Source organism: Sphingomonas dokdonensis, from assembly GCF_002197685.1.
GTDB lineage: Bacteria > Pseudomonadota > Alphaproteobacteria > Sphingomonadales > Sphingomonadaceae > Sphingomonas > Sphingomonas dokdonensis.
In genome coordinates, this window is record NZ_NBBI01000001.1 from 334,414 (window position 1) to 390,585 (window position 56,172).

56 protein-coding genes (2 of these 56 cut by a window edge) are annotated in these 56,172 nt (G+C 66.4%); 33 read left to right on the forward strand and 23 right to left on the reverse strand.

What is annotated here, in order from left to right; genetic code table 11:
• From SPDO_RS01620 to SPDO_RS01630, 3 genes are all read right to left on the reverse strand, one after another.
• Nucleotides 1-863: the 5' portion of a porin gene (locus SPDO_RS01620; protein ID WP_088366308.1), read on the reverse strand. Its footprint begins 577 nt before the window's first position; 863 of the gene's 1,440 nt are visible here — the first part of the coding sequence; the start codon lies at nt 861-863; its stop codon lies beyond the left edge, outside the window.
• Between the two features lie 156 nt (nt 864-1,019).
• The gene (locus tag SPDO_RS01625) at nt 1,020-2,168 is read right to left on the reverse strand and encodes an acyl-CoA dehydrogenase family protein (RefSeq protein ID WP_088365702.1); all 1,149 of its coding nucleotides are present in this window, start codon (nt 2,166-2,168) and stop codon (nt 1,020-1,022) included.
• A gap of 54 nt (nt 2,169-2,222) precedes the next feature.
• Entirely contained in the window at nt 2,223-2,960 is a 738-nt protein-coding gene (locus SPDO_RS01630; RefSeq protein ID WP_088365703.1) for a helix-turn-helix transcriptional regulator, read from the reverse strand.
• Between the two features lie 141 nt (nt 2,961-3,101).
• On the opposite strand from SPDO_RS01630, the gene SPDO_RS01635 reads away from it, so the two are divergent.
• Nucleotides 3,102-3,881 (forward strand): SDR family oxidoreductase, encoded by a 780-nt coding sequence (locus SPDO_RS01635; RefSeq protein WP_088365704.1) that lies wholly within the window; start codon nt 3,102-3,104, stop codon nt 3,879-3,881.
• A gap of 204 nt (nt 3,882-4,085) precedes the next feature.
• Here the strand turns inward: SPDO_RS01635 and SPDO_RS01640 are convergent, their stop codons facing one another.
• From SPDO_RS01640 to SPDO_RS01650, 3 genes are read right to left on the reverse strand one after another with little or no spacing between them, the layout of a single operon-like run.
• Nucleotides 4,086-4,541 (reverse strand): cytidine deaminase, encoded by a 456-nt coding sequence (locus tag SPDO_RS01640; protein WP_088365705.1) that lies wholly within the window; start codon nt 4,539-4,541, stop codon nt 4,086-4,088.
• Entirely contained in the window at nt 4,538-5,203 is a 666-nt protein-coding gene (locus tag SPDO_RS01645) for a glycoside hydrolase family 25 protein (protein WP_088366309.1), read from the reverse strand. The genes SPDO_RS01640 and SPDO_RS01645 overlap by 4 nt, the downstream gene beginning before the upstream one ends.
• 15 nt (nt 5,204-5,218) lie before the next feature.
• The gene (locus SPDO_RS01650; protein WP_088365706.1) at nt 5,219-5,701 is read right to left on the reverse strand and encodes a UPF0262 family protein; all 483 of its coding nucleotides are present in this window, start codon (nt 5,699-5,701) and stop codon (nt 5,219-5,221) included.
• A gap of 100 nt (nt 5,702-5,801) precedes the next feature.
• Here SPDO_RS01650 and SPDO_RS01655 point away from each other — a divergent pair, with 100 nt between their 5' ends.
• A complete protein-coding gene (locus SPDO_RS01655; protein ID WP_088365707.1) occupies nt 5,802-7,292 on the forward strand; it encodes a replicative DNA helicase in 1,491 nt (496 codons plus the stop codon).
• 217 nt (nt 7,293-7,509) lie between these two features.
• Here SPDO_RS01655 and SPDO_RS01660 read toward each other — a convergent pair whose 3' ends face one another.
• The 8 genes from SPDO_RS01660 to SPDO_RS01695 form a co-directional block, all read right to left on the reverse strand.
• Nucleotides 7,510-8,268, reverse strand: coding sequence for a phosphoadenylyl-sulfate reductase (locus SPDO_RS01660; RefSeq protein ID WP_088365708.1), 759 nt, complete (start codon nt 8,266-8,268; stop codon nt 7,510-7,512).
• Nucleotides 8,261-8,710, reverse strand: a complete 450-nt coding sequence (locus tag SPDO_RS01665; RefSeq protein WP_088365709.1) for a DUF934 domain-containing protein — start codon at nt 8,708-8,710, stop codon at nt 8,261-8,263. Before SPDO_RS01665 ends, SPDO_RS01660 begins: the two co-directional genes overlap by 8 nt.
• Nucleotides 8,711-8,763: 53 nt before the next feature.
• Entirely contained in the window at nt 8,764-10,395 is a 1,632-nt protein-coding gene (locus tag SPDO_RS01670) for a nitrite/sulfite reductase (RefSeq protein ID WP_088365710.1), read from the reverse strand.
• A gap of 43 nt (nt 10,396-10,438) precedes the next feature.
• Entirely contained in the window at nt 10,439-10,735 is a 297-nt protein-coding gene (locus tag SPDO_RS01675; RefSeq protein WP_088365711.1) for a DUF2849 domain-containing protein, read from the reverse strand.
• Nucleotides 10,732-11,523: a uroporphyrinogen-III C-methyltransferase gene (gene cobA / locus SPDO_RS01680; RefSeq protein ID WP_088366310.1), complete on the reverse strand. Its 792-nt coding sequence runs from the start codon at nt 11,521-11,523 to the stop codon at nt 10,732-10,734. The genes SPDO_RS01675 and cobA overlap by 4 nt, the downstream gene beginning before the upstream one ends.
• A 93-nt stretch (nt 11,524-11,616) precedes the next feature.
• Nucleotides 11,617-12,231, reverse strand: a complete 615-nt coding sequence (locus tag SPDO_RS01685) for a hypothetical protein (RefSeq protein ID WP_088365712.1) — start codon at nt 12,229-12,231, stop codon at nt 11,617-11,619.
• Between the two features lie 50 nt (nt 12,232-12,281).
• A complete protein-coding gene (gene astD / locus SPDO_RS01690) occupies nt 12,282-13,691 on the reverse strand; it encodes a succinylglutamate-semialdehyde dehydrogenase (RefSeq protein ID WP_088365713.1) in 1,410 nt (469 codons plus the stop codon).
• Between the two features lie 58 nt (nt 13,692-13,749).
• The gene (locus SPDO_RS01695) at nt 13,750-15,108 is read right to left on the reverse strand and encodes a protein adenylyltransferase SelO family protein (protein WP_088365714.1); all 1,359 of its coding nucleotides are present in this window, start codon (nt 15,106-15,108) and stop codon (nt 13,750-13,752) included.
• Between the two features lie 37 nt (nt 15,109-15,145).
• Here SPDO_RS01695 and SPDO_RS01700 point away from each other — a divergent pair, with 37 nt between their 5' ends.
• From SPDO_RS01700 to SPDO_RS01720, 5 genes are all read left to right on the forward strand, one after another.
• Complete coding sequence (locus tag SPDO_RS01700) at nt 15,146-16,018, forward strand: alpha/beta fold hydrolase (protein ID WP_088366311.1); 873 nt, start codon at nt 15,146-15,148, stop codon at nt 16,016-16,018.
• 36 nt (nt 16,019-16,054) lie between these two features.
• Nucleotides 16,055-16,825 carry an SDR family oxidoreductase gene (locus SPDO_RS01705; protein WP_088365715.1) on the forward strand — a complete coding sequence of 257 codons (771 nt, stop codon included), beginning with the start codon at nt 16,055-16,057 and terminating at the stop codon, nt 16,823-16,825.
• Nucleotides 16,822-17,964 carry a glycoside hydrolase family 130 protein gene (locus SPDO_RS01710; protein ID WP_088365716.1) on the forward strand — a complete coding sequence of 381 codons (1,143 nt, stop codon included), beginning with the start codon at nt 16,822-16,824 and terminating at the stop codon, nt 17,962-17,964. The genes SPDO_RS01705 and SPDO_RS01710 overlap by 4 nt, the downstream gene beginning before the upstream one ends.
• A 195-nt stretch (nt 17,965-18,159) precedes the next feature.
• On the forward strand, nt 18,160-19,305 hold the full coding sequence (locus SPDO_RS01715) for a glycosyltransferase (protein WP_088365717.1): 1,146 nt from the start codon (nt 18,160-18,162) through the stop codon (nt 19,303-19,305).
• Nucleotides 19,306-19,385: 80 nt separating this feature from the next.
• Nucleotides 19,386-20,789 (forward strand): NAD(P)H-dependent flavin oxidoreductase, encoded by a 1,404-nt coding sequence (locus SPDO_RS01720; protein ID WP_088365718.1) that lies wholly within the window; start codon nt 19,386-19,388, stop codon nt 20,787-20,789.
• A 50-nt stretch (nt 20,790-20,839) separates the two neighbouring features.
• Here SPDO_RS01720 and SPDO_RS01725 read toward each other — a convergent pair whose 3' ends face one another.
• Both SPDO_RS01725 and SPDO_RS01730 read right to left on the reverse strand, forming a co-directional pair.
• A complete protein-coding gene (locus tag SPDO_RS01725) occupies nt 20,840-21,034 on the reverse strand; it encodes a hypothetical protein (RefSeq protein WP_088365719.1) in 195 nt (64 codons plus the stop codon).
• Between the two features lie 89 nt (nt 21,035-21,123).
• Entirely contained in the window at nt 21,124-22,122 is a 999-nt protein-coding gene (locus SPDO_RS01730; protein ID WP_088365720.1) for a 2-hydroxyacid dehydrogenase, read from the reverse strand.
• Nucleotides 22,123-22,212: 90 nt separating this feature from the next.
• On the opposite strand from SPDO_RS01730, the gene SPDO_RS01735 reads away from it, so the two are divergent.
• The 3 genes from SPDO_RS01735 (at nt 22,213) to SPDO_RS01745 (ending at nt 24,391) form a co-directional block, all read left to right on the forward strand.
• Nucleotides 22,213-22,716 carry an SH3 domain-containing protein gene (locus SPDO_RS01735; protein ID WP_088365721.1) on the forward strand — a complete coding sequence of 168 codons (504 nt, stop codon included), beginning with the start codon at nt 22,213-22,215 and terminating at the stop codon, nt 22,714-22,716.
• The gene (nadC, locus tag SPDO_RS01740; protein ID WP_088365722.1) at nt 22,713-23,549 is read left to right on the forward strand and encodes a carboxylating nicotinate-nucleotide diphosphorylase; all 837 of its coding nucleotides are present in this window, start codon (nt 22,713-22,715) and stop codon (nt 23,547-23,549) included. The genes SPDO_RS01735 and nadC overlap by 4 nt, the downstream gene beginning before the upstream one ends.
• Nucleotides 23,550-23,674: 125 nt before the next feature.
• On the forward strand, nt 23,675-24,391 hold the full coding sequence (locus SPDO_RS01745) for a ribonuclease T2 family protein (protein ID WP_425441920.1): 717 nt from the start codon (nt 23,675-23,677) through the stop codon (nt 24,389-24,391).
• Between the two features lie 72 nt (nt 24,392-24,463).
• Here SPDO_RS01745 and SPDO_RS01750 read toward each other — a convergent pair whose 3' ends face one another.
• Complete coding sequence (locus SPDO_RS01750; RefSeq protein ID WP_088365723.1) at nt 24,464-25,642, reverse strand: vWA domain-containing protein; 1,179 nt, start codon at nt 25,640-25,642, stop codon at nt 24,464-24,466.
• A gap of 109 nt (nt 25,643-25,751) precedes the next feature.
• Here SPDO_RS01750 and otsB point away from each other — a divergent pair, with 109 nt between their 5' ends.
• The 4 genes from otsB to SPDO_RS01770 all read left to right on the forward strand — a co-directional run bounded on the left by otsB (nt 25,752) and on the right by SPDO_RS01770 (nt 31,769).
• On the forward strand, nt 25,752-26,495 hold the full coding sequence (gene otsB, locus SPDO_RS01755; protein WP_245828987.1) for a trehalose-phosphatase: 744 nt from the start codon (nt 25,752-25,754) through the stop codon (nt 26,493-26,495).
• Nucleotides 26,492-28,288 (forward strand): glycoside hydrolase family 15 protein, encoded by a 1,797-nt coding sequence (locus tag SPDO_RS01760; RefSeq protein WP_088365725.1) that lies wholly within the window; start codon nt 26,492-26,494, stop codon nt 28,286-28,288. The genes otsB and SPDO_RS01760 overlap by 4 nt, the downstream gene beginning before the upstream one ends.
• Nucleotides 28,285-29,667, forward strand: a complete 1,383-nt coding sequence (locus tag SPDO_RS01765; protein WP_088366313.1) for an alpha,alpha-trehalose-phosphate synthase (UDP-forming) — start codon at nt 28,285-28,287, stop codon at nt 29,665-29,667. The genes SPDO_RS01760 and SPDO_RS01765 overlap by 4 nt, the downstream gene beginning before the upstream one ends.
• 86 nt (nt 29,668-29,753) lie before the next feature.
• The gene (locus tag SPDO_RS01770) at nt 29,754-31,769 is read left to right on the forward strand and encodes a TonB-dependent receptor (protein ID WP_088366314.1); all 2,016 of its coding nucleotides are present in this window, start codon (nt 29,754-29,756) and stop codon (nt 31,767-31,769) included.
• On the opposite strand, the gene SPDO_RS01775 is transcribed toward SPDO_RS01770, so the two are convergent.
• Nucleotides 31,753-32,355 (reverse strand): TetR/AcrR family transcriptional regulator, encoded by a 603-nt coding sequence (locus tag SPDO_RS01775; RefSeq protein WP_158212131.1) that lies wholly within the window; start codon nt 32,353-32,355, stop codon nt 31,753-31,755. The genes SPDO_RS01770 and SPDO_RS01775 overlap by 17 nt on opposite strands.
• Nucleotides 32,356-32,508: 153 nt before the next feature.
• Here SPDO_RS01775 and SPDO_RS01780 point away from each other — a divergent pair, with 153 nt between their 5' ends.
• From SPDO_RS01780 to SPDO_RS01810, 7 genes are all read left to right on the forward strand, one after another.
• Nucleotides 32,509-33,711, forward strand: coding sequence for an efflux RND transporter periplasmic adaptor subunit (locus tag SPDO_RS01780; RefSeq protein WP_088365727.1), 1,203 nt, complete (start codon nt 32,509-32,511; stop codon nt 33,709-33,711).
• Between the two features lie 6 nt (nt 33,712-33,717).
• Entirely contained in the window at nt 33,718-36,927 is a 3,210-nt protein-coding gene (locus tag SPDO_RS01785; RefSeq protein ID WP_088365728.1) for an efflux RND transporter permease subunit, read from the forward strand.
• Between the two features lie 5 nt (nt 36,928-36,932).
• A complete protein-coding gene (locus SPDO_RS01790) occupies nt 36,933-38,420 on the forward strand; it encodes an efflux transporter outer membrane subunit (protein ID WP_425441907.1) in 1,488 nt (495 codons plus the stop codon).
• Between the two features lie 68 nt (nt 38,421-38,488).
• Complete coding sequence (locus tag SPDO_RS01795; protein ID WP_088365730.1) at nt 38,489-38,743, forward strand: hypothetical protein; 255 nt, start codon at nt 38,489-38,491, stop codon at nt 38,741-38,743.
• 58 nt (nt 38,744-38,801) lie between these two features.
• Nucleotides 38,802-39,581, forward strand: coding sequence for a metallophosphoesterase family protein (locus SPDO_RS01800; protein ID WP_088365731.1), 780 nt, complete (start codon nt 38,802-38,804; stop codon nt 39,579-39,581).
• A 91-nt stretch (nt 39,582-39,672) separates the two neighbouring features.
• Complete coding sequence (locus tag SPDO_RS01805; protein ID WP_088365732.1) at nt 39,673-41,115, forward strand: DUF1800 domain-containing protein; 1,443 nt, start codon at nt 39,673-39,675, stop codon at nt 41,113-41,115.
• A gap of 3 nt (nt 41,116-41,118) precedes the next feature.
• Complete coding sequence (locus SPDO_RS01810) at nt 41,119-42,270, forward strand: DUF1501 domain-containing protein (protein ID WP_088365733.1); 1,152 nt, start codon at nt 41,119-41,121, stop codon at nt 42,268-42,270.
• An 86-nt stretch (nt 42,271-42,356) separates the two neighbouring features.
• Here the strand turns inward: SPDO_RS01810 and SPDO_RS01815 are convergent, their stop codons facing one another.
• Nucleotides 42,357-42,635 (reverse strand): hypothetical protein, encoded by a 279-nt coding sequence (locus tag SPDO_RS01815; protein WP_088365734.1) that lies wholly within the window; start codon nt 42,633-42,635, stop codon nt 42,357-42,359.
• A 188-nt stretch (nt 42,636-42,823) separates the two neighbouring features.
• Between SPDO_RS01815 and argS the strand changes: the two genes are divergently transcribed.
• The 8 genes from argS (at nt 42,824) to tatC (ending at nt 49,122) form a co-directional block, all read left to right on the forward strand.
• On the forward strand, nt 42,824-44,548 hold the full coding sequence (gene argS / locus SPDO_RS01820; protein ID WP_088365735.1) for an arginine--tRNA ligase: 1,725 nt from the start codon (nt 42,824-42,826) through the stop codon (nt 44,546-44,548).
• Nucleotides 44,549-44,551: 3 nt separating this feature from the next.
• Nucleotides 44,552-45,277, forward strand: a complete 726-nt coding sequence (locus SPDO_RS01825) for an SPOR domain-containing protein (RefSeq protein ID WP_088365736.1) — start codon at nt 44,552-44,554, stop codon at nt 45,275-45,277.
• 79 nt (nt 45,278-45,356) lie between these two features.
• Nucleotides 45,357-46,376 carry a beta-N-acetylhexosaminidase gene (gene nagZ / locus SPDO_RS01830; RefSeq protein WP_088365737.1) on the forward strand — a complete coding sequence of 340 codons (1,020 nt, stop codon included), beginning with the start codon at nt 45,357-45,359 and terminating at the stop codon, nt 46,374-46,376.
• A complete protein-coding gene (locus tag SPDO_RS01835) occupies nt 46,373-47,098 on the forward strand; it encodes a segregation and condensation protein A (RefSeq protein WP_088365738.1) in 726 nt (241 codons plus the stop codon). The genes nagZ and SPDO_RS01835 overlap by 4 nt, the downstream gene beginning before the upstream one ends.
• Nucleotides 47,095-47,670, forward strand: coding sequence for an SMC-Scp complex subunit ScpB (gene scpB / locus SPDO_RS01840; protein WP_088365739.1), 576 nt, complete (start codon nt 47,095-47,097; stop codon nt 47,668-47,670). Before SPDO_RS01835 ends, scpB begins: the two co-directional genes overlap by 4 nt.
• 26 nt (nt 47,671-47,696) lie before the next feature.
• Nucleotides 47,697-47,936 (forward strand): twin-arginine translocase TatA/TatE family subunit, encoded by a 240-nt coding sequence (locus SPDO_RS01845; RefSeq protein WP_088365740.1) that lies wholly within the window; start codon nt 47,697-47,699, stop codon nt 47,934-47,936.
• A 29-nt stretch (nt 47,937-47,965) separates the two neighbouring features.
• The gene (tatB, locus tag SPDO_RS01850) at nt 47,966-48,352 is read left to right on the forward strand and encodes a Sec-independent protein translocase protein TatB (RefSeq protein WP_088365741.1); all 387 of its coding nucleotides are present in this window, start codon (nt 47,966-47,968) and stop codon (nt 48,350-48,352) included.
• Nucleotides 48,349-49,122: a twin-arginine translocase subunit TatC gene (tatC, locus tag SPDO_RS01855; protein ID WP_088365742.1), complete on the forward strand. Its 774-nt coding sequence runs from the start codon at nt 48,349-48,351 to the stop codon at nt 49,120-49,122. Before tatB ends, tatC begins: the two co-directional genes overlap by 4 nt.
• A gap of 60 nt (nt 49,123-49,182) precedes the next feature.
• Here tatC and SPDO_RS01860 read toward each other — a convergent pair whose 3' ends face one another.
• The 3 genes from SPDO_RS01860 to SPDO_RS16770 form a co-directional block, all read right to left on the reverse strand.
• Nucleotides 49,183-49,317 carry an entericidin A/B family lipoprotein gene (locus tag SPDO_RS01860; protein ID WP_088365743.1) on the reverse strand — a complete coding sequence of 45 codons (135 nt, stop codon included), beginning with the start codon at nt 49,315-49,317 and terminating at the stop codon, nt 49,183-49,185.
• Between the two features lie 280 nt (nt 49,318-49,597).
• Complete coding sequence (locus SPDO_RS01865; RefSeq protein WP_245828991.1) at nt 49,598-51,130, reverse strand: sensor histidine kinase; 1,533 nt, start codon at nt 51,128-51,130, stop codon at nt 49,598-49,600.
• A gap of 66 nt (nt 51,131-51,196) precedes the next feature.
• Nucleotides 51,197-51,286, reverse strand: coding sequence for a NepR family anti-sigma factor (locus tag SPDO_RS16770; RefSeq protein ID WP_158212143.1), 90 nt, complete (start codon nt 51,284-51,286; stop codon nt 51,197-51,199).
• 343 nt (nt 51,287-51,629) lie between these two features.
• On the opposite strand from SPDO_RS16770, the gene SPDO_RS01870 reads away from it, so the two are divergent.
• The 3 genes from SPDO_RS01870 to SPDO_RS01875 all read left to right on the forward strand — a co-directional run bounded on the left by SPDO_RS01870 (nt 51,630) and on the right by SPDO_RS01875 (nt 53,357).
• The gene (locus tag SPDO_RS01870) at nt 51,630-52,427 is read left to right on the forward strand and encodes a response regulator (protein WP_088365745.1); all 798 of its coding nucleotides are present in this window, start codon (nt 51,630-51,632) and stop codon (nt 52,425-52,427) included.
• A gap of 41 nt (nt 52,428-52,468) precedes the next feature.
• A complete protein-coding gene (locus tag SPDO_RS16900) occupies nt 52,469-52,612 on the forward strand; it encodes a hypothetical protein (protein ID WP_169716229.1) in 144 nt (47 codons plus the stop codon).
• A gap of 103 nt (nt 52,613-52,715) precedes the next feature.
• Entirely contained in the window at nt 52,716-53,357 is a 642-nt protein-coding gene (locus tag SPDO_RS01875) for a sigma-70 family RNA polymerase sigma factor (protein WP_088366315.1), read from the forward strand.
• Between the two features lie 19 nt (nt 53,358-53,376).
• Here SPDO_RS01875 and SPDO_RS16595 read toward each other — a convergent pair whose 3' ends face one another.
• Nucleotides 53,377-53,565: a hypothetical protein gene (locus SPDO_RS16595; protein WP_143559557.1), complete on the reverse strand. Its 189-nt coding sequence runs from the start codon at nt 53,563-53,565 to the stop codon at nt 53,377-53,379.
• Nucleotides 53,566-53,705: 140 nt separating this feature from the next.
• Between SPDO_RS16595 and SPDO_RS01880 the strand changes: the two genes are divergently transcribed.
• Nucleotides 53,706-56,172, forward strand: the 5' portion of a protein-coding gene (locus SPDO_RS01880; RefSeq protein WP_088365746.1) for a bifunctional [glutamine synthetase] adenylyltransferase/[glutamine synthetase]-adenylyl-L-tyrosine phosphorylase. The gene runs 86 nt beyond the window's last position; 2,467 of the gene's 2,553 nt are visible here — the first part of the coding sequence; its start codon is at nt 53,706-53,708; the stop codon falls past the right edge of the window.

Consider the following 56,172-nt stretch of genomic DNA (forward strand, 5'->3'; position numbering starts at 1 on the left):
CGGTTGACGCCCTGGCCGTTGAACACGCCGACGCCGAACGCGCCAAAATTGCCGAACAGCTTCTGCCCGTCATCCGCCAGGCGATCCCACACCCGCTGCACCACCGCCGGCGTGTAATAGCCGGCGATGCCGAGATCCCGTTCCGACGGAATCGCGCTATTGATCCCATCCGAACGATCCAGCGTCAGCCGGTTGGAGGAAGACTGCATGTTCTCCCACCCATAGGGCACCTTTGACTGGCCGAACCGCAGCCGAAAGCGCCGCTCGCGATCCGGGAACCAGTCGACATAGGCGTCGCGCAATTGCGCAAAGCCCTCGCGCCGCTCGCCGTTCGACTGGTCGTTCACTGCGCTCGCGAAATCGGGCTGGAAGTAGAAGGCGACATCGTCCGTCACATTGCCCGAGAACACGAGGCGAATGCGCCGAAAGGTGAAATTGCCCTGGTCGGTGATCCCGCTGTCGCCCGGCGAGCGCAGCCGCGACCGACCCGCCGGTGCCGTCGCATCGCCGGCAACGATCTCGTTGAGCCGCAGCTGCGTATAGCCGCGCAGGCCGATCTTCTGGAACCACGGTCGCCGCTTGGTCGCGCCAGCATCCGCTACGACAGACGCAGCAGGCGTTGGCGCGGACTGCTCGGCGCCTTGCTGCGCCACCGCCGCCGGCAGCGTAACAGGCGGCGCGGCGACGAAAGGAGGCTTCTCGGCTGTGCTGGCTGTTGCCGCCGCTGGTGCAGCGGGAGCCTGCGCCTTCTGCAAAGCGATCAGCTCGCGCAGCTGCGCCTTCAGCTCGTCGATCTGCTGCTGTAGCTCCTCAACCGTCTGCGCATGCGCGGGCAGTGGCAGCGTCGCAATGCCCAGCATCATGGCCGCGATCCGTCCGCGCTGCCCCATCACTCAATCCCCAGAGCCAATGCGTCAGAAGCCACCACAGCAGCTTCACGCTCTCCCATAGAGGCGCAGCCCTATGCCTGAACGGGATCACTGGCAAATGCCGGCACGCTGGCCGAGAGGCAGGCGGAACTAGGCCGCCTGATCCACCACCACCCGCGCGATCAGGTCGCGCTGGATCTCGTTCGAGCCGGCATAGATGCTAGCCGCGCGATTGTTGAGGTACTTGGGCATCGCCACCGCGATCGCATCGGGCGCATCGTCGAGTGAGCCCTGCCATTCGGCGGCGATCTCCAGCGCCAGCAGGTCGATCCGTTGCGAGGCTTCGGTGCCCAGCACCTTCATCATCGACGGCCGCACCGCATCGCTCGGTCCGCGGCCTTCCAGGCTCGCCAGCTCGATCGCGCGCAGCGCCTCCACCGCGATCGCCTCGCGCGCCAGCCGCTCGCGATTGCTCTCATGCGCCAGCCACCCGGTCGCTTCGGCCGCCTCACGCACCATCTCCAGCGTGGCGGCGAGCCCGGGCGCGTAGCGTCCGCCGCGCTCAAAGGTCAGCAGGTGCTTGGCCACCGTCCAGCCGTCATTCTCCGCGCCCAGCCGGCCGCTCACCGGCACCCGCACGTCGTCGAAGAATACCTGGTTGAACTCATGCTCGCCCGCCAGCGTATGGATCGGCGACACGGTGATGCCCGGCGTGTCCATCTCCAGCAGCAGGAAGGTGATGCCGGTCTGCGGCCGCCCCTCGCTGCTGGTGCGCACCAGGCAGAACATGCGGTTGGCGAAATGCGCATGCGTGGTCCAGATCTTGGAGCCGTTCAGCACGTAATCGTTGCCATCACGAACGGCGCGCAGCTTCAGCGAGGCAAGGTCCGATCCCGATCCCGGCTCCGAATAGCCCTGGCACCAGCGATCCTCGCCCGACAGGATGCGCGGCAGCAGCGTCGCCTTCTGCTTGGGCGATCCGTAATGCATGATGACGGGCGCCACCATCTTCAGCCCCATCGGCGACAGGCCGGGCGCGTGCGCGCGGGCATATTCCTCCGCCCAGATATACCGCTGGATCTCGTTCCAGCCGGTGCCGCCATATTCCACCGGCCAATCGGGTGCGGCCCAGCCCTTCGCGTGCAGGATGCGCTGCCAGGCGTCGGCGATATCGGGATGCAGAAACACGCTGGTGCCACGCCGCGCGCCGCGCCGCAGCTCGGGGGGCAGCTTCTCCGCCAGGAAGGTACGCACCTCGTCGCGAAAGGCGCGCGCGTCGGCGCTGTTCAGGCTTTCCATGCCCGGTACCGTGCGCTGCTCGCGCCTTGGCGCGCACCTGACGCTCCTGTCAGGTCAGGCGTGCGGCCCCAGGAAACCGTGCCCCGTCGCGATCTGGATCATCCGCGCGCGCGTCGTCGCGCCCAGCTTCTCCGCCGCATTGCGCAGGTGAAAGCGGACGGTGGAGACGGAGAGCGTCAGGATCGTGCCAATCTCCGCATTGGTCTTCCCCGCCGCGGCCCAGCGCACGCACTGCGCCTCGCGCGCTGAGAGCTGTCTCGGCTGCATCTGCGCGCGGCGCGTCGTCAATTCGGTGTGCGCGGCGAGAAAGCGGAAGGCCAGCGCAAACATCGGCTCGGCATAGCGCGCAAAGACACCGGCGATGTCGACCGGCTCCACCGCCACCCACAGGACGGTGCCGACCTGGCCGCCCGCCAGATGCACCGGCGCGATCAGTGCGGCGGAGAAGCCGAACTCCTGGTCGATATGCGAACAATCCACGCCGGCGAGCGCATTGGTGCCGCGCCACGACCCCATCTGCCCGTCGGCATACCAGATCGGCTCGGCAAAGATCCGTGCGGCGTGGAGAAAGGTCGAGCGCAGCGCCAGGCTGCGGTTGCGCCAATAGCCGGGCGAGGTTGGCACCCATGGCATCCGCTCGGCATAGGCATGCCCGTCCCGGTCCGCCATCGGCGCGGCATCGCCCAGATCGCTCTGCGCTGCGACGAAGGGCAGGTTGGCACGCACGCCAGCCGCGACGATTTCCGCGGCAAGCGCGTCAACATCGTCCCACGACAGGGCTGCACGCTCCAAAGACTGCACCTTTTCGTTCCCGCTCCCGGAACGGGTTCGCTAGCGGGCCACTATCGCGGCGGCAAGGCCGCCTCTTGCCTTGCGCCCCGGATCGCGCCATCCACACACCGTAACTATAGTTATGGTACGAAAGGGAGAGGCATGAGCGCAGACTATGCAGGCAAGCACGTGTTCGTCGCTGGCGCATCGAGTGGCATCAATCTGGAAATCGCCCACAGCTTCGCGCGCGCCGGCGCCAAGGTAACGGTGCTGAGCCGCAGCGCGGAAAAGATCGAAGCCGCCGCGGCGGGCATTCGCGACACCGGCGCCGAAGCCATCGGCATTTCCTGCGACGTGCGCGATTATGAGGGTCTTGAGAAAGCCTATGCCGAGGCAACGGGCAGGTTCGGCCCAATCGACGTGCTGGTCTCCGGCGCGGCGGGCAATTTCCTGGCGCCGGCGGTGAAGCTCTCGGCCAATGCCTTCAAGACCGTGGTGGACATCGACTTGCTCGGCACCTTCAACGTCTTCCGCGCAAGCTACGATCACCTCACCAAGCCGGGCGCCTCGCTGATCGCGATCACCGCAGGGCAGGCGGTGCACCCGTCTGCGTTCCAGATCCACGCCTGCGCCGCCAAGGCCGGCGTCAACATGGTCACCAAATGCCTCGCGCTCGAATGGGGCCCCGCCGGCATCCGCGTGAACGGCATATCGCCCGGCCCGATCGGCGACACCGAAGGCATGAAGCGCCTCGGCGGCGACCCGGCACGTGAGCAGCAGATCAAGAACAAGCTAGCGCTACGCGACTATGGCACCAAGGCGGACGTGGCCGAGGCGGCGCTCTGGCTATCGAGCCCGGCCGCGAAATACGTCACCGGCACGATCCTGAACGTCGACGGCGGCAACGACATTGGAGACGCCAGCGCCAACGCGCTCGGCTGACGCGCCACAAACGAAGCGTCGTGATGCCGGGCTCGTCCCGGCATCCGGCCGTTCGCGAACGCGCCAGCCGTAACTTCTGGCTGAAGGCGGCGCATGCAGCGGCTATTGCAATGCGTTCCCACCTGAACCCGGCGTTGGGAGGGGGCGCACGCAAGTGCTCGAAACCGGAAAGACGACGTTTATCGTCGCCTAATAGCGATCACTCTACTTCTTGGCGCCAATCCCCAGATCCGCCGGCCCGAAGGCATCCGGCAGCAATTGCGACAGCAGATAGCTGTTCACCGCCTCGCCCTCGGCACCGGCGCAGTGCACGCGAACATCGCGCCCGCCGATCTGCGCCGCCTCGTTGATCACCTGCCGGCATCGCCCGCACGGCCGCACCACATCTTCGCCCGCAATCGCCCCGTCGCGGATCATCCCGCCGACGACGCCGATCGCCACCACGTCCGCCAGCCGTCCCTGCGCGTTGACCGTCGCCAGCGCCACCGTCTCCGCGCACAGCGACAGGCCGTAGCTGGCATTCTCGAAATTGGCGCCATGCACCACCGATCCGTCGATCAGCAGCACCGCTGCCCCAACGCCGAAGCCGGAATAGGGCGCATGGGCATGGCGCGCGGCGGTGCGGGCCTGTGCGATCAGCCGTGTCGTTTCGTCGTTCATGATGCTGCCACGTTCCAGTTTACCGGGCCGATGACGCCGTCGATCCGGCGCACGTCGCTCGCCCGCCACATGCGCCAGGCGCGCGCGGTATAATCGGGCTTGAAGAAATTGCCGATCGCCCAGGCTGGCCTGGGCACCGCGGCGGTCAGTTCGTATTCGTTCTCGAAATCGCGCGAGACGCGCAGCAGCACCGGCTTGCCGGTATGCGCCTCGATCAGCGTCGCGGCTTGCTTCACGTCGTCGATCAACGCCTGCCGTTCGGGGCGCATCGTGCAACCCTCGTCGAAATGGAAGTCAATCGCCACGGGCAGTGCATTGTCGGTCCGCGGCACCATGGTGTTGAACGCATTGGCCTGATCGACGCCCGGCTCGCACAGCGACCACACGTGCACCGCGCCGCGTCGCAGCCCGGCGCCTGCCATGCCTTGCCAGTTATCCTCGAAGCGCGCGTCGCGGTGGCGCGCGCCATAGGTCGCGTTGGCATAGGCGAAATCGGCGCCGCCGCCGGCCACGACGTTCCACTCGACCACGCCATCCGCTTCGCCGACGTCCACGCCCTGCACGGCATAGGTCTCGCTGGCCGGCCGCCATTGCACCGCCTGCCGCCACGCAAAGGCGCCTAGAACCGCGAGCACGGCAAAGATCAGGAGGAAACGCCTCACCGCAACCACAAGCAATCAACCCTTGATATGAAGCACGCAGATCAGCGTGAACAACCGGCGGGCGGTGTCGAAATCAACCTCGATCTTTCCCTTAAGCCGCTCGATCAGCAGCTCGGCCGCCTCGTTATGGATGCCGCGCCGCGCCATGTCGATGGTCTCGATCTGCTGCGGCGTCGCCTGACGTATTGCCTGGAAGTAGCTGTCGCAAATGGCAAAATAGTCGCGGATCGGCCGGCGAAAACGTGCCATGCCGAGGATCAGCGCCTCCAGGTGGCTGCCGTCCTCGCGCTTGATCTGCATGACCAGCCGGCCTTCCTCGACCGACAAGGCGAGACGATAGGGCCCGGCATAGCCGTCGGCATAGTGCTTCTGCGGTGCGAAGTGATTGCCCTCGATCAGATCGAAGATCGCGATCCGCCGCTCCTGCTCGACATCGGCCGAGCGCCACAGGATGGTGCGCTCGTCCAGTTCGATGTCGATGATCCGCGGATCGGCCATTGTCCCGCGATAGAGATCAAAGCGCGCCGCGACAATTCTCGTAATCCACAGGTGCTGGCGGTTCCCGTTTTGCCCGGGGGGCGGTAGAAGCGGTCGGATCATGGCGACTCTGGCATTTCCGCACCCGGCCCCGGCCGAACCCCTTCAGCTGCCGCGCAACGTCGAGGCGGAGGCCGCGCTGCTCGGCGCAATGATGATCGACAATCGCCTCGCCGACGACGTGGTCGACCGGATCGAGCCGGCGCATTTCTTCGAGCCCGTGCACGGCCGCATCTTCGCCGCGATCAAGACCCTGCGCTCGAACGACATGCTCGCCACGCCCGTCACGCTGCGCCCGATGTTCGAGGCTGACGAGGGGATGCGCGAGCTCGGCGGCCCGGCCTATCTCGCGCAGCTTACCGGGTCTGGCGCGGGCCTCATCGGCGCGCGCCAGTTCGCGCAGCAGATCTACGACCTTGCCATGCTTCGCTCGCTCGTCACCGTCGGGCGCACGCTGGTCGATCGCGCGATGGACACCTCGGAGGAGGTGAACCCGCGCGCGCAGATCGAGCTTGCCGAGGAGGAGCTGTTCAAAGTTGCCGCAGACGGCACCACCGAGAATGCGATCAAGAGCTTCGCGCAGGCGACCAAGGTCGCGCTGAAGATGGCGGAAACGGCTCTCAATTCCGGCGGCAAGGTATCCGGGATCACCACCGGCTTCGACACCGTCAATTCGCGCATCGGCGGCATGCACCGGTCAGACTTGATGATCCTCGCCGGCCGTCCCGGCATGGGCAAGACCTCGCTCGCCACCAACATCGCCTTCAACGCCGCGCAGCGCTGGATGGCCGATATGAAGGCGGGGATCGCGCCCAGCGAATCGATCGGCGCGAAGGTCGCCTTCTTCAGTCTCGAAATGTCTGCCGACCAGCTCGCGACGCGTATTCTGGCCGAGCAATCGCGCATCACCTCGGAAAAGCTGCGCCGCGGCGATATCAGCCGTGCCGAGTTCCACCAGCTCGCCGCCGCCGCCGCCGATCTCGAAAGCCTGCCGTTGTTCATCGACGACACCGGCGGCCTGTCGATCAGCGCGCTGCACACCCGCGTGCGCCGGCTCCAGCGCCGTCACAACAATGAAATCGGCCTGGTTATCGTCGATTACCTCCAGCTCCTGTCAGGCAGTGGCAAGTCGAGCGACGGCAATCGCGTGCAGGAAATCTCCGAGATCAGCCGCGGTCTGAAGACGCTCGCGAAGGATCTGCACGTCCCCGTGCTCGCGCTGTCACAGCTCAGCCGTGCGGTGGAGCAGCGCGAGGACAAGCGGCCGCAGCTCTCCGACCTTCGCGAGTCCGGCTCGATCGAGCAGGACGCCGACATGGTCTGGTTCGTATTCCGCGAGGATTATTACGTCGCCGCCAAGGAGCCGAAGCGCCCGACCGAGGGCGACGCGGCCAAGATCTTCGAGGATCACGCAGCTTGGGCGAGCGACATGGAGCGCGTGTTCGGCCTCGCCGAGCTGATCATCGCCAAGCAGCGCCACGGCGCAACCGGCAAGGTCACGATGAAGTTCGACCCCAGCGTCACCCGTTTCAGCGACTACGCCGGTTATTAAACACCCCCCGTCATCCCGGACTTGATCCGGGATCCATGGCGCCGCGCTCACTGTCGAGCATGATGCCCGCAAGATCGCCACAAACAACTCGTCACCCCGGCCTCGTGCCGGGGGCCACCGTTCCGCAAACTCGACGATGGGGGGCGCGCGCAACCCTGGATGCTGAGACAAAGCCGGTCATGACGTTCAGCGCTGATCGCCGACTAACGCACCCAGTTCAGAACGCCGGCTCTTCCCCCGGCGTCTCCGGCACATGGATGCCGCATTCCACCTTGTCCCAGCCGCGCCAGCGCCCAGCACGCGGGTCTTCGCCCGGCAGCACCTTGGACGTGCACGGCTTGCACCCGATCGAGGGATAGCCGTTCGCCTCCAGCGGATGGCGCGGCAGCTCGTGCTCGGCGAAATACGCCTCCAGCCGGTCCTTGTCCCAATCGGCCAGCGGGTTCAGCTTCAGCCGCCCGTCGTCGATCTCGAAACGGGGCAGGGCGGCGCGGGTCGCCGCCTGGAACCCTTTGCGCCCCGAAATCCAGGCATCGAACGGCAGCAATGCGCGGCGGAGCGGCTCCACCTTGCGAATGTCGCAGCAGCCATCGGGATCGTAGGACCAGCGGAGGCCCGTCGCATCCTTTGCCGCCAGGATGCGCGGATCGGGCCGGAAGACGCGCAGGTCGGTCAGGCCCAGTCGCTCGGACAATTCGTCACGATATTCAAGCGTTTCGCCGAACATCTTCTGCGTGTTCGTGAAGACGGCCGGCACGTCCTTGTCGACCTGCGCCACCATGTGCAGCAGCACCGCGGATTCGGTGCCGAACGACGATACCGCCGCGATCCGCCCCTTCAACTCGCCGGTCAGCAGCTCGGCCAGCATATCCTGCGTCGAAACGCCGCTGAAGCGCGCCTCCATCGCCGCCGCATCCGCGCTGGTGAACGCGGGCGCGATGTCGATCATGTCGAGGCGGCGCGCGGCATTAGCCATGACGCAGCTTCCATATCGGCGTCGCGGCATCGGCGGCGCGCTGGTAATGGTGATCGTAGCGATCGAGGCTCCGCTTCAGCGTCTCGCTATCCACCGGCGCCTCGGGCGCAAAGCTGTCGAACCCGCAGCGCCGCATGTGCGGGATCTGATCGACCAGCACGTCGCCCGCCGCGCGCAGCTCGCCGGCATAACCCGCCTCGCGCAGGATCCGCGCCGCCGAATAGCCGCGCCCGTCGCGAAAGCTCGGAAAGCTCACCTCCACCAGCGCCAGCTGCTCCAGCGACGGCAGCAGCGCGCGCGCATCGTCGCCCGCCTCCAGCCGCACCGCACCGGCATTGGTCTGCCCGTTCAGGAACGAGTCTAGCGTGATCGCCGGCTCGTCATGCGCCTCGTCATCGCGAAACCGCAGCAGATTGTCGGTATCGCCGGCAAGATCAGCCATGCGTCGTCTCCGTGATGATGCTGTCGGCCAAGGCTGCCGCAACGAAGGCGCGCTCACCCATAGATCGCCTCCTTGAACGTCTCGAAGCCGACCCGGCGATAGGTGTCGAGGAAGCGCTCGCCCGGCTCGCGCACCTGCACGAAGCGATCGGTCACGCGCTCGATCGCATCCACCACGCCATCCTCGTCGAAGCCGGGACCGGTGATCTTGGCGAGGCTCACGTCCTCTGCTCCCGATCCGCCGAGTGACAGCTGGTAGTTTTCCTTGCCCTTCTTATCGACGCCCAGGATGCCGATGTGCCCGGCATGGTGGTGGCCGCACGCGTTGATGCAGCCCGAGATCTTGAGCTTCAGCTCGCCCAGGTCACGCTGCCGGTCGAGATCCTTGAACCGCTCGGCAATCTTCTGCGCCAGCGGGATCGAGCGCGCATTGGCAAGGCTGCAATAATCAAGGCCGGGGCAGGCGATGATGTCGCTGATGAGGTCGAGGTTCGCCTCGGCCAGCCCCGCCTCGGTCAGCGTCTGCCACACCGCATACAAGTCCGCCTTGCGCACATGCGGCAGGACGATGTTCTGCGCATGGGTCACGCGCAGCTCGTCGAACGAATATCGCTCGCCAAGGTCCGCCATCACGTCGATCTGGTCGGCCGACGCATCGCCCGGGATGCCGCCGACGGGCTTCAGCGAGATGTTGACGATCGCATAGCCCGGCTGCTTGTGCGGCTTCACGTTCTGGTCGAGCCACACCGCGAAATCGGGATCGCTGCGGTCCACCACGTCGCTGAGGCCCGTCTCGAAAGCCGGCGGCGCAAAGAAGGCGCTGATCCGTTCCAACTCGGCGACCGGCGGGTCGATGCCCAGCGTCTTCACCTTGGCGAATTCCTCCTCCACCTGGCGGCGATATTCGTCCGGGCCCAGCTCGTGCAGCAGGATCTTGATCCGCGCCTTGTAGATGTTGTCGCGCCGGCCGTAGCGATTGTACACGCGCAGGCACGCCTCCAGATAGCTCAGCAGCTCGTCCGCGGTCACGAAGTCGCGGATCTCGTGCGAGATCATCGGAGTGCGCCCCATGCCGCCGCCGACGAAGATCTTCGCGCCCAGCACGCCGTCCTTCCGCAGCAGCTCGATGCCGATATCGTGCAGCCGCATCGCCGCGCGATCCTCCGCCGCCGCGATCACCGCGATCTTGAACTTGCGCGGCAGGTAGGTGAACTCGGGGTGGAACGTGCTCCACTGGCGCAGCAGCTCGGCCCATGGGCGCGGATCGGTCACCTCGTCCGCGGCGGCGCCGGCGAACTGGTCCGACGAGATGTTGCGGATGCAATTGCCGCTGGTCTGGATGGCGTGCATCTCCACCGTCGCCAGCTCGGCGAGGATATCGGGCGCATCCTCCAGCTTGATCCAGTTGAACTGGAGGTTCTGGCGCGTGGTGAAATGGCCGTAGCCGCGATCATATTTGCGCGCGATGTGGCCCAGCATCCGCATCTGCCGGCTGCTCAGCGTGCCATAGGGCACTGCGACGCGCAGCATGTAGGCGTGCAGCTGCAAATAGAGGCCGTTCATCAGCCGCAGCGGCTTGAACTGGTCCTCGGTCATCTGGCCGGCGAGGCGGCGCTTCACCTGGTCGCGGAATTCCTCGACCCGGGCGTCCACCATCGACTGATCATATTGGTCGTACTGATACATGCTCGTCTTCCTGTCCCTCGCCGCCAACGGGCGAGACCGAAGGTCAAATCACCCAGCTGCCCGCCTCGGGATCGGCCGGCTTCAACGTGAGGTCGGGGCGCACCGTCGGGCCCAGCGCGCGGATCCGATCCTTGATATGCGCCGGCCGCGGCCCCTCGGGCGTTTCCACCGCGTCGATCACATAGGGCACGTTGACGCGGCGCGCGCCTTCCTCGGCCTTGGCGATCCCTTCGCCGCGATCGCCGACGTCCACTGCGTCCTCCACATGGCGCGACCAGCCCTGGCCGGTCCACCATGTGACGTCGCCCGTCACCAGATCGTTTCCCGTCAGCAATTTCATCCGTTCATGCTCTCCGCCGCCCGTGCCCAGGCCACCAATTTGTCTTCCGCGTCCGACAGTTCGACCACCTCACCGACGACGATGATCGCCGGGCTCGCCACCTCCTCGCGCGCCACCATCGGGCCGAGATCCGCCAGCAGCGTCCGGAGCGCGCGGTGACCCGGCAGCGTGCCTTTCTCCAGCACCGCGACCGGCATGTCGGGCGCCACGCCATCGGCCATCAATTTGTCGGCGATCGCATCCGCCGTCGCGACGCCCATGTAGATCACCAGCGTGCGGCCCTGGCCGGCGAGGCCCGCCCAATCCTGTTCGGTCAGCCCCTTGCACTGACCGGCGACGAAGCTGACCGCGCTGGAATGGTCGCGGTGGGTCAACGGCAGCATCGCCTCCGCCGCACAGCCGAGCGCCGCGGAGACGCCGGGGATTACCTCGACGGGCAGGCCGGCGGCGCGCACCGCCTCCACTTCCTCGCCGCCGCGGCCGAAGATGAACGGATCGCCGCCCTTCAGCCGCACCACGACGCTGCCCGCCTGGACATGCGCGACGATCAGCGCGTTGATCGCCTCCTGCGGCAAAGTATGCCGCGCGCGCCGCTTGGCGACCGAGATGCGGTGCGCGGTCGCCGGCGCGATCTCCAGCACGCGCGGGTCGATCAGACCATCGTGCACCACCACGTCGGCCTCTTTCAGCGCCCCGACGGCACGCACCGTCAGCAGCCCCGGATCGCCGGGGCCCGCACCGACAAGGATGACGCGGCCACGCGCGTCGGGATCGAGAAGGCTCGTCATGACCGGAAAGATGGCCCTGCCGCCCTTCGGCATCAACCGAGCGATGCTTGCCGATGCCGTAGGATTGCTATGCCACCCGGCCTTGAACCGTGCTCACGCACACCCCTCGACATAGCCGAGCACCGGCATGGTCCCGACATGGATCGCGCTCACCTTGCCGTCCTGCCCGATCTCGAAGCGAAGCGCAGGATCGCCGCTCGCGGCGTTGGGCGCGGTGAGGTATTTGGCGGGCGCGGGTTCGTATTTGTGCGGCTCGGCGCGGAAGCCGCCGAACCATTGCCGCACCTCCCGCTCGGTCGCGCCGGGGCCGATCCCCTCGATCAGTTTCACGTCCGATCCCTTGCTAACGGTGATGCGCCGTACCTTGCCGTCAGTCACTATCGCATAAACGCTTTCGTACTTCGGCGAGCTGACCGTGCGGCATCCGCCCGGGATCTGCGCGCCGCGCTCAGCCCAGCTGCTGCCCTGCGGCACGGCGGCGCCGATCTTGAGATCGCCCAGGCCTTCCAGCGCGAGCACCTTGTCAGAGGCGGCCGGCGCGCTGGCGGCGGGCGAGGGACTGGCCACCGGTGACGGCGCCGGCGCGGTCGATGTGGGCGGGACGCTTTGCGTCAGCTCGGGCGCTGCGGCGGCATTGCCGGCCTCCGGTTCGGAGGAGCAGGCGGCCAGCGCAAGGCCAAGGGCGATGGTGGAAACGATCGTTCGCATGGCGGCTCAACCCCGAAAGGCGGCTTCAGGTTGCAGCCGCGCCGATCGGCTCAGGCGTTGCGCAGCCCGATGCCGATCGAGGCGCGTGCCGCATCTGCCTCGTTCGAGACCACCGGATAGGCGCAATAATCCGCCGCATAATAGGCGCTCGGCCGATGGTTGCCCGACCAGCCGATCCCGCCGAACGGCGCGGCGGAGGAGGCGCCATTGGTCGGTCGGTTCCAATTGACGATGCCGGCTCGCGCGCCGGCCCAGAAACGGTCGTACAGCGCCGGCGTCTGGCTGATCAGCGAGGCGGACAGGCCGTAGCGGGTATTGTTCGCCTCCGCGATCGCCTCGTCGAATGTCGCGGTGCGCACCACCTGCAGGATCGGCCCGAACAGCTCCATGTCGGGGCGATCGCTCACGCTCGTCATGTCGATCATGCTCGGCAGAAGAAACGGCTTGCTCGCATCCGGCCGCTCCAGATGCCGCACCGGCCGCCCGCCGCGCATCAGCAGCGCGAGGAAGCTCTCGGTCAGCTGGTCGGCGGTCTCGTTGTCGATCACCGGCCCCATGAAGGGTGCAGGGTCGTCATGCGGCGCGCCGACGATCAGCCGGTTGAGCAGGCCGTTCAACTGCTCGATCAGCGGCTCGTACAGTTTCTCGTCCACGATCAGCCGCCGCGCCGCGGTGCAGCGCTGCCCGGCGGTGGTATAGGCCGACTGGATGATCAGGATCGCTGCGGCGTAAAGGTCGGGCGTGTCCCACACCACGATGGGGTTGTTGCCGCCCATCTCCAGCGCCAGGATCTTTTCGGGCTTCTCGGCAAAGGCGCGGTTCAGCGCGATGCCGGTGCGCGCCGATCCGGTGAAGAGCAGCCCGTCGATCCCGTCATGATCCGCCAGCGCGCGGCCTTCGTCTGGCCCGCCCAGCACCAGCCGGATGCATTCCTCGGGCACCCCGGCGCCGCGATAGCAATCGATGAGAAACGCGCCCGTCGCCGGGGTCTTTTCCGATGGTTTGAACACCACCGCGTTGCCGGCGATCAGCGCGGGAACGATGTGGCCGTTGGGCAGATGCGCTGGGAAGTTGTACGGCCCCAGCACCGCCAGCACGCCATGCGGTTTGTGGCGCAAGGCCATGCGCGATCCCATCGGCGCGTCCAGCCGGCGCTGCGCGGTGCGATCGGCATAAGCGGAAACCGACAGGTCCACCTTGGCGATCACCGTGTCCACCTCGGTGCGCGCTTCCCACAAGGGCTTGCCCGTCTCGCGCGCGATCACCTCGGCGAAATCGTCGTGCCTCGCGCGCACCACATTGGCGAAGCGGCGCATGGTCTCGATGCGATAGGTCAGCGGCCGCGCCGCCCAGGTCGACCAGCCGGCACGCGCCGCGGCGACCTCGGCATCCACGTCTCCGATCGTCCCGCGCCACAATTCGGCACCGGTCGCGGGCTCGAAGGAGATGATGTCGCTCACATTATGCCCTCAACAAACGATAACTGGCGTTATGGACATTCGTCGGGCGACACAAGTTTCAGCGCAGCGCCGCGCCCATCGCGCGGATCGCGGCGATCTTGGCATGGAACGGTGCCCAATCATCCGCATCGCGGATCGCCGCCCAGATCGCCTCCACGTCGTCGATCGGCATGGCGCAGGGCGTGCCCGCCCAATAATCGTGCGAGCGGTCGGCGCGCGGCGGCGCGGCGGCCAACAGCGTGCGCACCCGATCCCATGCCGCGCCATAGCTGTCGGGCAGCGGCTGGGCGAAGGCGTCGAAGAAGAACTGGTCGATGCTCGTCTGCGTCGCCAGCAGCGCGGCTTCCGTCGCCTGCACCAGCGCGCAGTCCGCATCGGGCGAGGCGCTGCGCCGCCCCAGCCGCCACAGCATCGCCTGCGTAAAGGCCGGCTGATAAGCCGCGGCGAACCCGTCGATCGCGTGGATCAGCGGGTCGGCTCTGGTGATCAGTCGGAGCGACGCCGCCAGTTGCTTCACATTCCAATGCACCGCCTCGGGCTGGCGGCCGAAGGCATACAGTCCGTCCGCATCGAAATAGGCCGCCGTGAAGCCCGCATCCCAGCTCGGCGCGAACCGCCACGGCCCATAGTCGAAGCTTTCACCGGTGACGTTGATATTGTCCGAGTTCAGCACACCGTGAACGAAGCCGGCCGCCAGATACGCCGCCGTCATCCGCGCAGAGCGCTCCACCACCTGCGTCAGCAGCGCCACCGGATCGTCGCTGTCCTCGCCATACAGCTCGCGCATGACATAACGCACCAGCCGGCGCATCGCCTGCGCGTCGCGCTCGAACGCCAGCCGCTGGAACGTGCCGATGCGGATGTGCCCGTGGCTCAGCCGCACCAGCACGGCGGCGCGGGTGGGGGAGGGCTCGTCCTCGCGAAACAGCGTCTCGCCCGTCTCGATCAGCGACAGGCTGCGCGACGTCGGCACGTTCAGCGCCTCCAGCATCTCGCTTGCCAGCACCTCGCGCACCGCGCCCTTCAGCGTCAGCCGTCCGTCACCGAAGCGGCTCCACGGCGTCGTGCCCGAACCCTTGGTGCCAAGGTCCATCAGCCGCCCCGCGCGGTCGCGCAGCTGCGCAAAGGTGAAGCCGCGACCATCGCCGATATCGGGGCTGTAGCTGCGGAACTGATGCCCGTGATAGCGAAGCGCCAGCGGCTGCGGCAGCGATCCGGGCAGCGGCTCGAACCGGCCAAAATGCGCCGCCCATGATTCGTCGTCCAGCCCGTCCAGCCCGACCTCGGCCGCCGCGCGATCGTTGCGATACTTTATGGTCGTTTGCGGAAAGCGTGCCGCCTCAACGACATCGTAGAATGGATCGCCCAGCGACAGGATCGTGCTTTCGGGCCGGTAAGCTTGCGGGTCGAACGCCATGCGTGGATATGGGCACCGGCTGAGCAAAGGTGCAAGCATGACCGCCTGGAAAGATGTGATTTGGTGGTCGAACGATGGCCTCCGGCTGCACGCCCGCGATTATCCGGGCGAGGCTGACACGCCGCCGATCCTCTGCCTGCCGGGCCTGACGCACAACGCGCGCGATTTCGACGCGCTCGCCCGGCGCGTCGCGGGGCGGCACCGCGTGCTGGCGATCGACCTGCGCGGGCGGGGCGAAAGCGCCTATGCCAAGGATCCGATGAGCTACGTCCCGCTCACCTATGCGCAGGACATCGCCGCGCTGCTCGCGGATCAGCAGATCGATCGCTTCGTCGTGATCGGCACCTCGCTCGGTGGCATCGTCGCCATGCTGCTCGCGGGCATGATGCCCGGCCGCATCGCCGGCGCGCTGCTGAACGATGTCGGGCCGGAGGTCGACCCGATCGGCCTGGCTCGCGTGCGCGGGCACGTCACCCGCTCCAGCAACTGGCCCACCTGGATGCACGCCGCGCGCGCGATCCAGGAAACGCACGGCGGCAGCTATCCCGATTGGGGGATCGAGGATTGGCTGGCGATGGCCAAGCGGCTCTATCGCCTCAACAATGCCGGCCGCATCGTTATCGATCACGACCCGCGCATCGCCGAGCCGTTTCGCGTGCCCGGCAATCAATATGGCCCCGAAATGTGGCGCGCGCTCGCGGCGTTCGGCACCGCGCCCGTGCTGATCGTGCGCGGTGGCCGATCGGATATTCTCAGCGCCGCTGTGGCCGAGCGGATGGTCGCCGCCCTGCTGGAGGCGGAGCTCGTTACGCTGCCCGGCATCGGCCACGCGCCGACCTTGAGCGAGCCGGCGGTGCAGGGCGCGATCGACCGGCTGCTCGCCCGCGCCGGGGAACCGCCAAGCGCCTGAGGCGTCAACAAGGCTTGCCGCCCAACGGGAGCTTTCATGATTAACCGATCCGACGCGCATACCGCCACCACCCCGCTTGCCGGCCGCCGCGTGCTGGTGACCGGCGGCACCACCGGCATCGGCCGCGCCACCGCCGTGCTGCTGGCGAGCGAGGGCGCGAAGGTCTTTGTCTGCGGCCGCGACGAACAGCATCTGCAGGATGCGCTCGCCCGCATCCGCGAGGTGGGGGAGGGTGACGGCATGGCGATCGACCTCGCCGAGGAAAGCAACGTCGCCCGCCTGTTCGCGGCGGCGACTGAGTATCTCGGCGGTCTCGACGTCGCGGTGATCAATGCCGCGCGCGGTGCCGAGGGCATTTCGGAAATGAGCGAGGCCGATCTGCGCTACACCATCGGCAGCAACTTCACCGCCTACCTCCTGTCCGCGCAGGAGGCGACCAAGGCGATGGGCGCCTATGGCAAGGATGCGGAGGGCAAGGGCGATATCGTGCTCGTCGGCTCGATGAGCGCCTATGTCCTCGGCGCGCACTCCACCGTTTATGCCGGCATCAAATATGGCATCCAGGGCTTTGCCATCGCGCTGCGCCGCGAGCTGGGCAAGAAGGGCGTGCGCGTCTCGCTGGTGGAGCCGGGCCTCACCGGCAGCGACATGGTGAAGGACGACATCGATCAGGTCGAGCGGATCAACAAGGAAGAGATGCTGCGCGCCGAGGATATCGCCGTCGGCGTCCATTACCTCCTCACCCAGCCGCGCCGCGCGGTGGTGCAGCAGGTGACGATCTCCCCGCGCATGCAGGACGAGGAATGACCTTTCCGCTCGACCATCTGGTCTTCACGCCGGGCGACGTCGACCTGTCGCGCTCGCCGCTCGCCGGGCAGCTCGAAGAGGAAACCTATGTCCTCGGCGCCTTCAATCCCGGCATGACGCGGCTGCCCAACGGCAACCTTCTCCTGATGGTGCGGATTGCCGAGGCGCTGCGCCATCCGACGCGCGACGGCCACGTTCGCGCGATCCGCTGGGAGGCCAGCGATGCGGGGGGCGGCTTCACGCTCGACCCCTGGCCGCTCCAGCTCGTCGACACCGCCGATCCGCGCAAGTTCATGATGCGTGGCGGCGGGTGGAAGGTGATGGCGCTCACCTCCTTGTCCTGGCTGCTCCCCGTCGAGCTCGATCCCGAAGGGCGTCGCGTCGAGGCGGTGCATTACGATCGCGCGATCGCGCCGCGCGCAAGCTACCAGAATTACGGCGTCGAGGACGCGCGGATCAGTCGCGTGGGGACGCGCTATCTGATGACCAGCTGCTCGGTCAGCCCGGAGCGGCATTCCACCACGCTCTACACCAGCGCCGATGCGGTGGACTGGCAGCTCGAAGGCATCGTCCTCGATCACCAGAACAAGGACATGCTGATCTTCGAAGGGCAGATCGGCGGCAAATATTGGGCGCAGACCCGCCCGCTGGGCGACCTCTATTTCGCCTATCCGCCGGGCAGCGACTGGCGCGCCGGCCCCTCGATCAACCTCGCCTCGTCCCCCGACGCGCTGCACTGGAAACCGAGCGACCACCCCGGCATCCGCCCCCATGCCGCCACCACCGCCACCGCGCGCATGGGCGGCGGTGCGCAGCCTGTGCTGACCACGGTGGACGGCCAGGAAGGGTGGCTCACCCTCTGGCACGGTGTCGAGCCATCGGGCGTCGTCGGCATCTATCGCACCTATTGGACGCTGCTCGACAAAGACGAGCCGTGGCGCACCCTCGCGACCCAGCACACGCCGCTGCTTGAGCCCAATCCCACGCTTACCGAGCCGCTCAAGGACCAGATGTATCTCGACAACGTCGTCTTCACGACCGGCATCGTTGACGCGGGCGATCACTGGATCGTGGCGAGCGGCGAGGCCGATCTCGCCTGCCGGATCACCCATGTGCCGAAGGATGCGTTCCGGCCCTGATACGCGCCAGCCCCTGTCCTACGACACGCCATCTGTGCCATGGGCGCAGCCATGACCGCGCTGCGCCCTCCGCTCGAAACTTTGCACCGCGCCCGCTTTTTATATGTGCGTCATTTTTGCGAAGTTCCGCACCGCGTTTTGATCGCGCCGGCGCCTCGACATCCTCAACATTCGCAAGGCTAAGCCGCTGATCCGATGCCCCAGCCGATCAACATCCTTCACCTCCACTCCACCTTCGATCTGGGCGGCAAGGAAGCGCGCGCCACGCGGCTGATGAACGCGTTCGGCGATCGCGCGCGCCACACGATCGTATCGGGCATGGAAGGGCGCTACGGCGCGCGCGAGCGGATCGCCAAGGGTGTGAAGTACGAGATCGCGCAGAACCCGCCGCCGTTGCAGGGCCGGCCCTCGCTCGCGCGCTACGAGGCGATCGCGAAGTACATGCGCCGCTTCGATCTGGTGCTGACCTACAATTGGGGAGCGATCGACGGCGTCATGGCGCGCCGCGTGTTCGGCCGCGGCACCCCGCCGGTCGTCCATCACGAGGATGGCTTCAACGAGGACGAGGCCGCCGGCCTGAAGCGCGAGCGCAATCTCTACCGCCGGCTGGCGCTCGGCGCGGCGCATGGGTTGGCGGTGCCCTCCACCACGCTGGAGCGGATCGCGCTGGAAACCTGGAAGCAACCACGCGCCAAGGTCCACCGCATCGTGAACGGCATCGCCACCGGCCTTTACACCGCCACACCGGAGCCAAAGGCGATCCCCGGCTTCGTGCGCAAGCCCAAGGAAGTGGTGATCGGCACCGTCGCCGGCTTGCGTGCGGTCAAGGATCTGCCGGCGCTCGTCCGCGCTGCCGGCGGCCTCTCCGGTCGCTTCCGCCTGGTGATCGTGGGTGAGGGGGCGGAGCGCGCCGCGATCGAGCAGGCGGCGCTGGCGATGGGCATCGACGACCAACTCGTCATGCCGGGCTTTCTCGACCGCCCGTACCGCTTCCTCGGCCATTTCGACATGCTCGCGCTGTCATCGCGCTCCGAACAATTCCCCATCTCGGTGGTGGAGGCGATGGCCGCCGGCCTGCCGATCGTCGCCCCGCCGGTCGGCGATGTCCCGGCGATGGTCGCGCCCGAGAACCGGCCCTTCATCACCGAATTTCACGGCGAGGTGCGGTTGCGCGATGCCATGCAGTCGCTGATCGCCAATCCCGATCTGCGTCGCTCGGTCGGGGAGGCGAATCGTCGCAAGGCGCAGGTCGAATTTGACGAGCGCCAGATGATCGATCGCTACGCCGCGCTCTACGAATCCGCGCTTGGCCGACCGGGGGTGCTCGCCCACGGGGCGTAATTTCCTCGCCCCGCGCAACCTTTCTCGCTAGAGCGCCTTATCCGTTTCACTGGAGGTACAGCAAAGTCGTGGCATCTGCCGTGTTCAAGGGGCTTCAGCCCATCGTCTACAACGGCCGCGAAGTCTGGCCGCTGGTGGAGGGCGGAAAAGGCGTTGCCGCAACGAACCATGCCTCGGCCGGCGCCTGGGCCGCGGCTGGCGGCATCGGCACCGTCAGTGCGGTGAATGCGGACAGCTACGATCCCGAGGGCAAGATCGTGCCCCAGGTGTATCACGCCGCCACGCGCCGCGAGCGCCACGAAGAGCTGATCGCCTATGCCATCGAGGGCGCCGTGCAGCAGGTGCAGCGCGCCTGGGAGATCGCCGGCGGCAAGGGCGCGATCAACATCAACGTGCTGTGGGAAATGGGCGGCGCGCAGCGCGTGCTGCAGGGCGTGCTGGAGCGGACCAAGGGTCTGGTCGCCGGCGTCACCTGCGGCGCGGGCATGCCGTACAAGCTCAGCGAGATCGCCGCGGCGCACAACGTCAATTACCTGCCGATCGTCTCCTCCGGCCGCGCCTTCCGCGCGCTGTGGAAGCGTGCTTATTCCAAGGTGTCGGAACTGCTCGGCGCGGTGGTCTACGAGGATCCGTGGCTTGCCGGCGGTCACAACGGCCTGTCGAACGCCGAAGATCCGCTGAAACCCGAGGATCCCTATCCCCGTGTGAAGGCGCTGCGCGAGACGATGCGTGAAGGCGGCATTCCGGATACCACGCCGATCATCATGGCCGGCGGCGTCTGGTACCTGCGCGACTGGAACCACTGGATCGACAATCCCGAGCTCGGCGCGATCGCCTTCCAATACGGCACGCGCCCGCTGCTGACGCAGGAAAGCCCGATCCCGCAGGAGTGGAAGGAACGGCTGATGACGATCGAGGAGGGCGACGTCCTCCTGCATCGCTTCTCGCCGACCGGCTTCTATTCGTCTGCCGTGCGCAACCCGTTCCTGCGCAGCCTTGAGGCACGCTCGGAGCGTCAGATCGCCTTCTCCACGCAGGAGGCGGGCGACCACGTCTTCCAGCTCGACGTGGGCGTGAAGGGCAAGAACTTCTGGGTGACCAAGGGCGACCTGCTGCGCGCGCGCGAATGGTTCGGCCACGGCTTCACCGATGCGCTGAAGACGCCCGACAATACGTTGGTGTTCGTCACGCCGCAGGAAAAGGCGGAGATCCGCAAGGATCAGGCAGATTGCATGGGCTGCCTCAGCCAGTGCCTGTTCTCGAGCTGGGCGGATACCGAGACGAACTCGACCGGCCGGCTCGCCGATCCGCGCAGCTTCTGCATTCAGAAGACGCTGCAGGAGATCGCCCACGGCGGCGATACGGAGGCGAACCTGATGTTTGCCGGCCACGCCGCGTACAATTTCAAGCGCGATCCGTTCTACTCCAACGGCTTCGTGCCCACCGTGAAGCAACTCGTCGATCGCATCCTGACCGGCGATTGATCGTGGCAGGTGCCGCCCGCGTCAGGCGAGCGGCACCTGCGCCACGCGGCTCAATTGTCGACGATCGTCCCGACCACCGCACCGCCGGCACCGCCGACCGCCGCGCCCTTTTCCACGCTGCCGCCCGTCGCCGCGGCCACACCGGCACCGCCCGCGCCGCCGATCGCCGCGCCACGCAAGGTGGAGCAGGCCGAGGTGGAAACCGCGGTGGCGCCAAGCATCAGCAGAAGGATCGCCTTCTTCATGATCGTTTCTCCGAGTTTTTGAACAATCGGAAAAATGCTGCGCCGCCGCAGCCGTTCCCCTCGGCAACGTAAATTAACGAAAGTTCAGGTTACGCCCAGCCTTCCAGCACCTGGTCAGGCGGCCGGTGTCCATCCGCCCACATGCGGATGTTGGCAATCACCTTCTCGCCCGTCGCCAGCCGGCCTTCGAACGTCGCCGATCCCATGTGCGGCGTCATGACGACATTGGGCAGCGCCAGCAGCCGCGGATCGATCCGCGGCTCGTGCGTCCACACGTCCAGTCCCGCACCGGCCAGCCGCCCGGCTTCGAGCGCGTCGATCATCGCATCCTCGTCGACGATCCCGCCGCGGCTGGCGTTGATCAGATAGACATGCGGCCGCAGCAGCGCGATGCGCGCTGCGTCGATCATGTCTGCGCTGTCCGCGTTCAGCGGCGTGTGGATCGTCAGAATATCGATCGCGCCCAGCATCTCATCGAGGTTGGGATGCCATTGCGCCTGAAGCTCGGCCTCCACCACCTTGGGCAGGCGATGCCGGTTGTGGTAGTGGATCGACAGGCCGAACGCCCGCGCCCGCCGCGCCACCGCCTGGCCGATCCGGCCCATGCCGACGATGCCCAGCGCCTTGCCGCCGATACGGTGGCCCAGCATGCCGCCGGGGCTCCAGCCCTTCCACTCGCCCGAGCGCACCAGCTTCTCGCCCGCAGCCAGCCGGCGCGGCACGGAAACGATCAGCGCCATCGTCATGTCGGCGGTGTCTTCGGTCAGCACGCCCGGCGTGTTGGTGACGATGATCCCGCGCGCCCGCGCGGCCTTCAGGTCGATGTGGTTCACGCCCGCACCGAAATTCGCGATCAGCTTCAATCGCTCGCCCGCGCCTGCGATCAGGTCGGCATCGATGCTGTCGACCACCGTCGGCACCAGCACGTCGCAATCCGCCATCGCCGCCGCCAGCTGCTCGCGCGACATCGCCAGATCGGCACGGTTGTTGACCGTGTCGAACAGCGCCTCCAGCCGGTTCATCGTGGCGTCGGGCAGCTCGCGGGTCACAACAACCCGGGGATTGGGGCATCGGCGGCTATCGACCATGGTCTTGCTGTGACGAAGCAAGGCAGGGGCGTCAACGATCGGTTGAAGCGTTAGCTCGCGTGCGGCAAAGCAGGCCGAGGCTGACAGGGGATGACGATGCGGCGGTGGACGGCAGGATTGACGACGCTCGCTGTCTTTGTTGCGCTCGTGGCCGGCGATGGCGCGGCACAGGCGGGCAAGGACAAGCCGAAGCCCCCGTATTTCGCCTCGATCGGCGCCGGAAAGGCGCGCATGCGCTCCGGCCCGGGCCGGTCCTATCCCGCCACCTGGCTGTACGTGCGCCGCGATCTGCCGGTGCGTGTCGTGGATGTGTTCAAGGAATGGCGCAAGGTCGAGGATCCCGCGGGCGAGCAGGGCTGGATGCTCGGCACCTTGGTCAGCAGCACGCGCACCGCGATCGTCCAGGGCGCCGTCACCGAGCTGCGCGAACAGCCCGCGTTCGGTGCGCGCGTGCTCTGGCGCGCCGAGCCGGGCGTGGTGGGCCGCATCAGCCAGTGCGCGCGCGGCTGGTGCCGGTTCGACGTGGCGGGGCAGGCGGGCTTTGTTGAGGCAAGCCGTCTGTGGGGCGTGCAGCCCGAGGAGTCGCTGCCATGATCCAGGGCTTCGACACGACCGCCTTTGTTGCCGCAACGCTGCGCGAGGATCTCGGACCGGGCGTCGATGTCACGTCGGAAGCCGTCATCCCGGCGGATGCGCGCTTCGATGCAGTCATGGCGACCCGTGACGCGATCACCGTCGCGGGGCTGGAAATCGCCGCCGCGTTCTTTCGCCAGCTCGATCCCGCGGCAACGATCGAGCAACTGGTCGAGGACGGGGCGCGGGTGCCCGCCGGCACGGCGCTCATGCGCATCGGCGGCATGGCACGCGCCCTGCTTACCGCTGAGCGATCGGCGCTGAACACCGTCCAGCACCTGTCCGGCATCGCGACCATGACCAGCGGCTATGTCGATCGGATCGAGGACACCGGCGCCATCCTGCTCGACACGCGCAAGACGCTGCCGGGTCTGCGCCTGCTCGAGAAATACGCCACGCGCATGGGCGGCGCGCAGAACCATCGCATGGGGCTGTGGGATGCGGCGATGATCAAGGACAACCATGTCGCGGTGGCCGGCGACGTGGCGGAGGCGGTGCGCCGCGCCCGGGCCGCCGGTGTGGCCGAGATCATCGTGGAGGTCGATCGCATTGACCAGATCGAGCCGGCGCTCACCGCCGGCGCCACGCGGCTGTTGCTCGACAATATGCCACCGCCGATGCTTCGCGAGGCGGTCGCGCTGATCGACGGGCGCTTGCCGTCGGAGGCGTCGGGCGGCGTGTCGCTCGACACGATCCGCGCCATTGCCGAGACGGGCGTGAACTTCATCAGCGTCGGCCGGCTCACCCAATCGGCGCCGGCGGCCGATATCGGGCTCGATTTCGCGCTTGCATGATAGATGCGCTTGGGGTTCAGCGCGCCGCGTGACTGGCGCCTCGCGTGGTGGCCACACAGCGATCGTGCGACAGGGACGGTTCATCGCGCGCCAGCGATAGGCGCGGGAGCGAAGATCAAAAGGTGATGGTGATGAAGCGGTGGATTGGGCTGGCGATCGCGATGGTGCCGGGTGTCGCCTCGGCGCAGGCATATCAGTGCACCGCACCCGATGCGAGCATGATGACGGTGCGCCCCGATCTGCCGAGCGAGCGCGAGCCGCAGCGCCTGTTGCCGATCGGTCATTATACATTGGCGATCAGCTGGTCGCCGCAGCATTGCCGCCAGCCTGACCGCGCGGCGCGCTCGCGTTTCCAGTGCGGCGACGCCAATCGCTTCGGCTTCGTTCTGCATGGCTTGTGGCCCGACGGGATCGGCAAGGAGTGGCCGCAATATTGCAAGGCGACGCCGCTGTTGGCGGAGCGCACCATTCGCGCCAACATCTGCTCCACGCCGTCAGCACAGCTGCTTCAGCACGAATGGGCCAAGCACGGCACCTGCATGGCCGGCGAAACGCCCGACAGCTATTTCGCCAAATCGACCAGCCTCTTTGCCAAGCTGCGCTACCCCGACATGGTCGCGCTCTCGCGCCAGCCGCTGTCCGCCGGCAAGCTCGCGACGGCAATCGCGCGCGTCAATCCGGGGATGCGTGCGGACATGATGAAGATCACCACCGATCGCCAGGGATGGCTGGACGAGGTGTGGATCTGCATGGACAAGAGCTTCAAATACGCCCGCTGCCCCGCGCATCAGGGCGGCGTGAAGCCGAACGCGCGCGTCCGCATCTGGCGCGGTCCGCGCTGACTCTATTACGCCGGCGGAGCGCTGCCGGACCTGATAGGCGCCAAGCCGCTTAAGCGACTTGGCGCATTTCCATCACCGCTTGCGCGTCAACTCGCGCATCGCGTCGTCGAGGCCCGCGAGCGTCAGCGGGTACATCCGGTCGTTCATCAGCTCGCGGATGACCTTCACCGATTGCGAATAGCCCCATTGCGCCTGCGCCACCGGGTTCAGCCACACCGCGGCCGGATAGGTGGTGGTCAGCCGATGCATCCACACCGCGCCCGATTCCTCGTTGAAATGCTCCACCGATCCACCGGGATGGGTGATCTCATACGGGCTCATCGACGCGTCGCCGACGAACACCAGTTTGTAGTCGTGCGGGAATTTGTGCAGCACGTCCCACATCGGCGTCCGCTCGGCAAAGCGGCGCTTGTTGTCCTTCCACACGCCTTCGTACGGGCAGTTGTGGAAATAGTAGAATTCCAGGTTCTTGAACTCGCTGGTGGCGGCGGAGAACAATTCCTCGCACAGCTTCACGAACGGATCCATCGAGCCGCCGACGTCCAAAAACAGCAGCAGCTTCACCGCATTGCGACGTTCCGGGCGCATGTGGACGTCCAGCCAGCCCTGCCGCGCCGTGCCGTCGATCGTGGCGTCGATGTCCAGCTCGTCCGCCGCACCTTCGCGCGCGAACTTGCGCAGCCGGCGCAGCGCGATCTTGATGTTGCGGGTGCCCAGCTCCTTGGTGTTGTCGAGGTTCTTGAACTCGCGCTGGTCCCACACCTTCAGCGCGCGCTTCTGCTTGGATTCGCCGCCGATCCGCACGCCCTCGGGATTGTAGCCCGAATTGCCATAGGGCGACGTGCCACCGGTGCCGACCCACTTGTTGCCGCCCTGGTGCTTCTTCTGCTGTTCCTCCAGACGCTTCTTCAGCGTCTCCATGATCTCTTCCCACGAGCCGAGCGACTTGATCGCTTCCATCTCCTCGGGCGTCAGGAACTTCTCGGTGATCGCCTTCAGCCAGTCCTCGGGGATCTCCGCGCCCTGCTGCGCGAAGCTCGTCTCGATCCCCTTGAAGACCTTGGCGAACACCTGGTCGAACTTGTCGAGCAGCCCCTCGTCCTTCACGTAGACGGAGCGCGAGAGGTAGTAGAAATCTTCGGGCGTGCGCTCGATCACCTCTTTGTCGAGCGCTTCGAGCAGCAGCAGATGCTCCTTCAGGCTCGCCGGAATGCCGGCCACGCGCAGCTCGTCAAGGAAGTTGAGGAACATCGACTATCCGCCCCATCGTCTGTGTTTGTGCCGATGATGGCAGAGTTGGAGGCGCGGCACCAGCATGTCGGGCGCTGACGCGCGCGGGAAGGGGCGCTAGAGGCGCCGCATGACCATGGCTTTCACGCTTCCGCCGCCACCCGTGCTCACCGCAACGGGGCACGCCCTCCTCCTGGATTTCGACGGCACGCTGGTCGATCTGGTGGACCGGCCCGACGCGGTGGTGGTGGATGCGGCGCTGGTCGACGTGCTCCAACGGCTGATGGGAACCTTTGATGGTCGTGTCGCCTTAGTGAGTGGACGATCGGTGGCCCAGATCCACGCCTTCTTGGGAGAGGCGGTTCCTGGGCTGTCGGTGGTCGGCAGCCATGGCGCGGAGCTGGCGCTTCGCGGCGAACAGATCGCGCAGTATCGCCCGGCCGCCTTGGACGAGGCGGAGCAGGCGTTTCGCGCGGCGTTCGCCGGTGACGAGGGGGTAGTGATCGAGGTGAAATCTCTGGGCGTCGCAGCGCATTATCGCATGGCACCCGGCCGCGCCGCGGAGGCGCTGCAGGTGGCGGAGCGGTTTGCCGGCACGGACGATCTGGTCCTGCAGGAAGGAAAGATGATGGTCGAGCTGCGGACCGGCGGCCACGACAAGGGGAGCGGCATTGCAGCATTGCTCGAGCATGAGGGGTTCGCCGGCAGCGTGCCCGTGTTCGCCGGTGACGATGTGACCGACGAGGCGGGCTTCGCCGCGGTGGAAGGAATGAACGGCAAGGGCGTCCTGGTCGGCCCGATGCGCGATACGGCGGCCTCGTGTCGGCTGGACGATGTGGCGGCGGTACGCGCCTGGTTGGGGAAGATGGCATGACCGCGACGATGGATCTCTGGCCGATCGGCAATTGCCAGGTCTCCGCGCTGGTCGACCGCGCCGGCCGCTTTGTCTGGGGCTGCCTGCCGCGCGTCGATGGCGACCCGACCTTTTGCTCGCTGCTCGACGATAAGCCGCCCGCCGGCGACGATGCGTTCGGTTTCTGGGAAATCGACATCGACAGCAAGCGCGAGACGACGCAGCGATATATCCGCAACACGCCCATCCTCGTCACCCGGCACGAGGACGATCGTGGCAACGCCATCGAGGTGATCGATTTCTGCCCGCGCTTTGCGCGCAACGGGCGCAAATACCGCCCGGTCGCCTATGTCCGCATCGTGCGGCCGGTGGCGGGCAACCCGCGCGTGCGCGTGCGCCTGCGCCCCGCCACCAATTGGGGCGAGCGGCTGGCCCAGACGACGCGCGGCTCGAACCACATCCGCTACCTCCTCGACAACGGCGTCATGCGCTTGTCCACCACCGCGCCGGTCGGCTGGATCGAGGACGAGCGCATGTTCCGCGTCGAGCGCCCGCTCTATTTCTTCCTCGGCCCGGACGAGAGCTTCGCCGACGACATCGGCATGTCGCTGGAGAACATGCTCGATCGCACGGTCGAGGAATGGCAATATTGGTCGCGCAGCCTCGCCACCCCGCACGAATGGCAGGAGGCGGTGATCCGCTCCGCCATCACGCTGAAGCTGTGCCAGCACGAGGAAACCGGCGCGATCGTCGCCGCGCTCACCACCTCGATCCCCGAACACGCCGGCTCGCAGCGCAACTGGGATTACCGCTACTGCTGGGTGCGCGACGCCTATTACACCGTGCAGGCGCTCAATCGCCTGGGCGCGCTCGACGTGCTCGAAAGCTATCTCGAATACCTCCGCAACATCGTCGACAATGCCGAAAACGGCCACATCCAGCCGCTCTACGGCGTCGGCGGAGAGGCGACATTGGTCGAGCGCGAGGCGCCCGCGCTGAACGGCTATCGCGGCATGGGGCCGGTGCGTGTCGGCAACCAGGCGTATGAGCAGATCCAGCACGACGCCTACGGCCAGATCGTGCTCTCCAACGCCCAGGCGTTCTTCGATCACCGCCTGCTGCGCGTCGCCGGCGTGGAAGACTTCGAGGCGCTGGAGCCGGTCGGCGAGCGCGCCTGGGAAAAGTTCGACAAGCCCGACGCCGGCCTGTGGGAGCTGCGCACCAAGAGCCATGTGCACACCTATTCGGCGGCGATGTGCTGGGCGGCGTGCGATCGGCTCGCCAATGCCGCGCAGGTGCTCGGCCTGTTCGAACGCGAGATCTTCTGGCGCGACCGTGCGGACCAGATGCGCACGCGGATCGAGGAAGCCGCCTGGCGCCCCGAGACGCAGCGCCTGTCCGCCACGTTCGGCGGCGACGATCTCGACGCCAGCCTGCTGCAATTGCTCGACCTGCGCTTCCTCGCACCCGACGATCCGCGCTTTCAGTCGACGCTGGACGCCGTGGAGGGTGGGCTGCGGCGCGGCTCGCACATGCTGCGTTACGCCACCGAGGACGATTTCGGCCTGCCGCACACCGCCTTCAACGTGTGCACCTTCTGGCTGATCGAGGCGCTGCATTTCACCGGTCGCGATGCCGATGCGCGCGAATTGTTCGAAGAGATGCTGTCGCGCTGCACCCCGGCCGGCCTTCTGTCGGAGGACATCGATCCCGTCACGGGCGAATTGTGGGGCAATTACCCGCAAACCTATTCGCTGGTCGGCGTGATCAACTGTGCCGTCCTGCTCAGCAAACCATGGAGCGCGATACGATGAGCCGCCTGATCGTCATCTCGAACCGCGTATCGGCGCCCACTGCCGAACAGCCCAGCGCGCAGGGCGGGCTCGCCGTGGCACTGACGGCGGCGCTGCGCGAGGCGGATGGCGTCTGGTTCGGCTGGTCCGGCGAAACGGGCAACGGTCGCGATCTGCGCTTCGAAACCTATGATGGCGTCACATCGGCGACGATCGACCTCCCCGAACAGGACGTGGAGGAATATTACGACGGCTACGCCAATCGCACGCTCTGGCCGCTGTTCCATTATCGCCTCGGCCTGACCGAGTTCGAGCGCGACTTCCAGGGCGGCTACGAGCGCGTGAACCGCCTGTTCAGCGAGGTGATCAGCCCGCATATCGAGCCCGACGACTTGGTCTGGGTCCACGATTATCACATGGTGCCGCTCGGCTGGTTGCTGCGGCAGCAGGGCGTGAAGAACCGGCTCGGCTTCTTTCTCCACATCCCGTGGCCGCCCACCAGGCTGCTGATCGCGCTGCCCGAGCACAAGCGGCTGGTGGAGGCGCTGTTCGCCTATGACGTAATCGGTTTCCAGACGCGCGAGTGGCTCGAAACCTTCCACGATTACGTCGAGCGCGAGATGGGCGGCACGGTCGGGCCGAACGATGAGGTCACGGTGGGCGGGCGCACGATCAAGGCGATTGCCTGCCCGATCGGCATCGACGCGCGCGAGTTCATCGCCGGCGCCAATGGCGAGGTCGCGGCGCAGACGCTGAGCCGCATGGCGGAGAGCATCGACGGTCGCAATCTGATCGTCGGCGTCGACCGGCTCGATTATTCCAAGGGGATCGAGGAGCGGTTCCACGGGTACCAGCGCTTCCTCGAAACACGGCCCGACGCGCGGATGAACGTGTCGCTGCTTCAGATCGCGCCGCCCTCGCGCGCAACCGTGCAGAGCTATCAGGAGATCCGTGCCTCGCTCGACGCGCTATCGGGGCGGATCAACGGCGCCTTTGCGGAAATCGACTGGGTACCACTGCGCTACGTCAATCGCGGCCTGCCGCGCGATGTTCTTGCCGGCGTTTACCGGTCGGCGCGCGTCGGCCTCGTCACCCCGCTGCGTGACGGCATGAACCTTGTCGCCAAGGAATTTGTCGCGGCGCAGGATCCCGAGGACCCCGGCGTCCTTATCCTGTCGCGGTTCGCCGGCGCCGCCGAGCAGCTCGATCAGGCGTTGCTCATCAATCCCTACAGCCCCGATGAGATGGCAGACGCCATCGAACAGGCGCTTTCCATGCCGCTCGACGAGCGGAAAGCGCGCTGGCGCAAGATGTACGACAATGTCTGCCAGGAAGACGTGATCTGGTGGCGTCGCCGTTTCACCGACACGCTCTCGGCGGTCGAGCCGGCAGTGGCCTGAAGGAATTGTCGCAAGTGTATCGGTGTAAGTTCGCTTCCGTGACGGGCGGTTCGCGCGTGATCGGCCGTGTCGGCGCAATCGGCTTCATGGTGATCGCCGCGCCGGTTGCCGCACAAACGGCGCCCGACATCGTCGTCACCGGGCGCGGCCTTGACGATCGCCCGGGTGATCGCGCCGCCAGCGTGGTAACGATCGATGCCGCGCGGATCAGAGCGAACGCCAGCGATCGGCTGGAGACCATCCTCTCCGACGTTGCCGGCCTTCAGCAGTTTCGCCGCTCCGACTCGCGCTCGGCGAACCCGACCAGCCAGGGCATCTCGCTACGCGGGATCGGCGGCAATGCGTCGAGCCGCGCCCTGCTGGTCCTCGATGGCGTGCCGCAGGCCGATCCCTTCGGCGGCTGGGTGCCATTTCCCGCTTATGCCAGCGATCGGATCGGCCGCATCCGCGTGACGCGCGGCGGCGGCAGCGGCTATTTCGGGCCGGGCGCCTTGGCAGGCACGGTTGAGCTCGAAAGCGCCGATCCGACCGGCCAGCCGGCGTTCCTCGGTTCTGCCTCCTACGGCAGCCGAGACTCGGTCGACGCGCAAGGCTCCGGCGCGCTGGTCAGGGAAGGGGGCTTTGCCACCGCGTCCGCAGCGTACAGCCGCGGCGACGGCTTCGTCCCCACACTTGCCGCGTCTCGCGGGGCGGCTGACCGCCCGGCCGCGTTCGAGCAGGCATCGGCCGCCGTTCGCGGTGTCCTGCGCGTCGCGCCGGATACCGAGCTGCACGCCAATGTCAGCGGCTTCACCGATACGCGCGATCGCGGCACCGCCTTTACTGCCAATCGCAGCGAAGGTGCCGACGCCAGCATTCGGCTGGTCGGGCGTGGCGATTGGGGCTTCTCGGCGCTCGCCTATCTCCAGACGCGCGCCTTTGCCTCGCAATTCGCCAGTGTATCCGCCGATCGCAAGAGCGTCTCGCAGGCGCTGGATCAGTACAACACGCCCGCAACCGGGCTGGGCGCGCGGTTCGAGATCGTGCCGCCGGTGGGTGAGGGGCGTGATCTGCGGATCGGTGCCGACATCCGTGATCTCACCGGGCGCACGCAGGAGAACTACACCTATGTCGCCGGCCAGCCGACCCGGCGGCGCATCGCCGGCGGCAGCACGCGCACCGCTGGCCTGTTCGTTGACGGTTCGGCGGAAGCAGGCGCCTTCACCTTGACGCTGGGCGGCCGCGTCGATCGCTGGCGCATCACCGATGGCCGGCTGCGCGAATATACGCTGGCAAGCGGCGCGTCGCTCACCGATGCTGCGTTTGCGGACCGGCATGGCACCGAATGGACCGGCCGCGTCGGCGCCGCCTTCGCCCCCGCCGAGGCGGTGACCTTTCGCGCGAGCGGCTATCGCGGCTGGCGTTTGCCGACGCTCAACGAATTGTACCGACCGTTTCGTGTCGGAGCCGATGCCACTGCCGCCAATGCGGCATTGGAGCCCGAGCGGCTGACCGGCGTCGATGGCGGCGTCACCATCACGCCGACGCGTACGCTGACGCTCAGCGCAACGGTGTTCTGGAACCGGCTTAAGAATGCGATCTCCAATGTAACCTTGGGCAGCGGCCCCGGCACGTTCCCGGGTGTCGGCTTTGTCGCGGGCAGCTATCGCGCCCGGCAGAACCTCGATGCGATTGAGTCGACGGGGCTGGAGGTCGACGCGCAATGGCGTTCCGGCCCGATCTTCGCGCTCGCCTCGTGGAGCCACGTCGATCCGCAGGTGGAGGCATCCGGAGTCGCAAGCGCGCTTGACGGTCTTCGGCCGGCGCAAACGCCGCTCGATCAGGTGTCGGGGACCTTGGGGTGGCAGCAATCGGGCTGGACGGCGTCCGCCACGGCACGGCACATCGCCCGCCAGTTCGAGGACGATCAGAACAGCCGCGCGCTTGCCCCAGCAACGACGCTGGACGCCTATCTCGCGGTGCCGCTCGTGCGCGGGATCGCTTTGGAGGCGCGCGGCGAGAACGTCTTTGACGAACGGGTCGAGGCGGGGATCAGCGGCGCCGGCGTGATCGAGCGGGCCACGCCGCGTACCTTGTGGATCGGGATCAGGGTGCAGCGGTAAGCGTGCGCACGGCTGGCCGTTTTTCTCCGGAGGGCGGCCGCAGCTGATCTATTGATGCGTTGATACAGGCCATCAGCGTATCAATAACGGCCGGGCCCGGGTCCTCCGGATCGATTACGCGGCGGTGAAAAACGCCGGTCGAGATGGTGTGAATCATCTCCGCGACCTGATCCAGCTGCTCGGGATCGGTATTGACCGGCACCAGAAGTTGCAGGGCCGCGGTAAGTTCTCGGCGCAATTGCTGTTGCAGATTGCGCGTAATCTCCGCGACGCGTTCGTTGCGCGAAGACTCCGCCATGATCTCGGCAACCAGTCGCCCGGTATCGGGCTTCTTCTCGCAAGCGACAAAGGTGCGGATCCACTGCCGCACAGCTTCGGGGTCGCCCGTCGCACCTGCTGCGCACAGCCCGCTTTCGTGCAGATACTCTTCCAGATCGCGCTCGACGATCGCCGCGACGATCGCTTCCTTGTTGGCGAAATCGCGATAGATCTGCCCCACGGCGATCCCCGACGCCTGCGCAATCTGCGCCACGCCCGTCCCATGAAAACCATGCGCCGAAAAAGCCGCCCGCGCAGCCTGGATCAAGTTCTCACGTCGCGCGTTCGCCCGCCCGATACGTCGGTCCGCTGGAGCGGTGCAGCTCCTCTCGATGATCCTTCTCCCCTGCTTGACGACACCCGTTGTTCGCAGTAGCAGCAAATGTGAGTGAACGATCACTCACTTATCGCAGAGAACCATATGTCATTCAAGAGGGTCGCGTTTTCGGCGTTCCTGCTGGCTTCTGTGTCCGCATGTGGCGGTCAGGACGAAAAGGCGCAGCAAGCGGAGCAGCAGGCCGGCCCGCCGCAGGTCGGCTTTGTCACCGTTCAGCCGCAGGCCGTGACGCTGACGACGACTCTTCCCGGCCGGACGACCCCGTACGAAACGTCGGAAGTGCGCCCGCAGGTGAATGGCCTGATCCAGGAGCGGCTGTTCCGCGAAGGGGATCAGGTCCGCCGCGGTCAGGCGCTGTATCGCATCGATCCGCAGCCATACCGCGCGGCGGTGGCGAGCGCGCGCGCTGCGCTGGCGCGTGCGCGCGCCGCCATCGCCTCCAGCGCTGCGCTTCAGCGGCGCTACGGCGAACTGGTGAAGATCAACGCGATCTCCCGCCAGGAATATGAGAATTCTATCACCGCCGCACAGCAGGCGCAGGCGGATGTCGCCGCGCAGCAGGCGGCGCTTCGCACCGCGCAGATCGATCTGGAGCGCACCACCGTTCGCGCGCCGATTTCAGGCCGGATCGGGCGCGCATCGGCAACCACCGGCGCGCTGGTCACCTCTGGCCAGGCGACGCCGCTGACGACGATCCAGCGGCTCGATCCGATCTACGTCGATGTGCCGCAATCGAGCACAGACCTGCTTCGGCTGCGGCAGCAGATCGCGGCAGGCGATCTGTCGCGCGGCGGTGGTGCCGCACGTGTCCGCCTGCGGCTTGAGGACGGGTCGATCTATCCGACGGAGGGGACGCTGCAGTTCGCGGACGTGACCGTCGACCCTGCAACTGGCACTCAGACCATTCGTGCGATCTTCGAAAATCCGCGCAGCCTGCTCTTGCCGGGAATGTACGTTCGCGCCGAGCTGGTGGAGGGCACCGAGCCCGACGCGCTGCTCGTGCCGCAACGTGCCGTTCAGCGCGACGAAAAGGGCCAGCCGACGGTCATGGTCGTGGGCAAGGGGAACAAGGTCGAACAGCGCGTGCTTACCGCGCCGCGCACGATCGGTGAGAACTGGCTGGTCACCGCGGGGCTCAAGGCAGGCGATCGCGTGATCGTGGAAGGCGGCGGCATGCTTCGCCCGGGCATGCCGGTCACGCCGCAGCCGTGGAACCCCAATGCGAAGCCTCAGCAGCCCGGCGCGCCGGGGCAGGGGGCGCAGGGCGCTCCGGCGCAAGCGAAGTAAGGCAACATGGCACGCTTTTTCATCGATCGACCCATCTTCGCATGGGTGATCGCGATCGTCATGATGCTGGCGGGCGTGATCGCGATCCGCTCGCTTCCCGTGGCGCAATTTCCACAGATCGCACCGCCGGCGGTTTCGATCACCGCGACCTATCCCGGCGCCGACGCCGAAACGCTCGAGCGGACCACCACGCAGATCATCGAGCAGCAACTGCGCGGCATCGACAATCTACGGTACTTTTCGGCCTCGTCGTCGTCGGCCGGCGTGCTCACCATCACCTTGACCTTTGAGCAGGGCACCGATCCTGACATCGCGCAGGTGCAGGTGCAGAATAAGCTCCAGGCCGCCACGCCGCTGCTGCCGCAGGAAGTGCAGCAGCAGGGCATTCAGGTGCAGAAGTCCGCCGCCAGCTTCCTTGTGATCGTCGGCCTCTACTCGGCCGACGGGTCGCACGACGCGACCGACCTTGCGGATATGGTGGTTGCGCGGATGCGCGACCCGGTCAGCCGCGTGACGGGCGTTGGCGAGTTGCAGGTCTTCGGCTCGCAATACGCCATGCGCATCTGGGTCGATCCGCTTAAGCTGAACAACTTCCAGCTGACGATCGACGATGTGTCGGCGGCGGTACGCGCGCAGAATGCGCAGGTTTCGGCCGGGCAGATCGGTGCGCAGCCGGCGCCCGCCGAGCAGATGCTGAACGCTACCGTCTCGGTGCAATCGCGTCTGCAAACGCCCGAGCAATTCGGTGCCATTCGCCTGAAGACCAGCGTGGACGGCGCCGTCGTTCGGCTTCGCGACGTCGCGCGTGTGGAGCTTGGCTCGGAGAGCTACGGCTTCGACAGCAAGTATAACGGCAAGCCGGCGGCAGGTTTCGGCGTGCGATTGGCAGCGGGGGCGAATGCGCTGGCGACCGTTGATGCGGTAAAGGCGGAAGTGGAATCGATCGCCAAGGAGCTGCCGTCCGACGTCAAAGTCGTCTATCCGTTCGATACGACCCCGTTTGTGCGGCTGTCGGTCGAGCAGGTCGTCCACACGCTGGTCGAAGCGGTCGTGCTCGTCTTTCTCGTCATGTTCCTGTTCCTGCAGAACTGGCGCGCCACGATCATCCCGACGATCGCCGTTCCGGTCGTTCTGCTGGGCACGTTCGCCGTGATGGCGGTCGCCGGCTACTCGATCAACACGCTGACGCTGTTCGGCATGGTGCTTGCCATCGGCTTGCTGGTGGATGACGCGATTGTGGTGGTGGAGAACGTCGAGCGACTCATCGTCGACGAGGGGCTCAGCCCCAAGGACGCCGCACGAAAGTCGATGGACGAGATTTCCAGCGCGCTGGTCGGCATCGGCATGGTGCTGTCGGCGGTGTTCCTGCCGATGGCGTTCTTCGGCGGATCGACCGGCGTGATCTACCGGCAGTTCTCGATCACCATCGTATCGGCGATGGTCCTGTCGGTGCTCGTCGCGCTTATCCTCACCCCGGCTTTGTGCGCGACCATCCTGAAGCGGCACGATCCCAAGCAGCGCGAGGGCAATGGCATAGTCGCGCGCTTCTTCCGCTGGTTCAACGCGACGTTCGAAAAGGGCACGAACCGGTACGAGAAGGGCGTGAAGCGCACCGCACGGAGCTGGAAGCGATCCATGCTGGTATATGTGCTGATCGTCGCAGGCATGGCGTTCCTGTTCATGCGCCTGCCCAGCGCCTTCCTGCCCGACGAAGATCAGGGAACGGTGATCGCGCTCGTCCAGGGGCCGGCAGGCGCCACCTCCGCGCGAACCGACAAGGGCCTCGATCTGATCCGCAATCACTTCCTGAGCGATCCCAGCGTCGCGTCGGTGTTCACGATCAACGGTTTCAGCTTTTCCGGTCAGGGGCAGAATGCCGGCTTGGCCTTTGTCAGCCTGAAGCCGTGGGACGAACGCGAAGGCGAGGAGAACAAGGCACAGTCGATCGCCGGCCGCGCCATGGGTGTTTTCTCGCAATACAAGGACGGCATGATCTTCGCGCTGGTGCCGCCCGCCGTTCAGGAACTTGGCAACGCCACCGGCTTCGACGTGCAGCTGGTCGACACGGCCGGCATCGGTCACGAACGGCTGACGCAGGCGCGCAATATGCTGCTCGGCATGGCCGCGCAGGATCCGCGTGTCGCACAGGTGCGGCCGCTGAGCCTTGAGGATGCGCCGCAGCTGAAGGTCGATATCGATCAGGACAAGGCGCGCGCGCTCGGGCTCGATCTCGCGTCCATCAATTCGACGATCGCGACGGCATGGGGCGGCGCCTATGTGAACGACTTCATCGATCGCGGCCGCGTGAAGCGCGTCTATCTGCAGGCTGATACGCCGTACCGGCTGCGGCCCGAGGATCTCGCCAGTTTCTATGTTCGCGGCGCGGACGGGCAGATGGTGCCGTTCACGGCATTCTCCACCATTTCCTGGGCCAATGCGCCCGTCCAGCTGACCAGATACAATGGGCAGCCGGCGATGCAGCTCCAAGGCTCGCCCGGTGCTGGCGTCAGCACCGGCGGCGCGATGGAGGCGATCGAGGAGATGCACGCCAAGCTGCCGCCGGGCACGGCGCTGCAATGGACCGGGCTGTCCTACGAAGAGCGCCTCTCGGGCGGCCAGGCGCCGGCGCTCTACGCCTTGTCGCTGCTGATCGTCTTCCTCTGCCTGGCGGCGTTGTACGAAAGCTGGTCCGTGCCGATCGCCGTGATGCTGGTGGTGCCGCTTGGCGTCGTCGGCGCGCTGCTCGCCGCAACGCTGACCGGGCTGAACAACGACATCTACCTGCAGGTCGGTCTGATCACGACGATCGGCGTGGCGGCGAAGAACGCGATCCTGATCGTGGAGTTCGCCGAAGAACGGATTGCGGAGGGCATGCGGCCGTTCGATGCGGCCGTGGAGGCGGCGCGGTTGCGACTGCGACCGATCCTGATGACGAGCCTTGCGTTCGTCTTCGGCGTGCTGCCGCTCGCTATCTCGACCGGCGCAGGGGCGGGCGGTCAGAACGCCATCGGCCGATCGGTGGTGGGTGGCATGTTGTCGGCGACCGTGCTCGCGATCTTCCTGGTGCCGATGTTCTTTGTCGTGGTGTCACGCCTGTTCGGTCACGGTAAGGACGAAGGCGGCGATCAGAACACGAACAATTACGAGCCGTTGCCCGCCGAACCGCGGGACGCTGACGGCGCGGGCGACCATCCGGTCGCGCCGCAAGGAGCATGATCGACATGAGCAGCCGTTCCGTTCTCGCCGCGCTGGTCGCCGCGACTGCGCTGGCGGGGTGTAATCTGGCGCCCAAATATGACCGGCCGATCGGTGCCGTACCCTCGGCACTCCCGCAAGGTGGCGTCTATCCGTCGGCGCCAAGCGATGCGCCCGATGTCAGCCGGATCGGCTGGCGTGATTTCTTCCTCGATCAACGTCTTCGTGAGGTGATCGAGACGGGTCTGGCGAACAATCGTGACCTTCGGATCGCCGCCGGAAACGTCTTGCAGGCACGCGCGCAATATCGCGTTGAACGAGCAAACCGCGTCCCGAACACCAGCATTTCCGGCTCCGGTACCTATACCAACAACATCTTCGGTGGCGGTGGAGCAGCAGGCGCAGGCGCAGGCGCAGGCGCAGGAGCGGGGGCCGGTGCGGGGGCAGGGACTGGAGGCGCCGTTGGCGCAGGTGGCGCTTCGTCGAACCTCGAATTCTACTCGGTCAACGCCGGCTTTTCCGCGTTCGAGCTGGACTTGTTTGGCCGCGTCCGTGATTTGTCGCAGGCGGCGCTTGAGCAATATTTCGCCTCGGAGGAAGCGCAACGGTCAGCGCGGATCAGCCTGATCGCGGAGATCGCGACGGCGTGGCTGACCATGGCTTCGGACCAGGAGCAACTGCGGGTCAGCCGCGAGACGCTGAAGGCATTCGAGCAATCGCTCGAGCTGACCCGCGCGCAGTTCCGCATCGGCATCGCCTCCGAACTGGCGGCGCGCCAGGCGGAGACGAACTATCAGGCCGCACGCAACGATATCGCCGTTCTGCAGACCCGTCTGGCGCAAGACCAGAACGCACTGAACCTGCTCGTCGGCACCACTGTCCCCCAGGCGATGTTGCCGCAGGGGCTCGGTGCCGCGCCGCTGACACGCGACGCCATCCCCGGCGACGTGTCGTCTGACGTGCTGCTGCGCCGCCCCGACGTGTTGCGCGCGGAACACCAATTGATCGCGGAGAATGCCAACATTGGCGCAGCGCGCGCGGCCTTTTTCCCGCGCATCTCGCTGACGGCTACCATTGGCACTATCTCGACCGCGCTGTCCGGGCTGTTTGCCGGCGGCAGCTTTACCTACAACGCCGCCCCGACGATCGGTCTGCCGCTGTTCGACGGCGGGCGAAACGCGGCCAACCTCGATTATGCCAAGGCGTCGCAGCAAGTGGCGGTGGCGACGTACGAGCGCGCGGTGCAAACTGCCTTTCGCGAAGTTGCCGATGCGCTTGCCCAGCGCGGCACGATCGATGAGCAAGTGGCGGCGCAAAATGCCCGCGCGAACGCCGCAAATGTTGCAGCTCGACTGTCTGAGGCGCGCTACCGGGCAGGCGTCGACTCGTTCCTTGTGTCTCTCGACGCACAGCGCACGGCTTATGCTGCACAGCAGCAATTGATTCAGGCGCGACTTGCCCGCGGCAGCAATCTTGTGGAGCTTTACCGCTCACTGGGTGGCGGGCTCAACTAGGAAAACCACGGCCTTGCAAGTCGGAACGATTCGGATACTCTTCCGTAGATAGGAAGAGGAGAGAGCCGATGATGCCGCAAGAGCGCACGGGCGACGAAACACTGGTGATCTTGCAGAGCTTGCTTTGCTTGCTTCGCGAAAAGAACGTGTTGACCCGCGCCGATATTGAAACCCTGTGCGAGCGTGTCGCCATGCGCGCCAGCCAGGCCGAACGCGATCCATTCCCCTGCTGTGCCGAGGCGGCGCGCAATGCGGCCGACGAAATGGCCCGCATCGGTGGCTACATCGGCTCGCATTACGGCGGCAAGCACCGGCGCATGTGATCGCGCGGTCGCGCGCGAGCTTGCCTGCGAACCTTCTGGCGGGCAGCGCGTTTGCGTGTTGATGAAACTGTTTCACGTCAGTGATGTGCATTTCGGCGCGGAAGATCCGAAAGCCCTCGATTGGTTTGCCCGCTGTGTCGCGGATGAGGCGCCCGACGCCGTTATCATGACCGGCGACCTCACCATGCGCGCTAAGCCGCGCGAGTTCGATGCCGGCGGGAAATGGCTGATGTCGCTCGGCGTGCCGGTGACGATCGAGGTCGGCAATCACGACATCCCTTATTATTGGGATCCGCTGCGCCGCTTGTTCAGCCCCTACAAACGCTACGGTGCCGCTGAGCGGCTGATCGAGAAGCCGCTCGATCTGCCGGGAGTCTCGATCGTACCGCTGAAGACCACGGCGCGCGCGCAATGGCGCTGGAACTGGTCGAAAGGTCACGTGAGTTCCGATGCACTGGAAGATGCGTTGCGCCTCGTGAAAGCAGCGCCGAACGGCAATCTGATTTTCGTTGCCGGCCATCACCCGCTGATCGAGGGCGGGACGCGCGGCACCGCGAAGACGCGCAACGGCGACAAGGCGCTCGCCGCCTTTGCGGACGCGGGCGTCCATGCCGTGCTGTCAGGCCACGTTCACGATCCTTTCGATAAAGCGGTTCAGTGTGGTAATCGGACGGTGCGGATGATCGGCGCAGGAACCTTGTCGAAGCGTCTTCGGTCGTCGCCGCCGGCGTTCAATGAAATCCGGATCGACGGTGGCACATTCGAGACGCTGTCGCGGACCCTGTCGCCCGAGCCGAAGCATTCGATCAGCGACACGGTCGAGGTGGGCGCACGGTAGATGAAGCAAGGGCGCTCACCTGTGCGCCGTACCGGCGGGAGCGCCTCTCCACAGCGGACCCATCCCGCCGACTTCCCCTTCCGGGTGCGCCGTGGATGAGCGGTCGATCGCGCTGAACCGGTTCGGTCTGGGCGCATCGCCGGACGACCGAGACGGCGATCCGACTGCCGGCGCAAGTCGCAACTGGGTTACCGCGCAGATCGCCGCCTTTCAGCCGAACCCGCGCGCCATCGCCGGCGTGGCAGACACCTCCACCATCCTGCGCGACATTGCCGACTACCAGGCTCAGGCGCGACTGGTCCGAAAGAGCAAGCCCGGGCCACGCGGGAATGATGCGGATCAGACGCAGCCGGGCGACGATGGCGAAGACGTCGCCGCCATCGCGCTGCGCCGCCGCGCGCGTGGCGGGCTGCGGCTTCATTATGTCGAGGCCGTCAACGCGCGGGTTGCCGCCGCCCTTGCCACGCCAACGCCCTTTGCCGAGCGGCTGGTTCATTTCTGGTCCAATCACTTCGCCGTTTCGGCGGAAAAGCTGCCGGTCGTCGCGCTCGCGGGCGCTTTCGAGTTCGAGGCGATCCGGCCGAACGTCATGGGCCGGTTCGTCGACATGCTCAAAGCGGTCGAACGTCATCCGGCCATGCTGCTCTATCTCGATCAGGCGGACTCGATCGGTCCTGGTAGCGCGTTTGGCCAGCGACCGCGCGTGGCCGCCCGTCAGCGCGGGATCAATGAAAACCTCGCACGGGAAATCCTCGAACTACACACGCTTGGCGTGCGCACCGGTTACGACCAGGCCGACGTAACCGAATTTGCGCGGGCGCTCACCGGCTGGACGGTGCCGGGGATCGGCCGGCGCATCGGCGCGCGTGCCGTCACCGGCGGTTTTGAATTTCTCCCGGATCTTCATGAGCCCGGCACCCGAACGATCCTCGGCCAGACCTATCCTCAGGATGGCGAGGCGCAGGCGGAGGCGGTGCTGGAAGCCCTTGCGCGCCATCCGGCCACGGCACGCCATATCGCGGCCAAACTTGCCCGGCATTTCGCCGGTGATGACCCGCCACCGGCCATGGTGCGCCGGCTGGAGGCCGCCTTTCTGCGCTCGGGCGGCGATCTGCCGACCGTTTACCGCGCAATCATCGCCTCGCCGGAGGCATGGTCGGCGGAACCTGTGAAGTTTCGCACCCCTTGGGAATGGTCGATCGCTGTCCTGCGCGGCTTGAGCGCAAACCTGTCCGACAGCGGCTCGGCCGTCGGGTTGCAGGAGCAGCTCGGGCAGCGCGTCTGGCGTCCCGGCCAGCCGAGCGGGTTCGACGATGTGGCGGCGACCTGGGCAGGGCCTGACGCACTGATGCGCCGTGTGGAGGCGGCAGAACGACTCGCCACGCGCAGCCGTCCGGTCGACGCCAGGGACCTGGCGTCGCGCCTGTTTCCTGGGTCGGTAAGCGCCGCGACCGCCGAGGCGCTGAAGAGAGCGGAAAGCCCCGGCCAGGCGCTGGCGCTTCTCCTTGTTGCCCCTGAAATGATGCGGAGATAGCCCATGCTGGATCGGCGCTCCTTTCTGGTCCGCGGCGCGCTGGCGACGATTGGCGCCGGCGCCATGTCGCGCATGGCCTTTGCGCGCGCGGCAACGCAGCGCCGCTTCGTCTTCATCATTCAACGCGGGGCTGCTGACGGTGTCGGTACGGTGATGCCCGTCGGCGACCCGGCCTATGCGGCCATCAGGCATGCCTTTGCCGAGGATGCGGCAACGGGCGCCAAGCTCGACGCACTATTCACCCTACATCCCGCGATGCCCAAAGCCGCGGGGCTTTATCGGCAGCGCTCGGCGCTGTTCGTTCATGCCGTCGCCTCGCCCTATCGCGACCGGTCGCATTTCGACGGCCAGAACGTGCTCGAGACGGGAGGCAACAGCGCCTATCAGGTTCGCGACGGCTGGTTGAATCGGCTGCTGAGCTTGCTGCCGCATGATGAGGCGCGGGCAATTGCCGTTTCTGCAACCATGCCGGTGGCGCTGCGGGGCAGCAATGAGGTGGCGAGCTATGCCCCCTCGGTGCTCCCCGACGCCTCCGATGATCTGCTGCAACGCGTCACGATGCTCTATCAGGGCGACGCCCAGCTGCACGCCTTGTGGAGCGAAGCGATGAGTATTCGCGGTCTGGCGGGCGACGAAGCGGAGGAGAACGGCCGGGAAGCAGCCGCCAACGGCCGCCTGGCGGCCCAGTTGTTGCTGCCGGCCGACGGCGCACGGATCGCCATGATCGAAACCGGCGGCTGGGACACGCATGGTGCACAGCGCGCGCGGCTGGCCGGCGGATTGACCCGGCTCGACACGATGATCGACGCCTTGCGCATCGGGCTGGGGCCGGTGTGGCAGGATACGCTGGTGTTGGTCGCCACTGAATTCGGCCGAACCGTGGCGGTGAACGGCACCGGCGGGACCGATCACGGGACGGCGGCGGCGGCCATGCTGCTGGGCGGAAACGTGCGCGGCGGGCGGGTATTGGCCGACTGGCCGGGCCTGGCGCCGGCCCAATTGTATGAGCAGCGCGATCTACGGCCGACCATGCGCCTCGATGACGTGATTTCCGGCGCGCTGTCGAGGCATTTCGGCCTCGATCCGGAACGGACCGGCGCCGTGTTGTTCCCGGCGCTCGGCAAGCGCGCCCCCATCAGCGGCCTTGTCGCCTGACGAGAAACTAGCCGTCATGCAGAAGCCGCCCGCATCCGTATGGACGCGGGCGGCTCGCGCTTTCGAGAGAGGGAACTCTCAGAAACTTAGTTGGCGGTCATCACCTGAACCGAGCCGCTCTGCGGCGCCTGGAACGCGACCGGCGTGCCGCCGACCGTGCCACGCACGCGCTGGCCGTTCAGCACCAGGCGGAAGCGATCGCCGCCGACCTTGCGGCCCGTGATGATCGTGGCGCCGCCACGGCCTTCGCTGGTCGAGTAGACGTAGGTCTGGTTCTCGTGCTGGAAGGTCTTCTCCGCTTCGGCCTGGGCTGCGAGCGGTGCAACGGCGACGAGGAGGGCGGCGGTGGTGATCAGCTTGCGCATCGGACAATCCTTGGGTGAGATCGTGGTGAAGATCTAATCTGTTCGCAGATGCAGCATTATGTGCTGCGGTGCGGCGAGGCGAGCGCAAAAGTTCTTTTCGCGGTTGCAGGAAATGCAATCGCGTGGTGATTTGTCGATGTCGCTGCATTGGTCTATCGCGCGCGGCTTCACGAACACGATTGGTTGCCATGACGCTCTACTCCCGCTTCGCCGCGCATATCGACGCGGCGCTCGACGCCTTGGAAACGGCCGGTGTGCTGGCCCTCGGTATCGATCGACGCGCCGTGACGGTGGAGCCGCCGCGCGATGCGACGCATGGCGATCTGGCGACCAATGCGGCGATGGTGCTGGCCAAGGCGGCAAAGACCAACCCACGCGCGCTGGCGGAAAAGATCGCGGCGGAATTGCAGCAGCGCGACGAAGTGGCCGCCGTCGAGATCGCCGGGCCCGGCTTCATCAACCTGCGGCTCACCGACGATAGCTGGCGCGCCGAATTGTCGGCGATCATGGATGGCGCCGCGGATTACGGCCGCACGATCGTGGCCGCGCCGACCAGCGTGAACATCGAATATGTGTCCGCCAATCCGACCGGCCCGATGCACATGGGTCATTGCCGCGGCGCGGTGGTGGGCGACGCTCTGGCCGCACTTCTGGAATTCGCCGGGCATCGCGTGATCCGCGAATATTACGTCAATGATGCCGGCGGGCAGGTCGACGTACTCGCCCGGTCGGTGCACCTGCGCTACCGCGAGGCGCTGGGTGAGGACGTCGGCGCGATCCCCGAGGGCTTGTATCCCGGCGACTATCTGGTGCCGGTCGGCAAGCAACTCGCGGAGGAGTTCGGCAACCGCTACGTCGCGGCGCACGAGGGCGAGTGGCTGTCGCTGTTCCGCACCCGCGCCGTTGCCGCGATGCTCGAGCTGATCAAGGCCGACCTCGCCTTGCTGGGCATTCATCACGACCTGTTCTCGTCAGAGGCCGCGTTGCAGGCGGAGGGCAAGCCCGAGGCTGCCGAGGCGTGGCTGCGCGCGCGAGACCTAGTGTATGACGGCACGCTGGAGGCGCCCAAGGGCGAGACGCCCGAAGATTGGGAGCCGGTGGAGCTGCCGCTGTTCCGCTCCAGCCAGTTCGGCGACGATCAGGATCGCCCGATCAAGAAGTCGAACGGGCAGTGGACGTACTTCGGCGCCGACCTCGCCTATCACTTCCAGAAGGCGCAGGGCGCGGACGAGCTGATCGACATCTGGGGCGCCGACCATGCTGGCACCGTCAAGCGGATCCAGGCTGCCGTTGCCGCGCTGACCGAGGGCAAGACGCGCTTCGACGTGAAGCTGGTGCAGATGGTGCGCCTGCTGCGCGGCGGAGAGCCGGTGAAGATGTCGAAGCGCGCGGGCAATTTCGTGACGCTCGCCGATGTGGTGCGCGAAGTGGGCAAGGACGTGGTCCGCTTCACGATGCTGACCCGCCGGTCCGACGCGCAAATGGACTTCGATTTCGCCAAGGTGGTGGAAGCGTCGAAGGACAATCCGGTCTTCTACGTGCAATATGCCCATGCGCGCGTCGCGTCGCTGCGCCGGCGGGCGGCCGAAGCCGGGATCGACACGAGCGCGGTTGACCTGTCCCGCCTTGATACGGAGGAGCTCGGCCTGGTGAAGCTAGCCGCGCAGTTCCCGCGGGTGGTAGAGACCGCTGCGGCAGCACGCGAACCGCACCGAATTGCCTTTTACCTCTATGACTTGGCAGCGGCATTTCACGCATTGTGGAATGTCGGGAATGATCGACCCGACCGCCGCTTCCTGCTACCCGACGATCATGCGCTCACCGCCTCGCGTCTGTTCTTGGCGGAAGGCGTCGGGCAAATTATTCGCAACGGCCTCTCCATCATGGGCGTGGAGGCGGTGTCGGAGATGTAAGGCATGGCGCGCGACGAGATCGACTTGAGGGGCGAGGACCGGCTTCCGTGGCTGGAAACCGTCGAGCCTGACGAGCCGGAGGGCCCGGGGCTGCTGCGCGTCGGCGTGCTGGTGGTGGTGGGTCTCGCACTCGTTGCCGCCATCGTCTTCGCCATTCTCAGCTTCCAGCAGCGCACCCCCGATGGCGACGGCGAGCTGATCGCGGCGCCGCAGGGCGACTACAAGGTGCGGCCGGACGATCCCGGCGGCCTGCGCGTCGAAGGCGAGGGCGATTCGGCGATCGCGGCGAGTGCGGGCGCGAATGCCCCGTCGTCGATCGACCTGAAGGCCGTGCCGGAAGCGCCGATCGACGGCCGCCGCGCGAAGCCCGCCGCGGCCCCGGTCGACAGCGGCAGCGCGCGCACGGTGGCGGAAGTACCCGGAGCGGCCGGCCGCCTGACCGCCAAGGCGCCCATGTCGGCCCCGAAGAAAGCCGTGCCGGGTGTCGCCTCCGGCGGCTCGCTGGTGCAGCTCGGCGCCTTCCCGAGCGAGGCCGCGGCCAATGCCGCATGGAGCGCGATGGCCAAGCGCTTCGCCTACCTCGCCACCTTGGGCAAGACGGTGCAGTCGGCCGACGTGAACGGGCGCAAGGTCTATCGCCTGAAGGTGAATGCCGGCAGCGCGGATGCGGCCGCGGAGCTGTGTGGACGGCTGGCCGTTGCCGGCGAGAAGTGCTTCGTCACCAGCTGACGCATGCCATCCGCTTTCGCCGCGCTGCGGGTGAAAGCGGGTGGTGAAAAGCGGCCGCGCTTACGCTAGCGTCGCAAGAATGAAGCCCGTCATTTTCGGCCTGTCCGGCCCCACTCTCACGCCCGAGGAGCGTGCGTTCTTCGCCGAAGCGCGTCCCGCCGGCTACATCCTGTTCAAGCGCAATTGCATGGATCGCCAGCAGTTGCGCGCGCTCACCGATTCGCTGCGCGATCTGGAAGGGCGAAGCGACGTCGCGATCCTGATCGATCAGGAAGGTGGGCGTGTCGCCCGGATGGCGCCCCCCGAATGGCCGGCATTTCCGGCCGGCCCGGACTTCGATCGTCTGTACGAGATCGCCCCCATGTCCGCGATCGAGGCGGCGCGCGCGAATGCCGTCGCGCTGGGCATGATGCTTGCCGAGGTGGGCATCACGGTCGATTGCCACCCGATCCTTGACGTGATCCACCCCGATACGACCGATGCGATCACCATTCGCGCGTTCGGCAGCGAGCCGATGCGCGTGGGCGCGCTGGGACGCGCGACGCTGGAAGGGCTGGCGGCGGCGGGGATCGTCGGCGTTGTGAAGCATATGCCCGGTCACGGCCGTGCCCTCGTCGATTCACATCATCTGCTGCCGACCGTCACGGCCAGTGCGGCGGAACTGGAGCGCGATCTTGCCCCGTTCCAGGCGCTTGCCCATGCGGCGATGGGAATGACCAGCCACATCGTGTTCGAGGCGTGGGATCGCAAGCGACCGGCCACCATGTCCCCCATCGTCATCGATGAGGTGATCCGCAACCAGATCGGCTTCGACGGCCTGCTGATGAGCGATGACATCGACATGAAGGCGCTGTCCGGCACACCCGCCGACAAGGCGGCGGGGGCGATCGCGGCCGGCTGCGACGTGGTGCTCGATTGCTGGGCGCGGATGCCGGAGATGATCGCCATTGCCGAGCGGCTGGATGAGATCACGCCACGCGCGCGGCAGCGGCTGAATGCTGCGATGGGCGCTGTGACTGCGGGCGCTGTGACTGCGCAGGACGCCGATTTCGCGGCCCTGATCGCCAAGCGCGACGCGCTGCTCGCGCTGGCGGCGTGAGCGGAGAGCAGCTGACGCTTGATCTCGACGGGTGGGAAGGGCCGCTCGACCTGCTGCTCAGCCTCGCGCGGGCGCAGAAGGTGGATCTGCGCGAGATCTCCATTTTGGCGCTGGTCGAGCAATATCTCGTCTATGTGGAGCGCGCCCGAACGCTTCAGCTCGAACTGGCGGCGGATTACCTCGTGATGGCGGCGTGGCTGGCCTATCTCAAATCGGCGCTGTTGCTGCCGCGCGATCCGGAGGTGGAGCCCGACCCCGAGGAACTCGCGCTGCGCCTGCAGCTGCGGCTGGAGCGACTGGCCGCCATGCGGGAGGCTGGCGCGCGACTGATGGCGCGTGACCGGCTGGGCCGCGACGTGTTCACGCGCGGTGCGCCCGAAGGTCTCCACACCGCGCGCACGGCGCGCTGGTCGGCGGGCATTTTTGACCTCATGTCGGCCTATGGCCAGGTCAGCGCACGAACTCGCCCGGTGATGCATGTTGTTCATGACCGCGAGGTGATGACGCTGGACGCGGCGATTGCGCGGATTGCGGCGCTGATCGGCACGGCGATCGACTGGACGGCGATTGAGCGGTTCCTGCCCGATCATGCCGGGCCGGCGCTGCGCCGTTCGGCGCTCGCCTCCAGCTTCCTCGCGGCGCTTGAGCTCGCACGGCAGGGCAGGGTGGAATTGAACCAGCGTGCCCCGTTCGAGCCGCTGTACCTGCGCGCGCCCGTGTGACCCCCCCAAGCGATTTCCTGCGCGCGGTGGAGGCGGTCTTGTTCGCGTCGGACGAGCCGGTGTCGATCGACACGATCCGGGCGCACGTCGGGCAGGGCGATGTGCGCGAGGCGCTGGAGCAGCTTGCACAGGATTACGCCGGGCGCGGCATCGAACTGGTGCGGCGGGGTGATCGGTGGCTGTTCCAGACGGCGGGCGATCTGGCCCATCTGCTTCGCCGGCAGCGTGAGGAAGTGCGTCGGCTGAGCCGCGCGGCGACCGAGACGCTTGCCATCATCGCCTATCACGAGCCGGTCACGCGCGCCGAGATCGAGGCCATACGCGGCGTGCAGATTTCAAGGGGAACGCTGGACGTGCTGATGGATGCGGGGTGGATACGGCCGACGGGGCGGCGCGAGGTGCCCGGACGACCGCTCACATTCGGCACGACACCGGCCTTTCTGGTGCATTTTGGCCTGGAGTCGCGCCGCGACCTGCCGGGCATCGAGGATCTGCGCGCCGCAGGGCTGCTGGAGCCGGTTGATCTCGCGATTGAACAACTCGCGGTGGAAAAGCCCGACGATGACGCCTAGATGGGCGTGACTACAGGAGAATCTTCATGGGTAGCTTTAGTCTCCCGCACATTCTTGTTCTGGCCATTGTTGCGATCCTGCTGCTCGGCGGCGGTCGTTTTTCGAGCATGATGGGTGACGTCGCCAAGGGCGTGAAGAGTTTCAAGAAGGGCATGTCGGAGGATGACGATGACGTGCCTGCGAAGCCGGCGCAGCGGATCGAGGCGCAGCAGGCGGCGCGTCCCGCGTCCGAAACCGTCGTGCATGACGACAAGGTCGCGCGCTGATCTGACTTCTGCCGAAGGCGGCGCGGCGCATGCTTGATTTCAATTTTTCGGAGATGGCGGTCGTCGCGCTGGTGGCGCTCGTCGTCATCGGCCCGAAGGACCTGCCAAAGGCACTGCGGGTGCTCGGCTATTGGGTCGGCAAGGCGCGCGGCGTGGCGCGTCAGTTCCGAGCCGGTTTCGACGAAATGGTCCGTGAGGCGGAACTCGCCGAAATGGAAAAAAAGTGGAAAGAGGAAAATGAGCGGATCATGCGTGAGCATCCGGTGCTGACGTCCGCCGCGCCCGAGCCGACGCAGTCGGCGCCTCCTTCCGACACCGCGCCGGCTGATGAGGAAGCGACGATGGTTGAACAGCCAGCGATCGTCCCTGCGCCTGCACCGACCGCCGAATTGCCGCAGGACAAGGCTGCGTCGTGAGCACGCCCGACGAACTGGACGCCAGCCGCGCGCCGCTGCTCGACCACCTCATCGAGCTGCGCCGACGGCTGCTGTACTGCCTGGCGGCGCTCGTGATCGCCTTTTTCGTCTGCTATTATTTTGCCGAGGCGATTTTCTCTTTTCTGGTCCAGCCGCTGCTTGCGGCCGGGCAGACGCGGCTGATCTACACCGAAATCTTCGAGGCGTTCTTCGTCCAGGTGAAGGTCGCCTTCTTCGCGGCGATGATGGCGTCCTTCCCGATCATCGCGAACCAGCTGTGGCAGTTCGTCGCGCCTGGCCTGTATCGCAACGAGAAGCGCGCGCTTCTGCCCTTTTTGCTCGCTACCCCCGTGCTGTTCATCAGCGGCGCGGCAATGGCCTATTACGTGGCCGTGCCGATGGCATTGCACTTCCTGCTCAGTTTCCAGGGAGACGTCGGGGGCGTGAACCAGGAGGCGTTGCCGGCGATCGGCAACTATCTGTCGTTCATCATGCAGTTCCTGTTCGGCTTTGGCGTCGCATTCCTGCTGCCCGTGCTGCTGATGCTGCTGGAGCGCGGCGGGGTCGTGACGCGCCAGCAGCTCGTCTCCGCGCGGCGCTACGCCGTCGTGGGTGCCTTTGCGATCGCGGCCGTGCTGACGCCGCCCGATGTCGGGTCGCAGCTGCTGCTCGCGATACCGCTTTGCTTCCTGTACGAACTCGCCCTGATCGGCATCTGGTTCACGGAGCGTAAACGCTCGCGTGAGCGCGGGCAGGCGACCGCAGAATAGAAAACGGCGGCGGCGACCGTGATCGCCCCCGCCGTTCTGCTTATCGATTCAGACGTAACCTTACTTGGCGTCGTCAGCCGTCTTGGCGACCGTGTTGCCGGCGGAGGAAACGTCGCGGCCGACGCCTTCGACCGTGTTGCATGCGCTGATCAGCAAGGCACCCGCAACTGCCAGCACACCCATCATCTTCTTCATACGTCCTCCTGTAAGCATAACTGAGATGCTTGATCGCAAATGCGCGATGCGGAGGTTCGTTCCATGGACGTTATGAAGAGAGCCCCGAAATAATAAGGCCCGGAAGCGTCACCGGGGGGGGGGAGGGTTGACGCTTCCGGGCCTATGTCGTGGATAGCGAGAGCGGGGGGGCATAAGGTCGCTATCCGAAGTGTAGAACGTCACATTTAACCAGCAGTTCCAACCCACCAGCGGATTTTTTCGCAAAGGTGGTTAACGCGCGTTTGCCCTTCCGAACCGCTCAATCGCGGCCGATCACGGCGACAGCGATTTCGTAGGCGCCGGTCAGCGGATCGTGATGGATCGGCGCACGCAACTGTCGCGAAAGGCCCTCGATCACCCGGCCGAACCGCGCGGCGAGTCCCTCCTGCAAGCGCGGCCCATCGATGAGGGCGGGCGAGGAGACACGCAGGACAGCCTTGTCGGCCGCGCTGGTATCCTTCACCGACACGCGCACATGCGCTGCGGGATCGCAGATAATGGCGAGCTCGATCAGCTCAGTCACTAGGAACGCGACGGCGACGGCAACGTCCTGGGAGACGAAGAACGGATCGGCATCGAGCTGGATACGCAGTTGTATGCCCTCGGGCGCCGTCGCACGAATATTCGACGCGAGCTCGCCCAGCATCGGCCGCAAGCCGAGTCCGCGGTTTTCCTCCATCTCGGCAAAATGGTTTCGGTGGACCACGGCCAGCGCGTCCACACGCCGTTGGATGGAAGAATAAGCCTGTGCTGCTTCTGGCGAGCGAGCGCCGCGGGCGTGCAGGTTGATCAACGAGGCGATGACCTGAAGATTGTTCTTTACGCGGTGATGGACCTCGCGGGTCAGCTTGGTCTGGCGCACCAGCCCTTCGGCAAGGCCGGCCTCGTGGATCGCCACCGTGCGGGTCAGGCCGCGGAACGTTTCGCCAAGCTCGCGCAGTTCCTGTGCGGGGAGGGCGCGGATCACGTCAGCGTCGGGTTCGATGCCCGGCGTGAACGCGGCAACATGCGCGCGCAATTGTCGCATCGGCCGGATCAGCAGACGATCCACCACGAACCAGGCAATCCCGGCCGCTGCCGCCCACATCACCATGGGCAGGAGCAGCGCGATGACGAGCGGTGAGGTGATCGGCGCCGATCGCACCTGCATGGCCAGCGACAACTCGCCGATGCCAAGATCGGTTACGTTGCTCTCGCGTCGTTCGAATGCGGTCTCGCGCGTCAGCGGCTGGAGGATAAGCTCCTCGTCCTGCCGCTGCAACTGCGCGGCATAGGCCGGGGTAAACCCGCTCGGACGGCTAAGCTCGGCGATGAAGTCCTTCGGGAAAAACGCCGACGCCGCAACATTGGCCGAACGCCCGACCACGCCGAGCAGAAGGCCGCTCTGCGGAACGATCTGTGCAGCGACTGCCGAATTGCGCGCCGCTCGCGCGACCGGCAGCGCGTTGGCAAAGTTCACCCCGCACAACAAACGCCCGCGGCGGTCAAAGACGGCAAAGCGCGCACCGTTGAACGCCTGCTGCGCGAACACGCCCTGGACGCGTGCGCAGCTTGGCGTGTCGAGCGGATCGCTTTCCAGCGCGTCGACCGCCACGCGAAGAGCGGTCATGTCGCCGATCAGTTCGATCGCGATCGCGCGGCTGCTTTCGGCAGAGGCGACACGCAGGCTCGCGCGCGCCTCGGCGTCGGCGATCTGCGTGATGCGCAGCGTGGCAAAGGTGGCGATGATTGCCAGCGGCAGCAGCGCAAGGGAGATGATGACGAGTATCTTCGCGCCCGTTGGCCAACGCATCAACAACGGGGACGATAAAGCGCCAGCGCGCGACTCGGCCGGCGCCTGAGTGGACATAGGTAAGGTCTAGTCTAGCTTGCTAAGAAGGGACATCAGATCGTCTGGCACGGATTCATCAATGGTCTTTTGATAGATCGACCGCAGCGCGGCGCCCATGTCCCGGTCCTTCGATTGGACAGCGGTGCCGCCCTTCGACTTGACCGGCTTTTTCGGCGCTTCCTTTTCCGAAACCAACGCTAAAGCCCCCTGAACCACCCGTTACGCGCGACGATGCCGTGTCCTTGGCCCGATATGGCCTGCAGCGCCAGCCTGTTGATCGAGGCTGACGACGGTGAAACCAAAAAGCCGCTCGTTGGTTCCACATTGCGGCGACGAATTGAGTCGTCGGGCGCGCCATCGTTGTAGGTGGGGCGCCCGCGGGGGTTTGTCGGTTAAGTTGATCAATCACGGCGTGGGGCCCAAACACCACGCTTTAATTTATTGGGAGTCGTTCCGCCTCATGTCGCTTGGACAACAGCTCGCCCCGCATCTGCCCTTCCTGCGTCGATATGGGCGGGCGCTCACCGGCAGCCAGTCGCATGGCGACAAATATGTGCGCGCAACGCTTGAGGCGATCGTGGCCGCGCCCGAGGAATTTCCGCGCGATGTCGATCCGCGCCTCGGCCTCTACCGCACGTTTCAGGTGATCTGGAATTCGACCAACGACGATGAGCAGGCCGATCCCGGCGACGTCGACGATCAGGAGGCGATCGCGCGCGCGCGCCTCGCTCGCATGACTCCGCTGTCGCGCCAGGCGCTGCTGCTGACCGCGATGGAAGGCTTCACTGTCGAGGACGCGGCCTATCTGGTGGACACGACGCCGGGCGAAGTTGAGTCCTTGGTCTCGGAAGCCCTGTCCGAAATCGAGAAGCAGACGCGTGCGCGCGTCCTCATCATCGAGGACGAGCCGATCATCGCGATGGATATCGAGACGATCGTTCGCGATCTCGGCCATGACGTGACGGGTGTGGCGGTGACGCGCGACGAGGCGGTGGCGCTGGCGATGGAAGATCGTCCCGGCCTGGTGCTGGCCGACATCCAGCTCGCAGACGACAGTTCGGGCATCGATGCGGTGAAGGACATTCTTGGTGAGTTCCAGGTGCCGGTGATCTTCATCACCGCCTTTCCCGAGCGCCTGCTGACGGGCGAGCGGCCCGAACCGACGTTCCTCATCACCAAGCCGTTCCAGCGTTCCACCGTGAAGGCGGCGATCAGCCAGGCACTGTTCTTCGATCAATCGACCGCACCGGTCGCGTAAATCGATACGGAGCCAAAACGAGGGTGAGGGGTTGAGCAAACATGGCAAATGAAAACGAGCACATCGAAGTAACGACGGATGAAGCGCGCGCTGGCAGCACGCCGCATATGACGCGTTACATCCTGCCCATGTCCCTCATCCTTGTTGTGGTGATTTTCGCCTTCATTCTCTTCGCACGGCAGTAAGCGTCACGCGATGCTGACGGAGCGGCTGGCAAAGCGCGCCAGTGAACCCTATCTTGCGCAAGGAACGCCGGAACACGCCGGTGCGGGGATCGAACGACACGATATGACCGAAAGTGAACCGCGCGCTATCGACGCGGCCGATGAGGTATCGGTCGAGCACGTTTCCCTGTCCGATCCGGAATTCAAAAAGCAGCTGGCGCAGGTCATCCCGCATCTGCGCGCCTTTGGCCGGTCGCTGTCGGGCAATCGCGATCTGGCGGACGATCTGGTGCAGGAAACGCTGCTGAAGGCTTGGGCCGCGCGCAAGCGCTTCCAAGCCGGCACGAACATGCGCGCCTGGACCTTCATCATCCTGCGCAACCTGTATCTGTCGCAGATGCGGCGCGCTCGCTTCAAGGGCGAGTGGGACGATCTCGTGGCCGACCGCCTGCTCGCTGCCCCTGCCAGCCAGGACAAGCACGTCGAACTGGCGGACATGCAACGCGCCTTGCTTCATCTGCCGCAACCCCAACGTGAGGCGCTGATCCTAGTGGGGGCTGGCGGTTTCGCCTATGAGGAGGCGGCAGAGATCTGCGGCGTCGCCGTCGGCACGATCAAGAGTCGCGTGGCGCGTGGACGCGTGGCGCTGGAGGCGCTGATGAGCGGCAGCGACATGACGTCGCGTACCGATCACACGATCGCCAGCGTAAAGCCCACGTTAGACGAGATCATGGACGAGGTGGATGAGCTGAGCCGCGACCGCTGAGGTCGCGGCCGTCCAGCGTTCAGTTTAGCCGCGACAGGAGCCTGTGCATCTCCCCCGGCACGGTTTCACCTTCGCGGAAGGCTTCGCGCAGCGTCTTGCCGATCGCATCGGTCGCGCGTGGACGCGGGACATAATAGCCGCCGGTCGTGCGCTTCGGGTGGTGATGTTCATGTCCCATCATAGCCACTAGAACGGACAGATAGACCATTAGGTTTCAATGTCGTTCTGACGGTGGGCTGTTTGTCAAGAAAAAAAACTAGTTCTTCTGATCTGTCGGGAGCGATTGCCCGGGCGCGTGCTCATGCTCCCTTCCTCGCCAATCTACTCGATCGGCAAGGCGAGCCGGACATGGCTGCGATAGCGGAATTGCCGGTCGCGCCAACGGATCTGCCGGTCGGGCGCGCCTTGCGTCTGACGCGTCGTCGTCTCGCGCTTCACGTTGCGCTGGGTGATCTCGCCGGTGTCTTCGATCTGACCGATGTCACGCATCGACTGACCGACTTTGCCGACCAGGCGCTCGACCGGGCGATTCGCGCGGCCATTCTCGAGCGCACGCCGGATGCCGAACCGGCCGGCTTCGTCGCGATCGCCCTTGGCAAGCAGGGCAGTCGGGAGCTGAACTATTCCTCCGACATCGACCCCATTTTCCTGTTCGATCCGCGCACGTTGCCGACGCGCCCCAATGAGGAGCCGGTGGACGCCGCCGTACGCATCGGCCGCCGCGTCATTGAGCTGCTGCAGGCGCGCGATGCGGATGGTTATGTGCTGCGCGTCGATCTCCGGCTGCGGCCGACGCCCGAAGTCAGCCCGATCGCGGTGCCGATCGATGCGGCGATCGTCTACTACGAGTCGCAAGCATTGCCGTGGGAGCGGGCGGCGTTCATTCGGGCGCGGCCCGCAGCGGGCGACATGACGCTCGGCCGCGCGTTCCTGGCGGCGATTCAGCCGTTCATCTGGCGACGCAGCCTGGATTTTGGTGCGGTGGGCGAGATCGTCGAAATCACCCGGCGCATCCGCGACCACCATTCGCAGGGGCAGAAGTTCGGTCCCGGCTATGATCTGAAGCGCGGTCGCGGCGGCATTCGCGAGATCGAGTTTTTCGCGCAGATCCACCAGCTGATCCACGGCGGCCGCGACCCAAGCTTGCGCGTTGGCGACACGCGCGCCGCGCTTGCGGCACTCGCCGCCGCAAAACGCATCGATGCGGACGAAGCAGCCGCCCTGTGCGACGCCTATGTCGCCCTGCGCACCGCCGAGCATCGTGTGCAGATGATCGACGATCGCCAGACGCATGCCTTGCCGACCGGCGCAGCGCTGGATCAGGTGGCGCAGCTCGACGGCCGAGACGATGGCGCGGCGCTGCTGCGCCATCTTCAGCCGCATGTGACGCGCGTGGCAGCGATCTTCGATCGTCTCGCGGCACCCGGGTCGGCGGCGCTGTCCAGCGATCCGGAGGTTCTGGCCGGCCAATTGGCCGATGCCGGCCTCACGAACAGCGACGTTGCGCTCGCCCGCATCCGAAGCTGGCGGGCGGCGCGCTATCCCGCCTTGCGCAGCGCGGCGGCGCAAAGCGCGCTGGAGGCGGTGCTGCCGAAGCTGATCGAAACTCTGGCCGAGGCGCCCGAGCCGGAAGCGGCGCTCAATCGGCTGGATCGGTTGTTCGAGCGGCTGCCCAGTGCGGTCAATATCTTCCGCCTGCTGGAGGCGCGGCCGGCGCTGTGCGTGCTGCTGGTGCAATTGCTCAGCCATGCTCCCACGCTGGCGGAGGAACTGGCGCGGCGACCCGACCTGCTGGACGGCCTGATCGACGCCTCCGCCTTTGATCCCGTGCCGGAGGTGGGGACGCTCGCGGCGCAGATGCGGCTGAAGCCGGGCAGCGATTACCAGGCGCAGCTGGATCATGTCCGCCGCATCGTGGCGGATCGCCGCTTCGCGCTTGGCGCCCAGATCATTGCCGGCGCTGCCGATCCGCTGGATGTCGCCGCCGGTTATTCGCGCGTGGCCGAAGCCGCGATCGAGGTGCTGGCGCAGGCTGCGGGCGATGAGTTCGCGCGTGCGCACGGCCGGGTGCCCGATAGCGAGCTTGTGATCCTGGCGCTTGGCCGACTTGGCGGCGGGGCGCTCACCCATGCGTCGGATCTGGACCTGATCTACCTGTTTACCGGCGATTTCGCGACGGAGTCCGACGGCGCCAAGCCACTGGGCGCCACGCTCTATTTCAACCGGCTGGCGCAACGCGTCACAGCTGCCTTGTCCGTCGCGACCGCGGCCGGGCCATTATACCCGATCGACACGCGCCTGCGGCCCTCGGGCAATCAAGGCCCGCTCGCCGTGAATTTCGAATCGTTCGCGCGGTACCAGCGGGAAAGCGCCTGGACGTGGGAGCATATGGCGTTGACCCGTGCACGCCCCGTCTTCGGCTCCCCGACGGCCCGCGCTGCGTTGCAGGCGATCATCGTTGATGTGCTGGGCGGCAACCGACCCGCGCGCGACGTCGCGGAGGACGCGGTGAAGATGCGCGCCGACATGGCGGCGCACAAGCCGCCCGCCGGCCCGCTCGACGCCAAGTTGCTGCCGGGCGGGCTCGTCGATCTCGAATTCACCGCGCACGTGTGCCAGTTGCAGATGCGCAGCGGCTTCGATCCTAATCTCGGCGAGGCATTGCGCGCGCTTGATCTGCCACCGTCGCTTGTGGCGGCGCATGATCTTTTGACGCGGCTCATCGTGATCCTGCGCCTGGTGGCGCCGGACGCGACCGAGCCCGAGATGCCGGCCACCCGCGCGCTGATCGCCCGGGCGCTGCGGCTGGACGATT

Bases quoted from the DNA above. Each gene is read 5' to 3' on its own strand.
- SPDO_RS01655 (WP_088365707.1), top strand. From the start codon at position 5,802: ATGGCGACTCTGGCATTTCCGCACCCGGCCCCGGCCGAACCCCTTCAG.
- SPDO_RS01650 (WP_088365706.1), bottom strand. From the start codon at position 5,701: ATGGCCGATCCGCGGATCATCGACATCGAACTGGACGAGCGCACCATC.
- SPDO_RS01750 (WP_088365723.1), bottom strand. From the start codon at position 25,642: ATGTTCCTCAACTTCCTTGACGAGCTGCGCGTGGCCGGCATTCCGGCG.
- SPDO_RS01770 (WP_088366314.1), top strand. From the start codon at position 29,754: ATGGTGATCGCCGCGCCGGTTGCCGCACAAACGGCGCCCGACATCGTC.
- SPDO_RS01760 (WP_088365725.1), top strand. From the start codon at position 26,492: ATGACCGCGACGATGGATCTCTGGCCGATCGGCAATTGCCAGGTCTCC.
- SPDO_RS01715 (WP_088365717.1), top strand. From the start codon at position 18,160: ATGCCCCAGCCGATCAACATCCTTCACCTCCACTCCACCTTCGATCTG.
- SPDO_RS01695 (WP_088365714.1), bottom strand. From the start codon at position 15,108: ATGGCGTTCGACCCGCAAGCTTACCGGCCCGAAAGCACGATCCTGTCG.
- SPDO_RS01745 (WP_425441920.1), top strand. From the start codon at position 23,675: ATGGTGATGAAGCGGTGGATTGGGCTGGCGATCGCGATGGTGCCGGGT.
- SPDO_RS01670 (WP_088365710.1), bottom strand. From the start codon at position 10,395: ATGTATCAGTACGACCAATATGATCAGTCGATGGTGGACGCCCGGGTC.
- otsB (WP_245828987.1), top strand. From the start codon at position 25,752: ATGACCATGGCTTTCACGCTTCCGCCGCCACCCGTGCTCACCGCAACG.
- tatB (WP_088365741.1), top strand. From the start codon at position 47,966: ATGCTTGATTTCAATTTTTCGGAGATGGCGGTCGTCGCGCTGGTGGCG.
- SPDO_RS01795 (WP_088365730.1), top strand. From the start codon at position 38,489: ATGATGCCGCAAGAGCGCACGGGCGACGAAACACTGGTGATCTTGCAG.
- SPDO_RS01785 (WP_088365728.1), top strand. From the start codon at position 33,718: ATGGCACGCTTTTTCATCGATCGACCCATCTTCGCATGGGTGATCGCG.
- SPDO_RS01860 (WP_088365743.1), bottom strand. From the start codon at position 49,317: ATGAAGAAGATGATGGGTGTGCTGGCAGTTGCGGGTGCCTTGCTGATC.
- SPDO_RS01845 (WP_088365740.1), top strand. From the start codon at position 47,697: ATGGGTAGCTTTAGTCTCCCGCACATTCTTGTTCTGGCCATTGTTGCG.
- SPDO_RS16595 (WP_143559557.1), bottom strand. From the start codon at position 53,565: ATGGTCTATCTGTCCGTTCTAGTGGCTATGATGGGACATGAACATCAC.
- SPDO_RS01875 (WP_088366315.1), top strand. From the start codon at position 52,716: ATGACCGAAAGTGAACCGCGCGCTATCGACGCGGCCGATGAGGTATCG.
- SPDO_RS01810 (WP_088365733.1), top strand. From the start codon at position 41,119: ATGCTGGATCGGCGCTCCTTTCTGGTCCGCGGCGCGCTGGCGACGATT.
- SPDO_RS01710 (WP_088365716.1), top strand. From the start codon at position 16,822: ATGACCTTTCCGCTCGACCATCTGGTCTTCACGCCGGGCGACGTCGAC.
- SPDO_RS01700 (WP_088366311.1), top strand. From the start codon at position 15,146: ATGACCGCCTGGAAAGATGTGATTTGGTGGTCGAACGATGGCCTCCGG.
- SPDO_RS01625 (WP_088365702.1), bottom strand. From the start codon at position 2,168: ATGGAAAGCCTGAACAGCGCCGACGCGCGCGCCTTTCGCGACGAGGTG.
- SPDO_RS01640 (WP_088365705.1), bottom strand. From the start codon at position 4,541: ATGAACGACGAAACGACACGGCTGATCGCACAGGCCCGCACCGCCGCG.
- SPDO_RS01730 (WP_088365720.1), bottom strand. From the start codon at position 22,122: ATGGTCGATAGCCGCCGATGCCCCAATCCCCGGGTTGTTGTGACCCGC.
- SPDO_RS01765 (WP_088366313.1), top strand. From the start codon at position 28,285: ATGAGCCGCCTGATCGTCATCTCGAACCGCGTATCGGCGCCCACTGCC.
- SPDO_RS01635 (WP_088365704.1), top strand. From the start codon at position 3,102: ATGAGCGCAGACTATGCAGGCAAGCACGTGTTCGTCGCTGGCGCATCG.
- SPDO_RS01675 (WP_088365711.1), bottom strand. From the start codon at position 10,735: ATGAAATTGCTGACGGGAAACGATCTGGTGACGGGCGACGTCACATGG.
- argS (WP_088365735.1), top strand. From the start codon at position 42,824: ATGACGCTCTACTCCCGCTTCGCCGCGCATATCGACGCGGCGCTCGAC.
- SPDO_RS01865 (WP_245828991.1), bottom strand. From the start codon at position 51,130: ATGCGTTGGCCAACGGGCGCGAAGATACTCGTCATCATCTCCCTTGCG.
- SPDO_RS01780 (WP_088365727.1), top strand. From the start codon at position 32,509: ATGTCATTCAAGAGGGTCGCGTTTTCGGCGTTCCTGCTGGCTTCTGTG.
- SPDO_RS01790 (WP_425441907.1), top strand. From the start codon at position 36,933: ATGAGCAGCCGTTCCGTTCTCGCCGCGCTGGTCGCCGCGACTGCGCTG.
- SPDO_RS01870 (WP_088365745.1), top strand. From the start codon at position 51,630: ATGTCGCTTGGACAACAGCTCGCCCCGCATCTGCCCTTCCTGCGTCGA.
- SPDO_RS01815 (WP_088365734.1), bottom strand. From the start codon at position 42,635: ATGCGCAAGCTGATCACCACCGCCGCCCTCCTCGTCGCCGTTGCACCG.
- SPDO_RS01825 (WP_088365736.1), top strand. From the start codon at position 44,552: ATGGCGCGCGACGAGATCGACTTGAGGGGCGAGGACCGGCTTCCGTGG.
- nadC (WP_088365722.1), top strand. From the start codon at position 22,713: ATGATCCAGGGCTTCGACACGACCGCCTTTGTTGCCGCAACGCTGCGC.
- SPDO_RS01725 (WP_088365719.1), bottom strand. From the start codon at position 21,034: ATGAAGAAGGCGATCCTTCTGCTGATGCTTGGCGCCACCGCGGTTTCC.
- SPDO_RS16900 (WP_169716229.1), top strand. From the start codon at position 52,469: ATGGCAAATGAAAACGAGCACATCGAAGTAACGACGGATGAAGCGCGC.
- cobA (WP_088366310.1), bottom strand. From the start codon at position 11,523: ATGACGAGCCTTCTCGATCCCGACGCGCGTGGCCGCGTCATCCTTGTC.
- nagZ (WP_088365737.1), top strand. From the start codon at position 45,357: ATGAAGCCCGTCATTTTCGGCCTGTCCGGCCCCACTCTCACGCCCGAG.
- SPDO_RS01660 (WP_088365708.1), bottom strand. From the start codon at position 8,268: ATGGCTAATGCCGCGCGCCGCCTCGACATGATCGACATCGCGCCCGCG.
- SPDO_RS16770 (WP_158212143.1), bottom strand. From the start codon at position 51,286: ATGGGCGCCGCGCTGCGGTCGATCTATCAAAAGACCATTGATGAATCC.
- SPDO_RS01665 (WP_088365709.1), bottom strand. From the start codon at position 8,710: ATGGCTGATCTTGCCGGCGATACCGACAATCTGCTGCGGTTTCGCGAT.
- SPDO_RS01735 (WP_088365721.1), top strand. From the start codon at position 22,213: ATGACGATGCGGCGGTGGACGGCAGGATTGACGACGCTCGCTGTCTTT.
- SPDO_RS01705 (WP_088365715.1), top strand. From the start codon at position 16,055: ATGATTAACCGATCCGACGCGCATACCGCCACCACCCCGCTTGCCGGC.
- SPDO_RS01685 (WP_088365712.1), bottom strand. From the start codon at position 12,231: ATGCGAACGATCGTTTCCACCATCGCCCTTGGCCTTGCGCTGGCCGCC.